We start from the raw sequence: 41,893 nt of genomic DNA, 5'->3' as shown, positions 1-41,893 counted from the left end.
CGGCTTTTGGTTTTCCCGCCGTTTGTACGTACCTTGCATCGGTAAACGAATTTTGGTTTTCCCGCCGTTTGTACGTACCTTGCATCGGTAAACGAATAAATGCCTGATTTATGATTGTCGATACGTTATCAGGATCGGGGCGGTACGACGCCCTGCATCCCCGGTTCAAAAAAGCTTTCGATTATGCCGTCGCCCGAATGGATACGTTGGCTCCCGGGAAATACGCCATCGACGGAGACGATCTGTATATCGTAATCAGCGAAGGGTTGCTCCGGCCGGAGCAGGAAGCTCCTCTCGAAGCGCACGATCGATACATCGACGTACAGATCCCGCTCCGGGTTCGGGGCGAAGAGCGGTTCGGATGGCGTCCGCGCGAACGGTGTATTCTGCCCCGGGGCGAATTCGACGAAGCGGCCGATATTGTTTTTTTCGACGATAAGCCTTCGTGCTATGTGTCGCTGCATCCGGGGGAATTCGTCGTTTTTTTCCCGGAAGACGCGCACGCCCCGCTGATCGGCAGCGGCAATGTCCGGAAAGCGATCCTGAAGATCCGGGCTGTGTGAGAGCCGGCGTTCGCTATTCGAAAAGGCGGACGATCGCTTGTTTTTTCTGCCTTAGGTAGGTGACCGGGAACCGGAAGAAGGACACTTTGTTCCCTGAGACGGAGTATATTTTCAGCGAGTCCGGACAGTTGCCTCTCATCAGTCCGACGGCGGTCTTTTTATCGAAAGCGCTGAAATAGAGTTTACACTCTTTGTCGTCCCGGAGCAGAGCGCTGCGGTACAGGCCGCCGGCATAGAATGAGCCAGTTTCGGGGACGGGGCGAGCAACAGCCGCCGTTTTTCGAAAAAGAGTCCGTCGCGGCTGCTCCACAAGGTCAGGTTTCGGAAGTCGTAAATCACCATGTAATAGATGCTGTCGATCCGTTGTACGTCGATGTGCCAAGGGACGACGGCGGTGTCCGACAGCCGGCAATACTCTTTTTTCTGCCAATTTCTGCCATCGTCCGAGAACGAACGGCAAATGCTCCGGGATTCCCCGATATCGTTGATATACCACATGCAATACCGGCCGCCGATCTTTTGGATCGCGGGACTGACGATCATGCCTCCGGGGCCTTCGCGGACGACCGCCGGATCTTGGAGATCGATGACCGTTTCCCGTTCCGACCAGTGTATGCCGTCGGCGCTGTATTTTCGCAGGATGTATGTTTCGTCTCGCTGTGTGCGGCTGATGCGGTACCAGCACTCCAGCGTGTCGCCGTTCATCACCAGATGGGTGTCGGAAAAGAAATCCCGGTTCTCGATCTCGGTTTCGTTCAGGTCGTCGATCGGGTTGACCAAGTCGCCCGGCGTTTCCCAGTGTATGCCGTCGTGCGAGGCGTGGATGCACGGGTTTTCCCATCTGGCTCGGTAAGGAGGCAGGCCGTTCCAATCGCCGTCCGGCCCCAACGGGTAGGGCGTTTCCGCCATCCAGTAAGCATACCCGTTCCATCCTCCGGGAATGTATACCACCGAAGGATGGTAAGGTTGGGCGTTTCCTTCCGGCGTTTCGATGTCCAGCGGACTTTGGTTGTACGGTTCGAAAGCGAAATACCGATATACGTAGTCGATGGCGATCAATAGCGTGATTGCGAAAACGATATATCCGTATTTACGCTTGGTCCTAATTAGTTGCATGATGCAAAAGTAGACATATTTTCATACGTTGTATGCAGGATATAAGGTAAAATCCAAATAAATTCCGTCCGAAAAATTTGCAGATTCGAAAATTCGATATATATTTGCATTCGATTAATAGTTGTAATTAATACAAAATTGTAGATGATTCAGGATTTGCACCGTTATTTGATGGAATACGGCATCCGGCCTTCGTTGCAGCGGCTCGCGATCATGGAGTATCTCGTGACGCATCCGACGCATCCGACGGCCGACGAGATCCATACGGCGCTCAGTCCGTCGATGCCGACGCTTTCCAAAACGACGGTGTACAATACCCTGAAGTTGCTGGCTGCGCACCGCGCGATCCTGTTGCTCGATATCGACGAGCGGAACAGCCGTTTCGACGGGGATGTTTCTCCGCATGCGCATTTTCGTTGCCGGAGCTGCGGCGCGGTTTACGATCTGCCGTTGGCGGTCGATCCGGAAGCGTTGGAGGTGAGCGATCCGCGTCACGAAGTCGACGAAGTGCAGGTCTATTATAAAGGCTACTGCGAGCGGTGCCGGAAAAAATCGAACTAGTGGGTAAAATGAAATAATAACAGAATCAATCACTTAAAAACTTGATGGCTATGAAAAAGAAATTTATTTGTACGGTTTGCGGTTATGTTCACGAAGGGGATGCAGCTCCCGAATTTTGTCCGCAGTGTAAACAACCCGCGTCGAAATTTAAGGAAGTGGTCGAAGGAGAAGCGCTGACGTGGGCCGACGAACATGTGATCGGCGTGGCCAAAGGCGTAGACGAAGAGGTGCTCGAGGGTTTGAGAGCGCATTTTGCCGGCGAGTGCAGCGAGGTGGGCATGTACCTGGCGATGAGCCGTCAGGCCGACCGCGAGGGATATCCCGAAATTGCCGAGGCGTTCAAGCGTTACGCATGGGAGGAGGCAGAACATGCGTCGAAGTTTGCCGAACTGCTGGGTGAAGTGGTTTGGGATACCAAGACCAATGTGAAAGCCCGGATGGAAGCCGAAAGCGGCGCCTGCGAAGATAAGAAACGGATCGCTACCCGTGCCAAACAACTGGGACTGGATGCCATTCACGATACCGTCCACGAAATGTGCAAAGACGAAGCGCGTCACGGAAAAGGTTTCGAGGGACTTTACAACCGTTATTTTAAGAAATAACGATTCGAAAACGGATTTGACGGGCGGAACCCTCTGTGGCTCCGCCCGTTTTTCGTGTGCCGCGGGGTCGGATTTATTCGTCGGGGCGGGGGCTGTCCGGGATGTCGGGTACCGGATCGTTCGCACGAATGGAATCGTTGCGGAACGGAGGCGGATTTGTTTCCGAAAAATTATTAACTTTATCGCACGAACCTAACAGGGATGAATATGGAAGAGGTTGAGAAAGAGATTGATCTGGATGCCGAATATTACCAGCCGTTTTTGGATCTGGCGCGTTCGGTATTCGACGACGAGGTTTTCGGGGTGGTGCGTTCGGCATTGTGTCTGGCGGTCGACCGGTTGAAAGGGCTGGTTCGTCACGACGGGACGCCTTTCGTTACCCATTCGATCAATACCGCGATGATCGTGATTCAGGAGGTGGGACTCGGGCGGAATTCGACGGTCTCGACGCTGCTGCACGATGTGGTGCGCCTGCAGTTGATGGATGTTCATAAGCTCGGGAATCATTTCGGAAAACAGTGCGTCGGCATCTTGCAGGGGTTGTGCAACATCTCGGACGTCGATCCGAAAGTGGCCAACGACCAGGTCGATAATTTCCGGGAGCTGATCGTTTCTTATTCGACCGATCCCCGCGTGATTCTGATCAAGCTGGCCGACCGGCTCGAAGTGATGCGCCGTCTGGAGATTTTTCCGCCGGAGAAACGGGCCAAAAAATCGTGGGAAAGCCTGAACCTGTATGCCCAGATCGCGCATAAGCTGGGATTGTACAATATCAAATCCGAACTGGAGGATCTCGCCCTGATGCACCTGGAACCGGACGATTACGAGTACATCCGCAAGCGGTTGAACGAAACGGCCGCCGAACGCGAGGTATTTATCCGCCGGTTCGTGCGCCCGATCGAAGAAAAAATGCGGCATCTCGGGTTCAAATACCATTTGAAAAGCCGTACCAAGTCGATCTATTCGATTTGGCGCAAAATGAAGCGGATGCGAATCGGCTTCGACGAGGTGTTCGACCTGTTCGCGATCCGGATTATCATCGACTGTCCGCAGGAGCAGGAGAAGGCGCAGTGCTGGGCGATCTATTCGATCGTCACCGATTTTTATACGCCGAATCCCGACCGGATGCGGGACTGGATATCCATCCCGAAGTCGAACGGTTACGAATCGCTCCATACGACGGTCGTTTCCAATGAGGGGCGCTGGGTCGAGATACAGATTCGCAGCGAGCGGATGGACGAGGTCGCCGAACGCGGCGTGGCGGCCCATTGGCGTTACAAAGGCGTCAGCGGCGGAACGATGGGAACCGAGGAGTGGTTCACCAAGCTGCGCGAGATCATGGAGACGACTCAGCCGCAGGAGATCGCGCAGAAGTTCGATGCAAAGCTGTCGTCCGGCGAAATCTTCGTGTTCACGCCGAACGGCGACCTGCGCAAACTGAGCGAAGGGGCCACCGTGCTCGACTTCGCGTTCGATATCCATACCAATCTCGGAGCTACCTGCGTCGGCGGTAAGGTGAACCACCGTAACGTGTCGTTCCGCGAAGTGCTGCGCAACGGCGATATCGTCGAGATACTGACGTCGAAAACCCAGAAACCGAAAGCCGATTGGCTGAATATCGTCACCACGAGCAAAGCGCGCAACAAGATCCGGGCCTACATGCGCGAGGAGCAGGCCAAGGCGGCCAGTCTCGGGCGGGAGGAACTCGAACGCAAGATCAAGAACTGGAAACTCTCCATCACGATGGACGACGCCGTGATGGTGCTGAGCAAATACTACAAATTGCGGACGGGAACCGAGCTGTACGGGCAGATCGCACAACAGAAGATCATCCTGCCCGACATCAAGGAGATCCTGACCCGCCACCTGAACGGGACGCTGGACGACGGGCATCCGTTGAAAGCTCCGTCGGCCGCGAAGATCGTTTCGGACAACGACGACGCGCTGATTATCGACAATTCGCTAAGTAATATCGAATACAAACTGGCCAAGTGTTGCAATCCGATCTTCGGGGACGAAATATTCGGTTTCACGACGATCAACAGCGGGATTACGATCCACCGGCAGGATTGCCCGAACGCCCAGCGGCTGAAGGAACGTTACCCTTACCGGGTGTTGCCGGCGCGCTGGCAGCAGAACGCGGCGAAGGGCGCGTTCGTCGCGACAGTGCGTATCCAGGCCGAAGATGCGACCGGCCTGGTGAATAAAATCGCCGAAGTGATCAACCGCGACCTGAAGATCAATATCCGTTCGATGAGCCTGAACTCGTCGGGAGGAATGCTCTCCGGGTTGATCAACATCGAGGTGACCGGTACGCAATTGGTCGATGCCGTCGTCTATTCGCTGATGCGAATTAAAGGGGTGCAGAAAGTGTTCCGGGTAAATAAATAACCGCAGAGATGCCGGCTTCCACGCATATTTCTCTCAGCGAACTGCAGGCGCTTATCAAGCGCGGGATCGACAACGCCCATCCGCTGCCGTACTGGGTGACAGCGGAGATCAGCGAACTGAAGGTGAACTATTCCGGCCACTGTTACATCGAACTGGTCGAAAAAGGCGGGGCGAACCATGTGCCCAAAGCGAAAGCGAGCGCCGTGATTTGGCGCAGCGGTTATCCGATGATCGCGTCCTATTTCCAGGGAGCGACGGGCCAGGTCCTCGCAGCGGGGCTGAAGGTGCTGGTCAAGGTGGTCGTTTCGTACCACGAACTTTACGGATTGTCGCTGCAGATTACCGATATCGACCCGACCTATACGCTCGGCGACATGGAGCGCCAGCGACAGGAGACGATCCGGCGGTTGCGACAGGACGGCGTGTTCGACATGAACCGCGAGTTGCCGCTGCCTGCGGCGATTCAGCGGATTGCGGTGATCTCGTCGCGGAATGCGGCGGGTTATCAGGATTTTATGAAGGAGATTTCATCCTCTCCCTACGGATTCGAAATTACGTTGTTCGACGCTTTCATGCAGGGGGCCGAAGCCGAGGAGTCGATCGTCCGGGCATTGGGCGAGGCGGCCGACCGGGCGGACGGTTTCGATGCGCTGGTGCTGATCCGAGGGGGCGGTTCGCAGAGCGATCTGGGGTGCTTCAACAGCTATCGGCTGTGCTGTTACCTGGCGCAGTTCCCGCTGCCGGTGATCGCCGGGATCGGACATGATAAAGACCAGAGCGTGGCCGATCTGGTCGCGGCCGTTTCGTTGAAAACGCCGACTGCCGTGGCCGTGTACCTGAAAAACGGGATGGCCGAATTCGATGCCGGACTCGACGATATGAGGAAGGAACTGAAGGAGGCGGCACAGGCGTTTTTCCTGCAGCGGCGCAGCGCGTTGAGGGATGCGGCGTTCGCGCTGAACCGGATTTCGACGCAGGGGACGCAGGCGGTGCGGCTGCGGCTGGAACAGTTGCGGCGGTTGCGCTGCGGCATGGGGCGGCGCAAGCGATCCGCCGCCGGGAAGACCGCACGGCGGCGCTGCAGGCGCAATTGCGGCAATCGGCTCGTTTTGCCTTTTCGGACGCGAATTTCCGACTCGATAATTTGTCGGCCATGCTCAGACACCGCAGCCGGGAATACGTCGCATCCCGTACGAAAGCGTTATCTTTGCTGGGCGACCTGGCGGCTACGCGCGATCCGGACCGGATTCTCGACATGGGGTTTGCCGTCGTGCGCAGCGGCGGGAATATCGTGACCGATCCGGTCGGCTTGCAGGCGGGCGATTCGGTAGAGATCGTGATGAAACGCCGGACGATAGAAGCAGAAATCAAAAAAATCAAATAGATGGAAAAATCGAAAATTACATATGCGCAGGCGATCGCCGAAGTGGAGCAGATCCTCGAGCGGTTTAACAATGAGCAGATGAACGTCGACGAACTGGGCGCTCAGGTCAAACGGGCCGCCGAACTGATCCGGTTGTGCAAGGAACGGCTGCGAAAAGCCGAAAAAGAGGTCGACGAGGCCCTGAAAGAGGAGGAATAGCCCGATGAAGCAGTTGATCCGATTCGTATTGCGACATGTGCCGCGCCGTTATATCCAGCGGGTAGTGCATCTGTGCACGCCGCTTGTGGGGCTATTTTACGCCGGGAGCCGGGTGCAGTGCCCGGTGTGCGGCAACCGTTACCGGAAATTCATGCCCTACGGATACGTCAATTCGCGTGAAAATGCGTTGTGTCCGCATTGCCTGGCGCTCGAGCGGCACCGACTGATGTGGCTGTACCTGCAAAACGAAACCGACTTTTTCGAAGCGCCCGCGCGGGTGTTGCATATCGCTCCGGAGTATTGCTTCCTGAAGCGGTTCGGTCGGCTGCCGCAGTTGGATTACGTGACCGCCGATCTGGAGTCGCCGTTGGCGAAGGTTAAGATGGATGTGCAGCGAATCCCGTTTCCGGACGGGGAGTTCGACGTGATCTTCTGCAACCACATTTTGGAGCACGTCGACGACGACCGGCAGGCGATGCGGGAACTTTTCCGCGTGATGCGTCCGGGAGGCTGGGGGATCATGTTGTCGCCGGTCAATCCCGACCGCGAGACGACTTACGAAGATCCGTCGATCACCGATCCCGTGCAGCGTGAACTCCATTTCGGACAAAAAGATCACCTGCGTGATTACGGCAGGGATTACGGCGAGCGCTTGGCCGAAGCCGGGTTCGATGTCGAAGAGATCGACTACATCCGTTTCCTCAGTCCGGAAGCGGCGGCGTTGTACGGGCTGCGTTCGGAAATGATCTACCTCGTTCGGAAGGAATAAGGCTGGTTCGGGAAAAACGAACGCCTCTCTGCCGGAATGTACGTATCCGGCCGGGAGGCGTTTTTGTATCGGGCGGCGTCTTGCGTCAATCGATCGGTTCTGCGTCGAATTTCTGGATGTCGATGCCGACCGACAGTTTTTCGATCTGCGGCAGCAACGTCGTGAAATGCTTGGTCGCTTCGTGCTCGGCGAGCACTTCGGCGTTCTGCCAGACCTCGATGATCGCCAACCGCATCGGGTCGGTGGGATGCAAGTAAAATTCGTAGGAGATGTTGCCCGATTCCTGCTGCGAGGCTGTCGTAAGCGCTTCCAGCAGGGGCAGTACTTGCGGGCGGTTTTCTTCGGAGACCGTAATGGTTACGATAATGTTGATCATGGTATTTCGTTTTAAGTTAAACGTCGTTTCCGTTTAAACCGGGGCGTTGTTGAACGCCTCGGCGATCTGGTCGGCGATTTGGTCGACCGCCTGGGCCAGCTTGCCGCCGATCATCATCTTCATCATCATGTTCAGTTGCACATGCAGTACGATGCGCATCCGGGTGTCCTGCTCGTCGACGCTGACCAACTGCACCCAGAACGTGAAATCCATCGGGGAGCCGTCTTCGCCGGTCACTTTGACCAGCTTGTGCGGCTCTTTCTCGACGATCCGCAGGCTGACGGGAAACCCCTTCGCCTTGAACGAGCAGGTATTCTCCTCCGCCGTCCAGCCTTCCACTTTGTCGGCCAGTACCGGCGTGAGGTTGTCGAAGCGCGACAGGACGCTGTAAATCATCGAAGCCGGCCGCCGGATCCGGACGTGTTTGCTTTCGTATTTCTCCATTTTCGTGCCGCTTATTTTTTCCAGTTCGCCGGGTCGCGGCGCCACTCCTTCAGGGTCTGCAATTCGTCTTCGTGGACGTAGCCCTGGTTGACAGCCAGTTCGATCATCGTTTTGTAGTTGCTCAGTGTGTCGAGCTTCACGTCCGCTCCGGCGAAATTTTCTTCGGCGGTCGGAAAACCGTAGGTGAAGATCGCGACCATGCCCAGCACGTCGCATCCCCCCTCGCGCAGCGCTTCGACGGCGCTCAGGCTGCTGCCGCCGGTGGAGACCAGGTCTTCGACCACGACCACTTTGGCTCCCGGCCAGTATTCGCCCTCGACCTGGTTGGTCAGCCCGTGCGATTTCGGCGAGCTGCGGACGTAGATAAACGGCTTGCCCATTTTTTCGGCGACCAGTACGCCGTGCGCGATAGCTCCGGTGGCTACGCCGGCGATGATGTCCGCGTCGGGATATTTTTCGGAGATGATCTTCACGAATCCTTCGTAGATTTCCTTCCGGACGGCCGGATAGGAGAGGATCTTGCGGTTATCGCAGTAGATGGGCGAGTACCAGCCCGACGCCCAGGTGAAATGATTTGTCGGATTTAATTTAATTGCCTTAATTTGTAACAGACTTTCAGCGACTTTTTTGTCTAAATCACACATTATTACCATGTATAAAGTTTATATTGAAAACAGTGCCGTGCTGTTCGCGCAGCAGCTTCCGGCCGATCCGCAGGGCGAAGTATTCCGGGTGGCTCCCGGCGAAACGCCCGCTATTACAAAGTTCTTGCAAAAACTTCAATTTACCAAAAAGTTATACGTAATATCCGAAAATATTGAGCGTATTTTCGACGAATTCCGGGCATCGCTGCCTTTTATCGAGGCGGCCGGCGGCTTGGTGGTCGACGATGCGGCGAAAGTGCTGATGATTTTCCGCAACGGCCGCTGGGATTTGCCGAAGGGAAAACTCGAACCGGGCGAACGGATCGAAGACTGTGCCGTGCGGGAAGTCAGCGAGGAGTGCGGTCTGCGGATCGAAGAACTGCAACGGAAAGAGCCGATCACGCACACGTTCCACTGTTACCGGATTCGGGAGCAGTGGGTGCTGAAACGGACGGCTTGGTATCACATGCGCTACGTCGGAGGGCAACGACCGCAGCCGCAGACGGTCGAAGGGATTACCCGGGCCGAATGGATCGAGCCCGAACGGGTGCCCGAACTGCTGAGCGGCACCTATTATACGATCGGCGACGTTTTTCGGGAAGCCGGTTATCCGGTGCGGTAGGGCTGCCGGATACTAAACGTTCGAACGATGAAAAGAGGTTTGTTCTTTGTACTGAAAGCCGTATGCTGCGTATGGATGGTTTTGCCGTACGGCTGTTCTTTCCGAAAAAACGATGATAAGATGAGTGCTGACCATGTACTGACCGACGCCGAACGATCGGCGGGGATACTGACGCCCGAGGTAATGTGGAAAATAAAGAGAGTCGGCAGCGCCGCCCTTTCGCCCGACGGCCGTACCGTGCTTTATACGGTTACGACCTACGACATGAAAGAGAACAAGGGAGTGACCAACATCCGTTCGGCGCCGGTATCCGGGGGCAAATGGATCCGGGTCACCGATCCCGGCAGCAACGAGTCGTCGCCTCAGTGGAGCGCAGACGGACGTACGATCTATTTTATTTCCGACCACGGAGGCAGCGACCAGGTTTGGTGTGCGGCTCCGGACGGGAACAACCGTCGTCAGGTGACCGACATCCCCGGCGGCGTCGAGGGCTTTTCGGTCGCTCCGTCGGAGAACCGGCTGATGTACGTCGCCCGGGTGCCGGTCGAAAAGCGCAGTTCGCCGGAAATTTATCCCGATCTGGACCGTTCGAAGGCGAAGATTTACGACGACCTGATGGAGCGCCACTGGAATTATTGGGACGACGGGAGCTACCGTCATATTTTCATCGCTCCGCTGACGGGCGGCGCGAAAGTGACCGGAGGGACGGATATTATGCCGGGCGAGCCGTGGGATGCCCCGACGGCGCCCTATTTCGATATTTCGGAAATCGCGTGGAACCGCGCCGGAACCCAATTGGCCTATACCTGTAAGAAGCTGACCGGGAAAGCGTATGCGCTCAGCACCGATTCGGACGTGTACCTTTACGACCTTGCGTCCGGGCAGACGCGCAACCTGACCGAAGGGATGCCCGGGTACGACAAATATCCGGTTTTCTCGCCGGACGATTCGATGTTGGCGTTCACCAGTATGGAGCGGGCCGGGAACGAGTCGGACAAGAGCCGACTGTTCGTCGAAACGCTGGCTACCGGCGAAAAACGCTACCTGACCCGGAACTTCGATTACAATGCGGGAAACGTGCGTTGGGACGGGAACGGGACGTTGTATTTCATTGCGCCTGTGCGGGGAACCTATCAGGTGTGCCGGGTCGACCTGGCGGACGATTCGGTGCGCGTGCTGACCGCAGGGGCGCACGATGTCAATGCGATTACGCTGAACGGGGGCGAACTGGTCGGCGAAGTGACTTCGCTGTCCGCTCCGACCGAACTTTTCAGGATCGATCCGGCGGACGGAACGATGACCCGGATCACGAATACCAATCCGGAAATCTACGATCATATCCGGATGGGGGAGGTGCGCGAACGTTGGATACGGACTACCGACGGCCGGCAAATGTTGACGTGGGTCGTGCTGCCGCCGGATTTCGATTCGACCGAACGCTATCCGGCGCTGCTGTACTGTCAGGGAGGACCGCAAAGCGTCGTAAGCCAGTTCTGGAGTTACCGTTGGAATTTGCAGTTGATGGCGGCGCAGGGATACGTGGTCGTCGCACCGAACCGGCGCGGCGTGCCTTCGTTCGGACAGCAGTGGCTGGATCAGATTTCGGGCGATTACAGCGGGCAGAATATACGCGATTACCTGAGCGCGATCGACGATGTGGCCGCGGAACCGTGGGTGGACGGCGGCCGGTTGGGCTGCGTCGGGGCGAGCTACGGCGGATATTCGGTGTTTTTTCTGGCCGGGCATCATCAAAAACGCTTCAAAGCTTTTATAGCCCATTGCGGGATGTTCAATCTGGAGAGCATGTACGGGGCGACCGAGGAACTATGGTTTCCGAACAACGATCTGGGCGGTCCGTACTGGAGCGACGACACGACGGCGCAGCGGTCGTATGCCAATTCGCCCCATAAGTTCGTGAAAAATTGGGATACTCCGATTCTGATTTTTTCGGGTCAGGGCGATTTTCGGATTCCGTATACCGAGAGCTTGCAGGCCTTTACGGCGGCCCGGCTGATGGGGGTGCCGAGCCGGTTGGTGTCGTTCGAAGACGAGGCACACCAGATTTTCAAACCGCAGAATTCTTTGGTTTGGAACCGGGAGTTTTTCGGATGGCTCGATAAATATTTGAAGCATACGGAGACCGATTCGGCGCAGTCCCCCGATTCGTCGAAAAGATAACCCGGAACAGGATTTTTCTCCGGATAATACGGAGAAAGCGAAAAACAAGCGGGACGGACTTCGAAGTCCGCCCCGCTCGGGTTATAGGATCGGATGTCCGATTCCCGGTTCCGTTAGAAGAATTTCACACGGTTGTCGGTGATCTTGCTCTGTTCGGTCAACGCCTGGTTGACGCGCTCCATAATATAGGCCTGCGCGCTCGCTTCGAGGCGTACCTTTTCGCTTTCCGGGGTTACGTTGTCCACTTTGGCTCTCGAAGTTACGTCGAACAGGAAGACGCCTTTCTGTCCGGCAACGGGTTTCGACAGCGTATTTTCCTTCGCTCCGGTAACGGCTCCGATCAACTTCGGTTCTACGCCGACGCTTTCGATGTAGAACGAGTTGAAGTCGATGTTAGCCGCTTCTTTGACTTCCAGGTTCAGTTTGGATGCCACTTCGGCCAGCGAGCTTCCGGTCATCTCCTGAGCCAGGATCTCGCCTTTTTTCTGTTCGCGCAGGATCGAAACGATCTGCGGAGATACGGTTTCGAGCGGTGCGATTCCGTCTCCCGAAACGCCGGTGATGGCGGCGATTACGTAGTTGCCGTCCACTTCCATGATGGCGGATACGTCGCCTTTGTTTCCGTTGTAGGCCCAGCGGACGATTTCACGCGAATTGTTGATGCCGCTGACGTTGCGGTCGGTATTTTTTATCCGTACGACCCGTTTCGACAGCGAATTGTCCGTAGCCGCTTTTTCGAAGTTTTCGTACGATCCGGCCGCTTCGCTGATGAATTTGCTGGCGTTGGCGTAGATGGTTTGCTGGGTCGTTTCGCTCGGTTCGATTTTATAGGTGATCGTGGCCAACTGCACTTTTTTCTTCGGTTCGCTCTTGTAGGTTACCTGTCCGACATGGATACCGAACTGCGTCTGGACGGTGAAATAGTCGCCCTTGTTCGTTTCCAGGACGGCTTCGCTGAATTCCGGAACCATCTGTTCGGGCTGGAAGACGCCCAGGTCGCCGTCTTTCGCTTTCGCTCCGGGGTCCTGCGAATAGGTCGCCGAAAGTTCTGCGAAGGAGGCGCCGCCTTTCAACGCGTTCAGAATGCTGTCCGCAGTGGCCTTCTGGTCGGCTCCGATCAGGATGTGACGCGCTCCGACCGAGTCCGGCAGCATTTTGGAATCGGCCACGCGGGCCATCGTGTACATGTCTCCTTCTTTGGTCGGGCCGTACATTCCGTTGCTGTTCGCTCCGAAGGCGAACGCGGCCAGTTCGGCGGGCAACTGATCTTCCGTGAAATACCGTTTTTCGGTCGGGTTCTGGGAGTTCAGCGTGGCGTATTGCAGCGGGGTTTCGCTGACGGCGAATTCCGCGGCGATCTCGTTGATGTGCTTTTCGGCATCGACGTAATCGCTGTCCGAAGGCAATACGTCGAACAGTACGTATTCGATGTCGCGCGAAGCCGTCTGGCGGAAAATATTCTTATGAGCGTCGTAATATTTTTTGACTTCGGCTTGCGAGATGTCGATCGTCGAATCGGCGACCTGCGAATAGTCCTTGACGATGTACGAAATGGCATTGGTTATGTCGGAATTGGCGACGCCCTGTTCCACTTCGAGATCCGTAACGTACATTCCCTTGGCGACCAGCGTGATGTATTTGGACAGGTAACGCTGCTGAATCATCTGGTCTTTGATGAAGTTCCAAACCAGCGCCGCGGTGGGATCTTTGTCTATCTGGGTCACGAAATTGCGCACGATCGCGGGGTCGAAGGTTCCTGTGTTGGGATTCGTGAAAGTGGTGCGGATCACCGGCGAGATGAACGAACCGTCCACCATGTCGATCTGCTCGTTCTCGCTGACCTGAAGTCCCGATTGTTCGAAGCCGGGCTCCCAGGCGTACTGCATGATCAGCGCCTGCCATACTTGGTTTTTCACATTCTCCTGCTGCTCGGCCGAAAGGCTCTGCGATCCGTACATGGTCTCCAGGGCTTTCGTATAAACGTCGACCTTATCGGCGAATTCGGCGTAACCGATTTTCTCGCCGTTGATCGTGCCGACTTTCATTTTGCGATCGTTCATCAGCTTGGCTCCCGTGTTCCCGAAATCGCCCAACAGAAAAGAGAGCAGAGCGATTCCGATCACCACGGACACGATAATTCCGCCCCGGGTCCTTAATGTGTTTAATGTTGCCATATTAGAGATTTAGTTTTTGTTTACTGCGTTTGAAACATATAACAGGTTCCAAAGGTAATAAAATTCTTTTTTGTAATAACAAAACGGAGTTAAGATTCTCCATTTTTCTCCCCGCTGCGTCCGGTTCGGGCCCGTTTTGCGGTCTTTTCAGAGGATCGTGACGCGTACCAGTTCGATTTTAGAGGCGTTTACGCGCAGGATTTTGAGCCGTTTGTTGTCTGCCAGGATGGTTTCGCCGACTCCGGGTATGCCCTGGTACTTCGAAATTACATAGCCTGCCAGCGTGTCGTAGTCGTCGCTTTCGGGGAAGTCGAGCCGGTATTTTTCGTTGATGGCTTCGATCTCGAGCCGGCCCGAAAACAGGAACTCCGTGTCGCTCATCTTTTTCTCCACCAGATCCTGCGAGTCGTGTTCGTCTTCGATCTCTCCGAAGATCTCTTCGAGGATATCCTCGCTGGTCACCATGCCGGCCGTCCCTCCGAACTCGTCGATCACCACCGCCACCGAATGGTGTTTCTTGATAAAGGTGGCCAGCAGTTTCCGGGTCGGCATACTTTCCGGCACGTAATCCACCTTGTTAATGATTTCCAGGATGCTTCCGGGTTGCTGGAACAGGTTTTTGGTATGGATGAAACCGATGATGTTGTCGATACTCCCGTCGTAGACCAGCAATCGCGAAAACTGCGTTTCGACGAAACGTCTGGTCGCTTCTTCGACCGGACAGTTCTGTTCGACCGCTTCGATGTCGACGCGGGGAACCATGCAGTCGCGCACCAGCCGGTCGGAAAAGTCGAGCGCGTTTTGGAACAGGCGGATGTCTTTTTCGTTTTGCTGCTGTTCGGGGCTGTCCGAGACTTCGTCCAGCAGGTGGGCCAGATCCACTTTGTTGAACGTGTTGATCCGCTGTTCGCGGTTCAGCGACAACCCGAAGATTTTGAAGATACCCACCGCGATCAGAGTCGTCAGTTTAGCGACCGGATAGAACAGCAGGTAGAAAAAGTAGACCGGGACCGCAAAGTTTTTATAGTAGAAATTCGGGTTCAGGTGTACGACCGCCTTCGGGATGAATTCGGCCGTGAAGATGATGATCAGCGTCGATACCAGCGTTTCGATCACGTAGGACGCGCCGTTGCCGAGGATCAGTCCGCTCCGGACGAGCAACAGTTGGATCAATACGCTCATCTGCAATGAGTAGATGACCAATGCCAGGTTGTTGCCCACCAGAATCGTCGTGATGTACTGTCCCGGATATTTCGAGAACAGGCCGGCCACGTAGCCGAACGCCCGGCTTTGTTTCTTTTCGATTTCGAGTTTCAGTTTGTTCGACGACAGGAACGCGATCTCCATACCCGAAAAAAATGCGGATAGAGCCAGCGAAACGACGACGGTAATGATGACGGCAAGCATGCTGTTCGGTTGCGTTTTTCGAGAAGCGGGGTAGACGATTCCGCTTTCCCGTCGCAAAGATATGAATTTTCCGGATTGATTCGTCCGGTCGGGTACGCTATTGAACGGCGATCGGCTCCGGTTTTTACGTAAGAGCGGTTGCCGTCCGCGAAAACCGGAAAATAGGGTGGGCGTTCGGAACGGTCGGCCCCGTGCCGTTGCGGTTTACGAAACGTCTTAACGGATCCGAATGGCCGGCAACGCTTTTTGCAGCGTTTCCCGGTCGACCTCGAAATAGTGGTAGGGGTACAGGTAGGTCGGACGGATCAGCCGGGCCGTTTCGACGAACATCTGGTCGCTCATCGTGTAGGGCAGGTTTTTCGGCAGGAAGGCGATATCGACCGGACCCAGCTTTTCCATCTCCGGGATCAGTTCGGTGTCTCCAGCGATATAGATCCGCAGGTTCGCCACTTCGAGCAGATAGCCGTTTCCTTCGCCTTTAATATGGAACGGAACCCCCGGCGAACGCATGGCGATCCGGTTGTAGGCGGCTGTGGCGCGTATGCGGAATTCGTTCCAGGCGGTTTCTTCTCCGTTTTTCAGCGCTTGGCCGCGCCCGAGTTCGCGGATCGCCAACGGGCTGCCGATGATCTGCGTCGAGGGCTTCTCGATATCGGCGATCGCGAAGGAGTCCAGGTGGTCGCCGTGATGGTGGGTGATCAGGATCAGGTCGGCTTTCGGAAGCCCGCTGTAATCGGCTATGTCGCCGTAAGGATCGACGTGGATGATTTCGTCCCCGTAGCGAAACATTACCGAAGCGTGACCGATGTAGGTCACTTCGAGCGTTTTGTCGGTAGTCGGATATGTATCGGTCATAATCGTTCTTTTTGAAATTTTGTTTGACAAGCGTAAATTTACGAATAGTTTGTAATTTTGTCGCGCAAAAATTGATTTGATCCATAATGAAACCTTATCTTACAATCGGGATGCTCGTTATCTCCAATATTTTCATGACTTTCGCATGGTACGGACAGCTGCATCTGCGGGGGCAGCGTTGGTTCGACACGCTGCCCCAGTTGCTGGTGATCGTGTTCTGCTGGAGCATCGCGTTTTTCGAATACATTTTCCTGGTGCCGGCCAACCGGATCGGGTTTCAGGGGAACGGAGGGCCCTTCACGCTTTTCCAATTGAAAATTATTCAGGAGGTGGTTTCTCTCACCGTGTTCACCGTATTCGCCCTGACTTTTTTCAAAACCGAGACGTTCCGCTGGAACCATCTGATGGCTTTCGTGTGCATGGTGATGGCGGTCTATTTTATTTTTAAAAAGTAATTGCCGGAAAAGTTTTTTCTCGGAGAAAATTCGAAACCGGACGGAGCCGGGTACGGATCGGCGCTCGTATCCGGTGACAGTGAATCGTTTTGTCTTGAATCTGGTAACGAAGCGGCCCGAAATATTTCGGGCCGCTTCGTTTGTTTTTTATTTCCTCCGACCGTTCCGGCGGGAGGTCGGTGTCCGCTTCCGGACGGTACTGTCAGGCGCGGGTTTGTCCGTCTCCTTCGACGATGTATTTGTAAGAGGTCAGCTCCTGAAGCGCCATAGGGCCTCGGGCATGCAGCTTCTGCGTGCTGATCCCGATTTCGGCTCCGAGGCCGAACTGGGCGCCGTCCGTAAAGGCGGTCGATACGTTGGCGTATACGCAGGCGGCGTCGACCCGCTGTAAGAACAGTCGGATCGTCTCCGGGTTTTCCGATACGATGGCTTCGCTGTGCCGCGACGAGTAGCGCGCGATGTGTCGGATCGCCTCGTCGACCGAGTCGACCGTTTTCACCGACATGCGGTAGGAGAGGAACTCCGTCCCGAAGCTGTGTTCGTCGGCCGGTTGCAGCAGTTCCGCCGGATAGTGCCCGTTCAGGGCTTTCCATGCCTCTCCGTCGGCAAGGATAACGACGTTTTTGCCGGCCAGCGGCGCGCATAAGGCGGCCAGGTCGGCGAGCCTGTCCCGATGGAAAACGAGGCAGTCGAGCGCGTTGCATACGCTTACGCGGCGCGTTTTGGCGTTCAGTACGATGGCGGTTCCCTTTTTCAGGTCTCCGTCGCGGTCGAAATAGGTGTGGCAAATGCCCGCTCCCGTTTCGATGACCGGGACGTGCGCGTTCTGCCGGACGAAGTCGATCAGCCTTTGCTGCCGCGCGGAATGATTAGGTCGACGTAACCCACGGCGTTTAGCAGTTCGGCGGTCGCCGCTCGGTCGGCCGGCATCAGCGTTACGCAGTTTTCGTCCAATCCCTGTTCGCGCAACACCTCCCGGATGACCCGGACGATCGCCTCGTTCGAACACCGGGCGTCGCTGCCTCCTTTCAGGATGCAGGCGTTGCCGGATTTCAGGCACAGCGAGAAAACGTCGAATCCGACGTTCGGCCGCGCTTCGTAAATCACGCCGATCACGCCGAACGGTACGCTTACTTTCGTGATTTTCATTCCGTTCGGACGGACTGTTTCGCTCAGTATTTTTCCCAGCGGCGACGGCAGCGACGCGACATTGCGGATGTCGGCGGCGATGCCCGCGATGCGTTCGCGGTTCAGCAGCAGGCGGTCGTACATCGGGTCGGACGGCTCCATCCGCGCCAGGTCCTCCCGGTTGGCTTCGAGGATTTCGTCCGTGTGCTTTTCGGCGGCGTCGGCCAGTGCGGTCAGCGTCCGGTCGATTTTCGATGCGGAAACGCAGTTCAATTCCCGCGACGCTTCGAGCGCTTTTTCAAAACAGTCTTTCAGTTGCATGGCTTTCTGTATCGTTTGTTAATCGTTTTCCTGTCAGTCGAGGTATAGGTAGTCGTAATGGACGACCGGCCTTCCTCCTTTTTGCCCCATCGTTTGGCGCGCTTGGCGCTGCTACAGGCGACGCGCCCGACCCCGATCGGTTCGCCGTCCGGGGCGACGATGCGGACGATATCGTCCTTCTCGAACTCTCCTTCCACACGGTTTACGCCGATCGGCAGCAGGCTCGTCGCCGACGGGCCCGTCAGAGCCGTATAAGCGCATTCGTTGATGTGCAGCTCGCCTTTGGCGAATCCTTCCGAATGGGCGATCCATTTTTTGACCTGCGAGATCGTTCGCGGGGCCGGAACGAAGCGCGTCGAGACGACTTCGGATCGTTCGGCCAACAGTTGCGGCAGGATGTTGTCTCGTTTGCCGTTCGCCACGATTACCTCGATCCCTTCGTCGGCCACCTTCATCGCGATTCGGCATTTGGTCAGCATACCTCCGCGGCCGAACTGCGATTTCCCGGTGCAGATGTACTGCGCCAGGTCGTCGCGTTGCGAGCCGATTTCCCGCAGTACGCTCGATGCGGGGTCTGCCGGGTTGCCGTTGTAGATGCCGTCGATGTTGCTGAGGATAATCAGCGCCTCGACGTCCATCATCGCGGCGATCAGGCCCGACAGCTCGTCGTTGTCGGTGAACATCAGTTCCGTCAGCGAGATCGTGTCGTTCTCGTTGACGATCGGGATCACGCCGTTTTCGAGCATCACCGACATGCAGTGCTGCTGGTTCAGGTAGTGGCGCCGCGTCGAAAAGTTCTCTTTGGTCGTCAGCACCTGTCCGCAGGTGATGCCGTATTCGCGGAACAACTCGTAGTAGTGGTTGATCAGCTTCACCTGTCCGACGGCCGAAAAGAGCTGGCGGGCCGAAACGGAATCCAGTTTCCGTTGCGTCTTCAGCTCGTTGCGTCCCGATGCGACGGCCCCCGACGACACGAGAATCACCTCGACGCCTGCGCGGTGCAGCGCGGCGAGCTGGTCGGTCAGCGCCGACATCCGCGTCGTGTCGAGCGTCCCGTCCGGGCGGGTCAGCACGTTGCTGCCTACCTTTACGACAATCCGTTTGAATCTGTATGAGTTGTTCATAATCTTTGCTGTACGGTCGTTAACGGCTTTTGAGCAATCCGGCGCGGACGGCTTCGCTGAAACCGCCTTCGGCCATCGCGTCGAGTCCTTTCAGCGTCAGTCCGCCGGGCGTGGTCACCTTGTCGATCTCGGTTTGCGGCATCGTGCCGTTGGCTTGCAGCAGGGCGAGCGCGCCGCGCATCGTCTGCATGACGATCTCGCGCGACTGGGTTTCGTCGAAGCCCAGTTCGACGCCTCCTTTGATCGAGTCGCCGAGGTATTTCAGCGCGAAAGCGATTCCGCACGACGCCAGCGAAGTGCCGGCCGCCATCATCGCTTCCGATACCACTACGGTCTGTCCGAGTTCTTTGAACAGCGTGACCACGGCATTCAGCTGGCTTTCCGAAGCGCCGTCCGATGCGATGAACGTGACGCTCTCGCGCAGCGAGATCGCCGTATTCGGGATCAGCCGCAGCAACGCCGGGCGGACGTCTTTCCCGTTGTCGAGCATGGTTTTCAGTTTTTCGAAGCTGACGCCCGCCACGACCGATGCGAGGCATTGCCGGTCGAAGTTGAGTTTATCCCGGAACGTGGCGGATACCTCTTCGGCCAGCCACGGTTTGACGGCCAGGATGATCAGGTCGGCTCCTTCTACGGCCGCGGCGTTATCCTGAGACGTCCGGATCGCGGAGTTCAGGCCCTTGATTCGTTCGAGCGCGGCGGCTGAAGGATCCGCTACGGTCAGATCCGATGCTTTCATCAATGTGCTGGCCGCCAGTCCTCCGGCGATGGCGCCGCCGATGTTGCCTCCTCCGATAATCGTGATTTTCATGGTTTCGATGTTTTATTTTTTTATTGAAACGTATGCTATTAACTTACAAAATTACGAAAAATCTCTGGAAAAGACGAGCAGAAAGGGAGAAAGGTACGCGAAATAATTATAAATAAAGTGTTTGCGGAAATAAAAGAGGACAAGGGGAAAAACGGGGTAACGCAAAGGAAGGCGGATTTATGAAGTAGTACGGTTTTCAAATCGTTACCCGCTGAAAGATGCTTTCTCAGTAAAACAACCTCTATTTGTGACAGCGGTGCCATAGACGAGTTCCGTTACTGTTTTGATGGCGACGGCAAGTTTCCTGTCGCTATTGTCCTTGGTTCTGACGGCATAGATGATTCTTTCGACACAGAGGAAAATCAAGTAAATTTCTACGTCCAGACTTTGGAATCCATAGTCAAAAATGGCATTGATACTGAAAAAACAACATTTTTATTTTTAAGCTTCGGCAGCAAAGACACGCCCCGCCCTTCTCAAAAAAGACGCGGCGGGAAACGGAAAATCGACGTATGTCCGAAAACTCCCCGAATTTTTTCGTTAATTTTGTACCGGACAAATTGCTCGAATCGTATGGACTTCGGATTTTTGAAAATCGCAGCCGCCACACCGGGCGTGAAGGCGGGGGATTGCAGCCATAACATCGCCCGAATCGCCGGATTGATTCGGGAAGCCGACCGGCAAGGCGTCTCCGTCGCGGCATTTCCGGAGCTCTGCATCACCGGATACACCTGCGGCGACCTGTTCGGCCAGCCTTTCCTGATCGAACAAGCCGAACGGGCTCTCGCACGGCTGCTCGCCGACACGGCCTCCTGCCGGACGGTCTGTATCGCCGGTATGCCGCTGGCTGTCGACAACCGGCTCTACAATACGGCCGTCGTATTCGGCTCCGGCATCATTTTCGGAGTCGTGCCGAAGACTTACCTGCCGAATTACGACGAATTTTACGAAGCGCGCTGGTTCGCCTCCGGCGCGGAACCCCACCGCGAAACGGTCGAACTGTGCGGACAGCAAGTTCCGTTCTCGACCGACCTGCTTTTCGAAGACGGGAAAGTCTGTTTCGGTGTCGAAATCTGCGAAGATCTGTGGGTTCCGCACCCGCCGTCCTCCCGCCTCGCAGTGGCCGGGGCCACCCTGCTGGTCAATCTGTCGGCAAGCGACGAAATGGTCGGCAAGCACGCTTATCTCCGTTCGCTGATCGCCCAGCAGTCGGCCCGCACGCTGTCGGCTTACCTGTACAGCTCGGCCGGATTCGGCGAATCTTCGACCGACGTGGTTTTCGCCGGCAACGGCCTGATCGCCGAAAACGGAATCTTTCTGAACGAATCGGAACGCTTCTCGCTCGAAGAACAACTGACCGTAGCGGAAACGGACATCGAACGGCTGCTGACCCTGCGGCGCAAAACCAATACCTTTGCATCCTACGGCAGCGGCACGCTCTGCAAACGCATCCCGGTCGCCCTGCGCGCCGACCGCGAACAGTTTCCGGTCGAACGCGGTTTCAATCCGAGCCCGTTCATCCCGGACGATCCGCAGCAAATGCAGCAGCGCTGCGAAGAAATCTTCAGCATCCAGGTCGGCGGACTGGCGCAGCGCATCCGGCATACCGGCACGCATTCGGCCGTCGTCGGTATCTCCGGCGGGCTCGATTCGACGCTCGCCCTGCTGGTAGCCGTCCGCACGTTCGACAAGTTGGGACTCCCGCGCCGCAACATTCTCGGCGTCACGATGCCCGGTTTCGGAACGACCGACCGCACCCATACCAACGCCCTGCGACTGATGGAATCGCTCGGGGTCGGCATCCGCGAAATCAGCATCCGCGAAGCCTGCGCCGTCCATTTCCGCGACATCGGGATGGACGACGCCGACCGCAGCGTCGCCTACGAAAACGCCCAGGCCCGCGAACGCACGCAGATCCTAATGGATCTGGCCAACCGCACGGGCGGACTGGTGATCGGCACCGGCGACCTTTCCGAACTGGCGCTGGGCTGGGCTACTTACAACGGCGACCACATGTCGATGTACGGAGTCAATTGCGGGGTTCCGAAAACCCTCGTTCGCCACCTGGTGCGCTGGGTGGCCGCGCATCCCGACTACGAAGTCGCCCGGGGGTGGTTGCTCGACATCGTCGACACCCCGATCAGTCCGGAGCTGCTGCCTGCCGACGAAAAGGGCGAAATCGTACAAAAGACCGAAGACCTGGTCGGCCCTTACGAACTGCACGACTTTTTTCTGTACCATTTCGTCCGGTTCGGCTGCCGCCCGGCCAAACTCCATTTCATGGCCTGCCGGGCGTTCGCCGGAAAATACGACGCGAAAACCGTCAAAAAGTGGCTGACCGTATTCTTACGGCGTTTCTTCTCGCAACAGTTCAAACGATCGGCATTGCCCGACGGGCCGAAAGTGGGATCGGTCAGTCTGTCGCCCCGCGGGGACTGGCGTATGCCGAGCGACGCTTCGCCCGCCATGTGGATCCGCGAAGCGGAAAGCCTGTAAATAATGGACCAAAAAATAGCGAAAAATCATTTTTTTTATTTTCCTTTGTAACGAACGGCGCGTATAAAGCATCTTATAAAACATAACGGATCGCCATGCTCCGCAAGGAAAACGCGATCCGGGCCATGAAACCAATAACCGTAAAACGAAATACGCTATTATGAAAAAACTCATCTCGTTTTCAGCGTTGTGCCTGACGATTGTGCTGTCGGTTCAATCCGTATCGGCACAGGGAACGACTACCCTGATCATGAAGGACGGCACACAGCAAGAAGCTACCTCCGCTCGCCGTTCTATTCGACGATCCAGTACGTTGATCTGAGCCAGAGTCCCACCGCCAAGCCCCGTCGCTATCCGATCGGAGAGATCGACCGCATCGTCATGGTCGGGCTCGACGGCGATACCGTCAATTATGTCCGGGAGATTCGCTACCGAATGTTCAAATCGAACTCTCCGGACACTAAAAAAGAGAAAGGCCGTTACCGGATGCCCGTCCTGTTTCGCGAAGATTACCGGGGCAAGGACGGCATCGCGCTGCTGACCGAATTCCGCGAAACGGAACAGACGACCGGCCTGCGCACCGCTCTGCAGAAAGAACGCTGGTGCTACGTAAAACTCAAAGACGAACCCGCCGCGCGGGTACTGTCGGTCAGCACCGCGGGAGAGAACCCCGAAAGCACGCAGAAAAACTTCGTCCGGTTCGCCAAACAGACTTTCGCCAACTATCCGGATCTGGTGCAACGAATCGAGAGCAACGAATTTTCGGTCAAGGACCCGCTCAAATTGGTAAAGGCCTACGAGGCGATCGTGACATACTGACAAGGCCTTCCTCCCTCCCGCTCCCAAACGGACGAAGAAAAGATAAGACGAAGGAATCCGTTCGGCGTTTGTAAAAATTGGCCATCTGTATAAAAACCTATCGGAAAGACGTTTCCGATAAATGCGATCATTTCATGAAACCATTGATTAAACTTACCGGCTTTGTCAAAAGTTGTCTGTTATTGTTGCCGATAACATTCCTATTTTATCCTTTCACAAAATTGATGTTATTTCTATCCTACCTAAACAAGCTGTTGGTATGGATATACGGGAATAAAAAGAAATTCGAATACCGCGAACCCGTCGCTTTCAACCGGAATTACAACAACAGATACAATCTATACAAATACATATCGGACAATTATTTAAAGGACAATTCCGAAATCGTTTATCTCGAGTTCGGAGTCGCCGGAGGCACCTCGTTCAAATGGTGGTTGAATGAGAATAAAAACGATTCTTCCCGTTTTTACGGATTCGATACTTTCGAAGGTCTTCCTGAGAATTGGGGCATGTTTTTTCGAAAAGGAGACATGCAGCATCAAGAATCACAGGTACAAGATAATCGCGTAAAGTTTGTCAAAGGATTGTTCCAGGATACTTTGGTTCCGTTTATCCAAGAAAATAGGGGTGACTTAAAATCCGCTGTCCGGAAGATCGTACATATGGACGCAGACCTTTATTCTTCCACGATTTTTGTCTTAACTCAGCTTTATCCGTATCTGCAACCGGGCGATATCATTCTATTCGACGAATTTAACGTGCCTTTGCACGAATTCAAAGCCTTTAATGAGTTTACAAAGGCATTTTATATCGAACTGAAACCTTTAGGCGCGGTCAACAATTACCTCCAGGTTGCTTTTGTGGTTAAATAAAAATGCATTCGTAATTCCCAAATCTTTTGAAACGCCCACAAATAAAACTACCCGTCATGAAAAGTCTAAACGTCGCCGTACTGTCCCTGCTGTTGTTCGCAGGCGCCGCAGCGAACGGCCGGCCGACTGCCGGCGATCCGGCCGCCCCGGTAAAAACGGAAACAGGCAAAGACTCCGTTACCGCAAAAGCCGACGTATTACCCTCTTTCCGCGGAGGACCGGAACGCCTTGCCGAATATCTCAGGGTCAACCTGCGTTACCCGAAAGAAGAGGTAGCCGCCGGAACGGAAGGCAGGGTTGTCGTCCGCATGGTTATTTCCAAAACGGGCGAAGTCCGGGAGCCGGAGATCGTTCAGTCGTTGTCTCCCGCCTGCGATGCCGAAGTAATACGCATCGTCCGTGCAATGCCGCGCTGGAAACCGGGTAAATCCGGCGGCCAACCGGTAAACGTCTATTTCACGCTGCCCGTCACTTTCAGGCTGCCGAAATAATCCGGAAAAGCAAAGTAAAAACACGGGGCGCTGTCAACGGACAGCGCCCCGTGTTTTTACATCTACCCCTTGGATCGGCAATCAGCAAACGACATTGACGATCTTACCGGGAACGACCACCACCTTTTTCGGGGTTTTCCCTTCCAGGTACTTCCCGGCGGCGGGATCGGCCAGCACGGCCGCTTCGACCTCTTTCGGAGACAACGACAGCGACAGTTCCTTTTTAAACCGCATCTTTCCGTTAAACGATACCGGATATTCGAAACTGTCTTCCACGAGGTATTTTTCGTCGTACTCCGGGAAACGAGCGTCGAAAACGGAAGTTCCGTGCCCCAATTGTTCCCAGACCTCTTCGGCAAGGTGCGGAGCGAACGGCGCGATCAGCACGACCAGCGGTTCGAGCACCGCGCGTTTCGCGCACTTCTGGTTGCTCAGTTCGTTCAGGCAGATCATAAAAGCGCTGACCGACGTATTGAACGAGAAATTTTCGATGTCTTCGGTCACTTTCCGAATCGTTTTATGCAGCGTCTTCAGCTCCCCGGCCGTCGGTTTTTCGTCGGTCAGAATCAACTTCCCGTCGCGGTCGAAGAACAGCCGCCAGAACCGGCGCAGGAACTTATGCACGCCGTCGATGCCGTTCGTATCCCACGGCTTGCTTTGTTCGAGCGGGCCGAGGAACATCTCGTACATCCGCAGCGTATCGGCCCCGTAATCGCGGACGATGTGGTCGGGGTTGACGACGTTGTACATCGATTTCGACATCTTCTCGATGGCCCAACCGCAAACGTATTTCCCGTCTTCGAGCACGAATTCGGCGTCGGCGTACTCGGGCATCCATTTGCGGAACGCGTCCAGATCGAGCACGTCGTTGCGCACGATGTTGACGTCCACGTGGATCTCCTGCGTATCGTACCCGTCTTTCAGTCCTACGGAGACATATTTATTGGTTCCCTTGATCCGGTAGACGAAGTTCGAACGCCCCTGGATCATCCCCTGATTGATCAGCTTTTTGAAAGGTTCCGGCTCGCAGACGCAGCCTATGTCGTACAAAAACATATTCCAGAAACGCGAATACATCAAGTGTCCGGTCGCATGCTCGATGCCGCCGACGTACAGGTCCACGTTGCGCCAGTACTCGTCCGCCTCTTTCGAGACGAGTTCCTTGTCGTTATGCGGGTCCATGTAGCGCAGGTAGTAGGCCGACGATCCGGCGAAACCGGGCATCGTGCTCAGTTCGTACGGATACCCTTCGTCCGTATGCCAATCCTTCGCCCGCGCCAGCGGCGGTTCGCCGTCGGCCGTCGGGCCGAAATCCCGCATCGGAGGCAACTGCAACGGCAGCCGGTCTTCCGACAGCGGACAGGCGACGTCGTCCTTATAATAGATGGGAAACGGCTCTCCCCAGTAACGCTGTCGGCTGAAAATCGCGTCGCGCAGCCGATAGTTGACCCTACGACTGCCGAATCCGCGCTTCTCTATCTCGTCGATCATCGCAGGAATCGCTTCCCTGACATCCATACCGGTCAGGAATTCGGAGTTGATCATTGTTCCGGACTTGGCGTCGTACGACCCGACCGACAGGTCGCCGCCCTCGACCACCGGAACGATCGGCAGACCGAAGTGCTTTGCAAAGGCGTAATCGCGGCTATCGTGCGCAGGCACGGCCATGATCGCGCCCGTCCCGTAACCGGACAGCACGTAATCGCTGACATAAATAGGAATCTCCTTGCCGTTGAACGGATTGATCGCGTAGCCGCCGGTGAACTGGCCGCTCACGCGCTTGGTGTCGGCCATACGTTCCCTTTCGGAACGTTTTTTAGCTTCTTCCAGATAATTTTCGACGGCGTCCTTGTATTCCGGCGCGGTCAGTTTGCCGACCAGCTCGTGTTCCGGAGCCAGCACCATGAACGTAACCCCGAAAATGGTATCCGCCCGCGTCGTAAAGATTTCGAGTTGCTCGTCAAGCCCTTTCAATCCGAAAAACACCTGTGCCCCTTCGCTGCGGCCGATCCAGTTGCGCTGGATCTCTTTCAGCGAATCGCTCCACTCGAGCCGGTCGAGCCCGTCGAGCATCCGCTGCGCATAAGCCGTCACGCGCAGCAACCACTGTTTCATTTGCTTTTGCTCCACCGGGAAACCGCCGCGCACCGACAGCCCGTCCTTCACCTCGTCGTTAGCCAGCACCGTACCGAGCCCCGGACACCAGTTCACCATCGTATCGGCGCGGAACGCCAGCCGGTAATTCTGCAAGACATTCTCTTTTTCGGCCTCGCTCATGACTTTCCACTGGGCTGCCGTAAACGACATCTCCCGGGTGCAGGCTGCGTTCAGCCCCTCGGTTCCCGCCCGCTCGAACGCTTCGACCAGCTTCGAAATCGGCAGCGCCTTGTTCTCGTCATTGCAGTAAAAACTGTCGAACATTTTGAGGAAGGCCCATTGCGTCCAATGGTAATACCCCGGATCGCAGGTACGCACTTCTCGATCCCAGTCGAAACTGAACCCGATCTTATCCAACTGTTCGCGGTAGCGGTCGATGTTTTTCTCGGTCGTAACGGCCGGATGCTGCCCGGTCTGGATCGCATACTGTTCGGCCGGCAGTCCGAACGCGTCGTATCCCATCGGATGCAGCACGTTGAATCCTTTCAGCCGCTTGTAACGCGTATAAATGTCCGACGCGATATACCCCAGCGGGTGTCCGACATGCAGCCCCGCCCCCGACGGGTACGGAAACATATCCAGCACGTAGAACTTCGGCCGCGACGGATCGACTTCGACCTTGTAGGTTTTACGTTCGATCCAGCGTTTCTGCCACTTCTGTTCGATTTCCGCGAAATTGTACTCCATAAGCCCTTATTTTTTGCTTTTCATAATTGTCCGGTAGATGCCTTCGAGGTCGAAACCGCAGATACGGCGCAACTGTTCCTGCGTGCCCTGCCCGATGAAACGGTCGGGAATCCCGAGCAATTCCGCCTGCGGTCTGTAACCGTACGCATTCATAAATTCCAGCACGGCCGATCCGACTCCCCCCGTAACGGTTCCGTCTTCGACGACGACGATCCGCCCGAAACGCCTGCCTACCTCGTGCAAACAGGTCGCATCCAGCGGTTTGGCGAAACGCAGATCGATGTGGGCGGCCGAAACGCCATCGGCCGAGGCCCGTTCCACCGCTTCGGCTACCGTATTCCCCACATGCCCCAACGACAGCACCGCCACATCCGTCCCGTCGCGCAGCCAGCGACCGCGTCCCACCGGGATCTCGCGGAAAGGCTGCCGCCAGTCGGATCTCACGCCCGCCCCCCGCGGATAGCGGATCACGAACGGGCCGCGCCCGAGCGAAGCCGTATACATCAAGTTCCGCAGTTCGACCTCGTCCATCGGCGCCGCGACGGTAATGTCCGGAATCGAACGCATATAGGCGATATCGAACGCTCCCTGGTGCGTGGCGCCGTCCTCGCCGACTAGTCCGGCGCGGTCGAGGCACATCACCACGTTTAACCCCTGCAGCGCCACGTCGTGAATCACGTTATCGTAAGCCCGCTGCATAAACGACGAATAGATGTTACAGAACGGCACCATGCCGGCCGCAGCCAGACCCGCCGAGAAAGTCACGGCATGTCCTTCGGCGATCCCGACGTCGAAACAGCGCTCCGGCATCTCGCGCATCAGGATATTCAACCCGCAGCCGGTCGGCATCGCGGGGGTGATCCCCACGATCCGGTCGTTCGTCCGGGCCAATTCGAGGATCGTCTCCCCGAACACCTTTTGATAAAGAGGCGGCTCGTCGCCGTTGCCGCCGTGGGTCGCACGTTCCCCGGTTTCCGGATTGAAAACTCCCGGCGCATGCCATATTTTCTGATCCCGTTCCGCCGGACTGTATCCTTTTCCTTTGACGGTCAGCACGTGCAGTAATTTGGGACCTTTTATCTCCTTCAGATCCTGCAGCACACGGGTCAGTTGCCCTACGTCGTGTCCGTCCACCGGCCCGAAATAGCGGAAGCGCAAACTCTCGAACAGGTTGCTCTGCTGCAGGAAGCCCTGTTTCAGCGCATTACCCACTTTTTGGATCAGCCGTCTCAGCCGCGGAGTCCGCTCCATATGCGCCCACGCGCGGTTTTTCACGGCATTGTACCGTTTCGAAGTCGAAATGCTCAGCAGGTATTCTTTCAACGCGCCTACGTTCGGGTCGATCGCCATCCGGTTGTCGTTCAAGATCACCAGCAGATCGGTATTGGCCGCCCCGGCGTTGTTCAATCCTTCGAAAGCCAGCCCCCCGGTCAACGCTCCGTCGCCGATCACAGCCACCGCATGCCGCCGCTCGCCGCGCAAGGCCGCCGCCGTCGCGATGCCCAACGCCGCCGAAATGGAGGTCGAGGCATGCCCTCCCCCGAACGCGTCGTAAGCGCTCTCCTCCATCTTCGGGAATCCGCTCAGCCCGTTCAGCTTGCGGTTCATCCGGAAACTGTCGCGGCGGCCGGTGATGATCTTGTGGGCATAGGCCTGATGGCCCACGTCCCAGATCAGCTTGTCGTACGGCGTATCGAATACGTAATGCAACGCGGCGGTCAGCTCGACGACGCCGAGACTCGATCCCAGATGGCCGGGATTCAGCGCGAGCTGCTCGATGATGAACCGACGCAGCTCGTCGCAGTAGCCGACCAGTTCCTGCTGCGAAAGTTTCCGCAGATCGGCCGGAGAATCGATCCGGTAGAGGTATTTGTAGGATGATTCGGTCATTGGGGACCCTAAAAAACAATTTAGACGCAAAGGTAATAAATTACCGGCAAATATCGGCCCGCGGATAGTTTTTGTACATTCTAAATTGTTTTGTATCTTCGTGGCAGATATGCCGGCGGCGGATCGTTCCCGGTTCCGCCACGGACGGCGAAGCCGGCCGCCCAAAAACTTTGGATCTATGAAAAAACTGATTGTCCTCGGTTTGGTTGCCCTGACTGCGTTTTCATGCGTCTCAACCAAAAAATTCAATTCGATGAAAGCCGAAGCGCTGCGCTTGGAAGGGGAACTGACCGCTTCGAAAAGCCGCCTCGAAGATATGGGGGCCTTGAACGACAAACTGACGGCCGAGAAAATGCAGTTGATCGCCGACACCACGCGCCTGTCGAACGACCTGAAGGAGTGTAAGAAACGTTATAAGCAACTGTTGGCCGACGGTTCCGCCGAATCGGCGCGGATGTTGCGCGAACTCGAGGACAAGGAGATGGCGCTGAACGACCGCGTCCGCCGCGTGGCCGAACTCGAAGGGATGCTTAAAAGCCGCGAGGAGGCGATCGACGCCATCCGCCGCAAAGTGACCGACGCGCTGACCGGCTTCGAAGGCAAGGGATTGTCGATCTCGATCCGCAACGGCAACGTATACGTCTCGATGGACGACAAACTGCTATTCCGTTCGGGCAGTTTCGAAATTGACCCGAACGGCGCGCGCGCCGTCCGCGACCTGGCCGAAGTGCTGGCGCAGAACGCCGATATCAACGTGATGGTCGAGGGACATACGGACGACGTGCCCTACCGTCCGAACGGCCAGTTGAAGGACAACCTCGACCTGAGCGCGAAACGCGCCACGACCGTCGTGCGGCTGCTGCTCGAAAACAAAGGGATCGACCCGAACCGCATCATCGCCGCCGGACGCGGCGAATCGCTGCCCGTCGATCCGGCCAAAACGTCCGAAGCGCGCGCCAAAAACCGTCGCACCGAAATCATCCTGACGCCGAAGCTCGACGAGCTGATGCAACTGATGGAAAAACAATAAAAACGAAAACATGTCGATTTATAAACGCGTCCTGTTAAAACTCAGCGGCGAATCGCTGATGGGAGCTCAGAAATACGGTCTTTCTACCGAGGTGTTGAACCAATATGCCGAACAGATCCGAACAGTAGCCGCCACGGGCGTGCAGGTCGGCATCGTAATCGGAGGAGGCAATATCTTCCGCGGGCTGAGCGGAGTAAGCCGCGGATTCGACCGCGTCAAGGGCGACCAGATGGGGATGCTGGCGACCGTTATCAACTCGCTGGCGTTACAGGGCGCGCTCGAAAGCGCCGGAGCGAGAGCCCGGGTACTGACGTCGATCCGGATGGAACCGGTCGGGGAACTCTATACGAAGGCCAAAGCGCTGGAACTGATGGAAGCCGGCTGGATCGTCATCATCGCCGGCGGCACGGGCAATCCGTACTTCACGACCGACACGGCTTCGGCGCTGCGCGGCGTAGAGATCGAAGCGGAGGTACTGCTGAAAGGCACGCGCGTGGACGGCGTCTATACGGCCGACCCGGAAAAAGATCCGACGGCGACCAAATTCGCGGAGATCACGTTCGACGAAGTGTACCGTCGGCGGCTGAAAGTGATGGATCTCACGGCATTCACGATGTGCAAGGAGAACGACCTGCCGATCGTGGTATTCGACATGGACACGCCGGGCAACCTGCAAAAAGTGATCGCCGGCGAACCGATCGGAACGGTCGTGAAAAACGACTGACGTCTCGACGGTCCCTGCCGGGAAATCCCAGCGGCGGCATGATAACGAAAACACGTTTTTGACTTAAAACATACACGGACATGATAGAATCGAAAGAACTTCTCGACGCGGCCCAGGTGAAAATGGACAAAGTCATCGCCCACCTGACCGAAGAACTCGCATCGGTCAGAGCCGGCAAGGCGAGCGTCAACGTACTCAACGGCATCCTGGTCGAATACTACGGCACGCCGACGGACATCTCGCAGGTAGCCAGCATTACGGTGCCCGACGCCCGCACCGTACTGGTGCAGCCGTGGGAAAAGAAAATGATCCCGGTGATCGAGAAAGCCATCCTGGTCGCCAACATCGGCCTGACGCCGTCGAACAACGGCGAGCACATCCGGCTGAACATTCCGCCGCTGACCGAGGAGCGCCGTAAAGAACTGGTAAAACAGATCAAGGCGGAAACCGAAACGGCCCGCGTAAGCCTGCGCGGCATCCGCCGCGACCTGGTCGACGCGTTCAAGAAAGCGCAAAAAGACGGTATGCCCGAGGACGCGGCGAAAGACGGCGAAGAGTCGGCCCAGAAACTGACCGACAAATACGCGAAGAAAGTGGACGACCTGTTCTCCGCTAAAGAGAAGGAGATCATGACGGTCTGACCGGCACTTCGTATCCGGAAAATCACAAAACCGCATTTTTGCATAAATGCGGTTTTTGCATTCGGCACAGAACCGACCGATTAAAAAAAAACAAACGTCTAAAGACACATGAAAAAAATAACGAAACTGTGGGGGCTGCTGTTGATCGCTCCGGCCCTGCTTTCATTCTCGCAGGGAGAAACGCCCTCCGCCGCCGACCGGGACGAAGTGCACCGCTTCATCCGGAACTCGTGGGACAAGACCGTCCGGTTCAACACCGAAGACGAAGGCACCCGCATCGGTCTCCCGTACCGCTACACCGTGCCGAGCATCAGCGGCGCATTCCAGGAGATGTACTACTGGGACACCTATTTCACCGGCGAGGGGCTGATCCTCGACGGGCATGTCGACCTGGCCCGGAGCAACGCCGAGAACATGCTCTACATGGTAGACCGTTTCGGTAAAATGTACAACGGCAACCTGACCGTATTCCAAAACCGTTCCCAGCCCCCGTTCCTGAGCATGATGATCGCCAGCGTCTACCGCAGCACCGGCGACAAGGAGTGGCTGCGCAAAGTGCTGCCGACGCTCGAAAAAGAGTACCGATTCTGGATGAGCGAACGGATCGCGCCGACCGGTCTGAACCGGTACGGGAACGAAAGCACCGACCGGGATAAGATGGATTTCGTCGACATGCTGAAAGTGCGCTTAGGCAGTCGTTTCAAGACGGACGGGCTCTCGCACCAAGAACTGCTGGACGTCGGCTCGCACTACATCGCCGAAGCCGAATCGGGTTGGGATTTCAATCCCCGGTTCCGGACGCGCTGCATGGACTTCTGCCCCGTCGATCTGAACGCGAACCTGTATCTGTACGAAAAGAATTTCGAATTTTTCGCGGATGAACTCGGCGACAAAGCCGCCGCAAAACGGTGGGCGCGCAAAGCGGAAGACCGTAAAAAACTGATCCGCAAGTACTGCCGAGACCCCCGAAACGGCATGTACTACGATTACGACTACGTGAACGGCAAGCGTTCCGACGTCGTTTCGGCGGCAGTGTTCAGCCTGCTGTATGCCGGAGCCGTCCCCACAAAGGACGCTCCGGGGATCGCCCGTGCGCTCGACGCGCTCGAATTTCCGCACGGCATCGCCGCCTGCGAGAACAAAGACTACCCGTATGTCTACCAATGGTCATACCCGAACGGCTGGGCTCCGCTGCATTTCCTGGCGATCAAAGGCCTGGACAATTACGGTTTCCGCGAGGATGCCCGCCGCATCGCATCGAAATACGTCGCTACGGTGATCGGCAATTTCAAAAAGACTCACAACCTGTGGGAGAAATACAACGTCGTGGAAGGCAACATCAACGTCAGCAACGAATACGAGATGCCGACCATGGTCGGCTGGACGGCAGGCACCTTCGTCTTTGCGACCGATTACCTCGACCGCACCGCCCGCTGAAGCCCTTATTCCGGCACGGAACTTGCTCTTTTCCGGGTTACGGCCCCGGGAGAGAATCGGATAGCTATCATTCTATCTTGGTATGTTTCGTGCATATGATTTTGTTATGTTTTTCTTATTCACTGGTGGTGCAGGTCGCAAAGCCTGTGATCCCCTTCCGGGGCTTTTTTTAACAAAAATAAAAACCTTTCGAACGTAAATTTCGAAAGGTTTTTATTTATTTACTCTTGTTTCGATTTTCTACGGGCCTCGTACCACTCCTGCCGGATTCCCCGTATTTTATTCCGATGCTCGATGATATCGTTTACTTGCGCATGGCGTTTCCGAAAAGCTTTGAACGTATCGACCGATACCTGGTATTTCCTGCAAACCGACACGATCGTCGCGCCGTTACGCAACATCTCGACGATTTCGGCGCAATTCTCGGACAGAATCCGGAACTTCGGGCAAAAACCTTTCCTTCGGCCGAGCTGCACGCCTTCGGCCTTGCGTAGGGCAAGCGCCTCCTTCGTACGCATCGAGATCAGGTTCCGTTCGATCTCCGCCACGAGACCGAAAGCAAAGCACAGGACTTTACTGTTGATCGTATCGTCAAAGGCATAACCGTCCTTGGTCGAATAAAGGGTAATCCCTTTATCCAAACAATGTCCCATGATCGTCATAATTTCCGTAAGCGTTCTGCTCAACCGCGAAATTTCGGTAACGATCAACGTATCGCCGTTTTTCAAACGCCGCAGAATACTTCCCAGCTTGCGGTCCTTTTGATCTTTCTTGCCGCTGACCACCTCCGTCACCCAACGATCGATTTCCATATTCCGGGTCTGGGCGAATCGAAGAATCTCATCTTGTTGATTTGACAGGTGTTGCTTCTCCGTACTGACTCTCAAATATCCAACCACCATAAGTTTTTATTCCAATAAATTTATTTCCACATACCAAACGGGGAAAGCCGGTTTAAATATAGCAAAAAACGGCGTATATACATTACAAAAAGATCGAAATACGGAGGAAAAGACGTTCATTTTTAACTGGTCGTTTTTAATTATCAGATAGATATTTATACTCGCATCGGTAGGTTTTCAACACGCTGATCTGTGTTTTTTTATAAGAAACCTATTTTTTAATTAAAAATTTGTATCTTAGTGGTTAAAGATCAACGTTTGAATCTGTTTGATTACAATTAACAATCTAAAAACAAGTACATTAAAACCGAAACACAAAAGCTACTCACATGTCACACGACTAAAAACAGTATCGGAAACTAATGAAAAGGAAGCGGACGCATGGCGAATAATTAACTTTCAAGAAGTAAAATTTGCCGTATTTTAAACAAAGAAACGATAAACCGAAGCGATTAAGGGAAGAATGATGTATCAAGGGTGGAGAATATAGGTGTCTTTTATATTCTTTACGTACCGGAAACAAAGAAACTACACATACACTTGTCTAAATATTTCTTTTAACTTGTTTAATTATGAAAAAATTAGTCTTTTCGATTCAAGTATTCATCGTCACACTGCTGGCCGCACAGTTGACCAGTTGCGAGGGTTTCCCCGGACCGGAACCGATCTCGGAGCAATACGCCCGACCCGAAGAGGTCATCGTACCGGGAGTTCCGGTAGTCAAAGGCGATGGAAAATCGATCTACCAGCCCACCTCTTCGCGCGATTTCCGTTATGCCGCAGCGATGATCGCCAATTCGAACGGCACGATGAGCGCTTGGTTCTCCACTCCGGGAGGAACGACCGGCTCGCTTCCCGCCGCTACCAGTCTGAACGGTTCCGGCGCCGGAGGTGGTCCGTACCCCATGCACAGCAACGGCAACAGCGGGGCGATCAAGTACACATTCGACAAATCGTTCTACGGATGGATCGTGGACTGTCCGGGATGGAGCACGAATACGTCCTGCTTCCACTGGGAGCTTTACCAATGGAATAACGACTACATTTCAACGCTGAGCGGAACCCCGATCGCCCAATACGACCACATGAATTACAAAGACAACAGCTCGCTGGAGATCAATACGGACAACAGCGGTTACGCCGACGAGACCGGGAACGTCAAATTCCCTGCCGGCACCTACCTGCTGTATATGGAACGCATCTCCGGAACCCCTGGTTGCTGGGGCGCCGGCATCGGGGAAAACATGACCGTATGGCACAACGGCACGGAGTTGAGCGGAACGCAGGCATTCAGGACGAAAGCCCAGTACACTTCCCCTGCCGACGTAGGTTATTCGGCCCAGATCAGGTATTACACCGCATCGTCGGTAACGAACGATCTCACCTGGTCGGAAGACAATATCGTAGCCGTAGCGCCCACCAACAAAAAAGCCGACAGCTATTATGCAAAAGATCCCGCAGTAGTTAAAGCCGGAGATTACTATTATATGGTCTACACGGGCTCGACGACCGTCGTGGAAACCACCGACAACGAGCTGTTCGTTGCCCGCAGCGCGACCCCGGACGGGAAAAACTGGGAAAAATGGAACGGAACAGGTTGGGGAGGCGATCCCGCGGCGATCGTAAGCGCTAATCTGACGGCCGAAGAGACCTTCTTCGGCGTGGGAGAAGCCAGCCTGATCGTCAAAGACGGACAGATATACCTGTATTACACTTACAACGATCAGGCTATCGACGTCTACGACATCCACCTCGCTACGGCCAGTGCCAGCGATCCGAACTGGCCCGCGGCACTCTCCGACAAAGGGAAAGTCATCGACCGCAATAAATTCGCGGCAAATTCCGTGAGCGGTTGCGACGTCAAATACGTTGACGAGTTGAACTGCTTCCAGGCCATCCACGGAGTAAACGTCAACGAAGTGAACACCTACCTAACCATATGGCAATCGACGGACGGCATCACCGGATGGGAACAGATCGGCATCGTCACCGACAATACCCGCGTCCGCCTGAAATATCCGCGGGTCGTAGGCAACGACCAGGGACACGTCACTTCCGCAGTACACCTGCTTACCTATCAGTACGGGATAAGCAGATCGAGCTGGAGAACCTGGATGAGTTCCTATCAATATGCCGAGTAAATCGGACAACCAACAGGGTAAGTGAAGTAAATTAATGGACAGTAGTTTTCGTTTTCTCTTCGGGTAAAAAATCCGGGATTCTCCCCCCAGTAATTCCGGGAATACCCTGTTTATCCGGAGAATTTAAAAGCCGCCCCGAGTGATTCCGGGCGGCTTTTTCATGAGTCGGGCGAACAGGCGTTTCGCAAAACCGGCCGTTGCCGGCAGCGGTTCGCCGTTCGCTCTTTTTTGTCCGGATGCCGCCACCGCCGTTGCACGATAATTGCAGCGCCTTCCGGTCTCAACCGGAGATTTATGAAAAAAATTCTCGCATTCGCCGTTCCGATACTGGTTTGCCTGCTGCTGGGCTACCTCGCCGGACTGATCCAGGCCGATTCCATCCGCGAATGGTATCCGACCCTGCGCAAACCGCCGCTGACGCCGCCGAATATCGTATTTCCCATCGCGTGGGGAATCCTTTACCTGTGCATGGGCATATCCGCCGGACTGATTTACCTTTCCAGCGCTCCGCAGAGAGACTTTCTGATCCGTCTTTTCTGCGTTCAACTGTTCTCGAATTTCATCTGGAGCTACCTGTTCTTCTACCTGCGAAATCCGCTGCTCGGTATGATCGACATCCTGACGCTCGACATATTCGTCATTTACTACCTGATCAAAAGTTATCCGGTCAGCAAAACCGCATCCGTCCTGTTCGCTCCTTATGCGCTGTGGGTACTGTTCGCCACCTACCTGAACGGCTACATCATGCTTACCAATTAGCAGTCCGCGCGCAAATATCCCGCGTCGTCGGGTCGGCGACGCGGGATATTTGCTTTTTATCGAACGACTTACAGGCCGGGATTGATCGCGGAACCGTTGACGTTCGTCCAGTCGGTAATCGTCGGATTGGAGATCGTAATGGCGGTACGGGCAATGCTGACCGCATAAGTGTATTTGGAGCCGGCCGCAAATGTCGTCGTCGTCAGCGACGCCGGCGGAACCGCAATGGCCGAAGTTCCTCCTTCGTTGAGATTGATCGCCAGAGTCGGCGCCTGGCTGTAAGTGCCGGGGAGCACCAGCACGTAAACCGAAGCAGACGTCGCGCTGAGCGTCACGGTCGCGCCCGGCGTCATCGTAGTCGTATTGGTCACGCCGCTGCCCGGCGTGATCGCACCGGTGGAAAGCGCGATGGTCGAATTGCCGTCGGTCGTATAGACCTTATCCGAACTTCCCGCAGCGACCGTAAAAGAGGTCAGCGTCGTGTTCGCCGCGATACTGCTGTTGATGGTGATATCGAACTCGAGCAGCGAGAGCGCATGGGTAAAAACAAGACCGACCGCTCCGGCCGAGCGAAGCACCCCGGAAGAAGCCAGGTTGTTCGAGATCAACAGGTCGAGCGCCGGGTTGACGGTTCCCGTCTGCACATTCAGCGCAGGCACCTTCACCGCCGAAGCCGAACTGTTGCCCGAGGCATAAGGCGAATAAGCGAGAAAAGTATGAGGAGTGGTGGCCGGAGCCCCCCAGTAAATCGGACTGTCGGCGCTCCAAGTCGCGCTCGCGCCGTTCCCGGTCGCGGAAAAGGAAACGTTCACGGCAGCGGGAACCGACTGCGTGCAAAACAGCCCGAGCTGGTCGCCGCTTTTCCACGCCGCCGTGCTGCCGGTAATCGTCGTTTTGGATTCGGGGATAACGTCGGAGACCGGCTTCGAGTCGGCGATTCCGACCAGGATCGTAATTTGTTGCCCGTCGTCGGCCGTGGGCCGGCATTCGTCGTCGCGGTCGCAGGCGATCCACGCCGCGGCAACCGCCGTCAGGAATAACATCTTTTTCATAACCGATTAATTTTAATGGATAAAACTTTTATTCGATAAATTTATCACCGTGTCCCGCTCGATCGTTACGGGCAATTTCCCCGCAGCGCCGCACGGCTGCGGAACTTTCGTGATGATCCCGCCGATTTTGACATTGTAAACATATTTGGTTCCGGCCGAGAAGGTGTTGTTCGACAGGTTCGCGTAATCCGTATCCTGATTGCTGCCTATCAGCGGGGCAACGGTGAACTTGACAGCCGGCACGGGATTGAGGTATTGTCCCGGAAGCGCCAGCACATAGACCGTCACGGGAATGCTGCCGATCAGCCCGGTCGAAGGGATGCTTTTGGTCAGGGTCTGCGCGTAGACGGAGCTGTTGTTCGCCGCCGCCTGCACGGCGCCGGTTACGAGGTTGTAACCGATCTGGGCGACCGTATTCACGGTATTGACGATGCCGTAACCGGACGATCCGCCCGCCGTATTTCCGCCCCGCAGCGTCAGGCTCTTCAGCGTATAGGTATTGATGACTCCCATCGTAATGTTGAACTGCAACACCGAAAACGCATGTGAAAAAACGAACGCTACCGAGGAACCCGCCGGATAGGCCTGTTGCTTCGGCCCCGTCACGAGCATGTCGCAGGCAACGTCGACCGCCGTCGATACCTGCTGGTTCGCCAGCACCGGCATCGGCACTACGTTGGACTGATTCGACGCATTGTACGGATAGTAAGCATAGAAGGTGTGCGTGGCGGTACGGTTGTACCAGTACATCGGGGTCGTCGTACTCCACGCGCTGCCGTTATAAGAAAAAAGCACGTTACTGCGGCCTGTCAGGGTCTCGCTGATGCCGATCCGGTCGCCGGAAACGAACGAAACGGCGCTGCCACTCGCGCTGGTTTTAGATGCCGGGGCCGCCGGGCGAACTCCCCCCGACACTTCGACAGCCAGCTCCGGCACCGGCGGATCTTCCTCCGTCCAACCGGTACATCCCGCCAGGAAAACAACCGAAAAAAGCAGTGCGCGCATCATCCGAGTGAATAACCATGTATTATGATTATAACATAAACGCTGCCAAACCTTACCGGACGACCGCCCCGCCCTCCGGCGGGCTTCGTTGCAAAAAACAATATTTTGAGCTAAATTTGCGGAAGCATACAGAGTACAATTCAATTCAACCGAATCCGGCATGAAATCAAAAATCAAAGTCAATCATCCCGTTGTGGAGCTCGATGGCGACGAAATGACCCGCGTCATCTGGAAATTCATCAAAGACAAGCTGATCCTTCCCTACCTCGATCTGGATATCAAATATTACGATCTAAGCATCCAAAACCGCGATGCCACCGACGACCGGGTTACCGTAGAAGCCGCCGAGGCGATCAAAAAATACAACGTCGGCATCAAGTGCGCCACCATTACGCCGGACGAAGCGCGCGTCCGGGAGTTCGGTTTGAAAAAGATGTGGAAGTCGCCGAACGGCACGATCCGCAACATCCTCGACGGAACGGTCTTCCGCGAACCGATCATCTGCCGCAACGTGCCGCGCCTGGTGCCCGGATGGACCCGTCCGATCTGCATCGGGCGTCACGCTTTCGGCGACCAATACCGCGCGACGGACGTCGTTACGAAAGGTCCCGGCAAACTGACCATGACCTTCACCGGCGAGAACGGAGAGAGCCGGTCGTGGGAAGTGTACGATTTCAAGGGCGACGGCGTGGCGCTGTGCATGTACAACACCGACGCGTCGATCCGCGGTTTCGCTCACGCCTGTTTCAACATGGCCCTCAGCAAGAAATGGCCGCTGTACCTGAGCACGAAAAATACGATTCTGAAAAAATACGACGGCCGTTTCAAAGACATTTTCGAAGAGATCTACCGCAACGACTACAAGCAGCGGATGGACGAGCTGGGACTGGTCTACGAACACCGGCTGATCGACGACATGGTCGCTTCGGCGCTGAAATGGAACGGCGGCTTCGTATGGGCCTGCAAGAACTACGACGGCGACGTGCAGTCGGACACTGTCGCGCAGGGCTTCGGCTCGCTGGGGCTGATGACCTCGGTGCTGGTCACTCCGGACGGCAAGACGATGGAAGCCGAAGCGGCGCACGGCACCGTGACCCGCCACTACCGGATGCACCAGCGGGGCGAGGAGACCTCGACCAACCCGATCGCGTCGATATTCGCCTGGACGCGCGGTCTGGCGCACCGTGCCGCACTCGACGGCAACGAAGCCCTGGCGCATTTTTCCCGCGCGCTCGAAGAAGTTTGCGTCGAGACGGTCGAATCGGGCAAGATGACCAAAGACCTGGCGCTGCTGGTCAAGGGGTCGAAAGTTTCCCGCGAAGATTACCTCAACACCGAAGAGTTCCTCGCGGCGCTCGACGACAACCTGCGCAAGAAACTGGCGTAAAATGCGTTCCCCTTCCGTATTGCGGCGGCCCGGCTTCGGAAAAAGCCGGGCCGCCCGTTATATGATACTGCCAAAGTCCTTCGCCGGATTCTCCCCCGGAACGGATTCACAGCCGGTCTTTGTTCCGATAGCGGTAGCGCAGAAACAGAACGCCCGTTACGATCAGCGCGGCGGAGAGTCCCGTGTAAAATACGGCGATAAATGTTTCCGGCAGCCAGCGGCACGTCCGAGCCAGGATACCGAACAGAATCATGAAGCACATCACGATCCACCCCTTCGCATCGAAAAACGAAAACGGGCAGTTCCGGTCGCCTTTCCGCTCGATCCGCTGCGTATGTTTGTAAAACAGACGTTTGAAAACCAGGTTGAAGAACAACAGGAACACGACGATCGCCTCCCCCGCCCGGAACAATCCGTAATGGGACTGACTCGCCCACGTGACCACTCCGATCCGCAGAATATTCGCCCCGGCCACGATCCAGACGATCCCGGCCGTCACGAGCAGCGCCCGCCTGTTGACCCCGAACTTACGGGCACGTTTTTCCATAAGCGTTCTTTGTCCGGCAAATTTATCAAATAATCCGCCAAAAACAGCGGGCCGCCGCTCGCAGGCCGCCGCCGGCCGGAGAACGGCAGCCCGGCAAACCGCCCCGTCCCGAAAAGATCGCCCTGCGGACAGCGGGAAAATACAAGCAGGAGGCGGGCGGCTCCCCGTTTTCGGGAAGAATCCGCCGCAAAAATTTTGCAATAATCGAAAAGTGTATTAAATTTGCACGCTGTCCGAAAGAAACGGGCAGTAAAACGGTGGACGTAGCTCAGTTGGTTAGAGCGTCGGATTGTGGTTCCGAAGGTCGTGGGTTCGAGACCCATCTTCCACCCTGTCGGATTTATCCGCAAAAGCGCCTTTAAAAAGGGCGCTTTTTTATTGTCCGGTTTGCCTTACCGCTTCCAACGCGGACGCTGCCCCCGTCCCGCAAAACGCGCCCCATCCAACCCGAACGATTTGTCCGGCAATCCATTGCCGCCGCCCGATCCGCACGCCGGCCGCCGCGTCCAGCGGCAAACAGGAATTGAAACGTACGGATAATCGCGCCGCCCATATTAAACGAACTCTTCCTTTTTGAATACGAAACGCACAACGGGGCCCGTCCCCATGTCCGACCAGTCGAGAAACTCCAGTTCGACCGGGGTCAGCTTATCGACCAGCACCGGGCGGCCTTCGTGCAGCAGCCACCCGCGCGGTCGGTCGAACGCGTAGGGAACCGTAGCGACTTTCAGAT

Annotated in this window: 35 protein-coding genes, 1 tRNA gene and 3 pseudogenes; 23 read left to right on the top strand and 16 right to left on the bottom strand. The window is 55.9% G+C overall.

Annotated features, from left to right (window positions below; translation table 11 throughout):
• Window positions 1–110: 110 nt before the first annotated feature.
• Window positions 111–563, top strand: a complete 453-nt coding sequence (locus DW082_RS12535; RefSeq protein WP_055202458.1) for a YhcH/YjgK/YiaL family protein — start codon at window positions 111–113, stop codon at window positions 561–563.
• A 138-nt stretch (window positions 564–701) separates the two neighbouring features.
• Here the strand turns inward: DW082_RS12535 and DW082_RS12530 are convergent, their stop codons facing one another.
• Window positions 702–1,679 carry a hypothetical protein gene (locus tag DW082_RS12530; RefSeq protein ID WP_259335626.1) on the bottom strand — a complete coding sequence of 326 codons (978 nt, stop codon included), beginning with the start codon at window positions 1,677–1,679 and terminating at the stop codon, window positions 702–704.
• Window positions 1,680–1,823: 144 nt separating this feature from the next.
• Here DW082_RS12530 and DW082_RS12525 point away from each other — a divergent pair, with 144 nt between their 5' ends.
• The 7 genes and pseudogenes from DW082_RS12525 (at window position 1,824) to DW082_RS12500 (ending at window position 7,584) form a co-directional block, all read left to right on the top strand.
• Window positions 1,824–2,240: a Fur family transcriptional regulator gene (locus DW082_RS12525; RefSeq protein ID WP_055202454.1), complete on the top strand. Its 417-nt coding sequence runs from the start codon at window positions 1,824–1,826 to the stop codon at window positions 2,238–2,240.
• 50 nt (window positions 2,241–2,290) lie between these two features.
• Window positions 2,291–2,842 (top strand): NADH peroxidase, encoded by a 552-nt coding sequence (locus tag DW082_RS12520; RefSeq protein ID WP_055202452.1) that lies wholly within the window; start codon window positions 2,291–2,293, stop codon window positions 2,840–2,842.
• 207 nt (window positions 2,843–3,049) lie between these two features.
• The gene (locus DW082_RS12515; protein ID WP_101572045.1) at window positions 3,050–5,233 is read left to right on the top strand and encodes a bifunctional (p)ppGpp synthetase/guanosine-3',5'-bis(diphosphate) 3'-pyrophosphohydrolase; all 2,184 of its coding nucleotides are present in this window, start codon (window positions 3,050–3,052) and stop codon (window positions 5,231–5,233) included.
• Window positions 5,234–5,241: 8 nt separating this feature from the next.
• Window positions 5,242–6,216: pseudogene (gene xseA / locus DW082_RS12510) on the top strand (exodeoxyribonuclease VII large subunit); the annotation flags it as partial.
• Window positions 6,217–6,323: 107 nt separating this feature from the next.
• Window positions 6,324–6,617, top strand: a complete 294-nt coding sequence (locus tag DW082_RS15540; RefSeq protein WP_409049081.1) for a hypothetical protein — start codon at window positions 6,324–6,326, stop codon at window positions 6,615–6,617.
• Window positions 6,618–6,815, top strand: coding sequence for an exodeoxyribonuclease VII small subunit (gene xseB, locus DW082_RS12505; protein WP_055202449.1), 198 nt, complete (start codon window positions 6,618–6,620; stop codon window positions 6,813–6,815). It begins immediately after the preceding gene.
• A gap of 4 nt (window positions 6,816–6,819) precedes the next feature.
• Entirely contained in the window at window positions 6,820–7,584 is a 765-nt protein-coding gene (locus DW082_RS12500; protein ID WP_101571706.1) for a class I SAM-dependent methyltransferase, read from the top strand.
• 85 nt (window positions 7,585–7,669) lie between these two features.
• Here DW082_RS12500 and DW082_RS12495 read toward each other — a convergent pair whose 3' ends face one another.
• From DW082_RS12495 to pyrE, 3 genes are read right to left on the bottom strand one after another with little or no spacing between them, the layout of a single operon-like run.
• Complete coding sequence (locus tag DW082_RS12495; RefSeq protein ID WP_055202445.1) at window positions 7,670–7,960, bottom strand: putative quinol monooxygenase; 291 nt, start codon at window positions 7,958–7,960, stop codon at window positions 7,670–7,672.
• 33 nt (window positions 7,961–7,993) lie between these two features.
• Entirely contained in the window at window positions 7,994–8,404 is a 411-nt protein-coding gene (locus DW082_RS12490) for a polyketide cyclase (protein WP_055202443.1), read from the bottom strand.
• A gap of 11 nt (window positions 8,405–8,415) precedes the next feature.
• Window positions 8,416–9,048 (bottom strand): orotate phosphoribosyltransferase, encoded by a 633-nt coding sequence (gene pyrE / locus DW082_RS12485; RefSeq protein ID WP_055203497.1) that lies wholly within the window; start codon window positions 9,046–9,048, stop codon window positions 8,416–8,418.
• Window positions 9,049–9,055: 7 nt separating this feature from the next.
• Here pyrE and DW082_RS12480 point away from each other — a divergent pair, with 7 nt between their 5' ends.
• Together DW082_RS12480 and DW082_RS12475 are read left to right on the top strand one after the other, a co-directional pair.
• Window positions 9,056–9,670, top strand: coding sequence for an NUDIX hydrolase (locus tag DW082_RS12480; RefSeq protein ID WP_055202440.1), 615 nt, complete (start codon window positions 9,056–9,058; stop codon window positions 9,668–9,670).
• A 120-nt stretch (window positions 9,671–9,790) separates the two neighbouring features.
• Window positions 9,791–11,848 (top strand): S9 family peptidase, encoded by a 2,058-nt coding sequence (locus DW082_RS12475; RefSeq protein ID WP_259335624.1) that lies wholly within the window; start codon window positions 9,791–9,793, stop codon window positions 11,846–11,848.
• Window positions 11,849–11,961: 113 nt separating this feature from the next.
• Here DW082_RS12475 and DW082_RS12470 read toward each other — a convergent pair whose 3' ends face one another.
• The 3 genes from DW082_RS12470 to DW082_RS12460 form a co-directional block, all read right to left on the bottom strand.
• Window positions 11,962–14,022 (bottom strand): peptidylprolyl isomerase, encoded by a 2,061-nt coding sequence (locus DW082_RS12470; protein WP_118458882.1) that lies wholly within the window; start codon window positions 14,020–14,022, stop codon window positions 11,962–11,964.
• Window positions 14,023–14,169: 147 nt separating this feature from the next.
• The gene (locus tag DW082_RS12465; protein WP_055203495.1) at window positions 14,170–15,429 is read right to left on the bottom strand and encodes a hemolysin family protein; all 1,260 of its coding nucleotides are present in this window, start codon (window positions 15,427–15,429) and stop codon (window positions 14,170–14,172) included.
• A 216-nt stretch (window positions 15,430–15,645) separates the two neighbouring features.
• A complete protein-coding gene (locus tag DW082_RS12460; RefSeq protein WP_055202434.1) occupies window positions 15,646–16,284 on the bottom strand; it encodes an MBL fold metallo-hydrolase in 639 nt (212 codons plus the stop codon).
• Window positions 16,285–16,370: 86 nt separating this feature from the next.
• On the opposite strand from DW082_RS12460, the gene DW082_RS12455 reads away from it, so the two are divergent.
• The gene (locus tag DW082_RS12455) at window positions 16,371–16,739 is read left to right on the top strand and encodes a DMT family protein (RefSeq protein ID WP_101571698.1); all 369 of its coding nucleotides are present in this window, start codon (window positions 16,371–16,373) and stop codon (window positions 16,737–16,739) included.
• A 202-nt stretch (window positions 16,740–16,941) separates the two neighbouring features.
• Here the strand turns inward: DW082_RS12455 and DW082_RS12450 are convergent.
• The 3 genes and pseudogenes from DW082_RS12450 to DW082_RS12440 all read right to left on the bottom strand — a co-directional run bounded on the left by DW082_RS12450 (window position 16,942) and on the right by DW082_RS12440 (window position 20,123).
• Window positions 16,942–18,188: pseudogene (locus tag DW082_RS12450) on the bottom strand (glutamate-5-semialdehyde dehydrogenase).
• Window positions 18,189–18,221: 33 nt separating this feature from the next.
• A pseudogene (gene proB, locus DW082_RS12445) lies at window positions 18,222–19,312 on the bottom strand (glutamate 5-kinase).
• A 19-nt stretch (window positions 19,313–19,331) separates the two neighbouring features.
• Window positions 19,332–20,123 (bottom strand): pyrroline-5-carboxylate reductase, encoded by a 792-nt coding sequence (locus DW082_RS12440; RefSeq protein ID WP_101571691.1) that lies wholly within the window; start codon window positions 20,121–20,123, stop codon window positions 19,332–19,334.
• Between the two features lie 573 nt (window positions 20,124–20,696).
• On the opposite strand from DW082_RS12440, the gene DW082_RS12435 reads away from it, so the two are divergent.
• The 4 genes from DW082_RS12435 (at window position 20,697) to DW082_RS12420 (ending at window position 24,801) form a co-directional block, all read left to right on the top strand.
• Window positions 20,697–22,619 carry an NAD(+) synthase gene (locus DW082_RS12435; protein WP_101571689.1) on the top strand — a complete coding sequence of 641 codons (1,923 nt, stop codon included), beginning with the start codon at window positions 20,697–20,699 and terminating at the stop codon, window positions 22,617–22,619.
• Between the two features lie 189 nt (window positions 22,620–22,808).
• A complete protein-coding gene (locus DW082_RS12430; protein ID WP_147387038.1) occupies window positions 22,809–23,438 on the top strand; it encodes a hypothetical protein in 630 nt (209 codons plus the stop codon).
• Between the two features lie 134 nt (window positions 23,439–23,572).
• Window positions 23,573–24,310: a TylF/MycF/NovP-related O-methyltransferase gene (locus DW082_RS12425; protein WP_118458876.1), complete on the top strand. Its 738-nt coding sequence runs from the start codon at window positions 23,573–23,575 to the stop codon at window positions 24,308–24,310.
• Window positions 24,311–24,366: 56 nt separating this feature from the next.
• Complete coding sequence (locus DW082_RS12420; RefSeq protein WP_055205211.1) at window positions 24,367–24,801, top strand: energy transducer TonB; 435 nt, start codon at window positions 24,367–24,369, stop codon at window positions 24,799–24,801.
• An 81-nt stretch (window positions 24,802–24,882) separates the two neighbouring features.
• Here DW082_RS12420 and leuS read toward each other — a convergent pair whose 3' ends face one another.
• Both leuS and dxs read right to left on the bottom strand, forming a co-directional pair.
• Complete coding sequence (gene leuS / locus DW082_RS12415; protein WP_118458874.1) at window positions 24,883–27,645, bottom strand: leucine--tRNA ligase; 2,763 nt, start codon at window positions 27,643–27,645, stop codon at window positions 24,883–24,885.
• 6 nt (window positions 27,646–27,651) lie between these two features.
• Window positions 27,652–29,535, bottom strand: a complete 1,884-nt coding sequence (gene dxs, locus DW082_RS12410) for a 1-deoxy-D-xylulose-5-phosphate synthase (protein WP_055205209.1) — start codon at window positions 29,533–29,535, stop codon at window positions 27,652–27,654.
• Window positions 29,536–29,713: 178 nt separating this feature from the next.
• Here dxs and DW082_RS12405 point away from each other — a divergent pair, with 178 nt between their 5' ends.
• The 4 genes from DW082_RS12405 (at window position 29,714) to DW082_RS12390 (ending at window position 33,367) form a co-directional block, all read left to right on the top strand.
• Entirely contained in the window at window positions 29,714–30,565 is an 852-nt protein-coding gene (locus DW082_RS12405) for an OmpA family protein (RefSeq protein WP_228385751.1), read from the top strand.
• Between the two features lie 10 nt (window positions 30,566–30,575).
• Entirely contained in the window at window positions 30,576–31,289 is a 714-nt protein-coding gene (gene pyrH / locus DW082_RS12400; protein ID WP_118458872.1) for a UMP kinase, read from the top strand.
• Window positions 31,290–31,369: 80 nt separating this feature from the next.
• Window positions 31,370–31,930: a ribosome recycling factor gene (frr, locus tag DW082_RS12395; RefSeq protein ID WP_153497806.1), complete on the top strand. Its 561-nt coding sequence runs from the start codon at window positions 31,370–31,372 to the stop codon at window positions 31,928–31,930.
• Window positions 31,931–32,038: 108 nt separating this feature from the next.
• On the top strand, window positions 32,039–33,367 hold the full coding sequence (locus DW082_RS12390) for a trehalase family glycosidase (RefSeq protein ID WP_118458870.1): 1,329 nt from the start codon (window positions 32,039–32,041) through the stop codon (window positions 33,365–33,367).
• Window positions 33,368–33,588: 221 nt separating this feature from the next.
• Here DW082_RS12390 and DW082_RS12385 read toward each other — a convergent pair whose 3' ends face one another.
• On the bottom strand, window positions 33,589–34,269 hold the full coding sequence (locus tag DW082_RS12385) for a recombinase family protein (RefSeq protein WP_055205205.1): 681 nt from the start codon (window positions 34,267–34,269) through the stop codon (window positions 33,589–33,591).
• Between the two features lie 572 nt (window positions 34,270–34,841).
• Between DW082_RS12385 and DW082_RS12380 the strand changes: the two genes are divergently transcribed.
• Window positions 34,842–36,410: a hypothetical protein gene (locus DW082_RS12380; protein WP_118458868.1), complete on the top strand. Its 1,569-nt coding sequence runs from the start codon at window positions 34,842–34,844 to the stop codon at window positions 36,408–36,410.
• A 294-nt stretch (window positions 36,411–36,704) separates the two neighbouring features.
• On the top strand, window positions 36,705–37,169 hold the full coding sequence (locus DW082_RS12375) for a TspO/MBR family protein (RefSeq protein ID WP_055205203.1): 465 nt from the start codon (window positions 36,705–36,707) through the stop codon (window positions 37,167–37,169).
• Between the two features lie 68 nt (window positions 37,170–37,237).
• On the opposite strand, the gene DW082_RS12370 is transcribed toward DW082_RS12375, so the two are convergent.
• Together DW082_RS12370 and DW082_RS12365 are read right to left on the bottom strand one after the other, a co-directional pair.
• A complete protein-coding gene (locus DW082_RS12370; protein WP_118458866.1) occupies window positions 37,238–38,221 on the bottom strand; it encodes a fimbrillin family protein in 984 nt (327 codons plus the stop codon).
• 12 nt (window positions 38,222–38,233) lie between these two features.
• A complete protein-coding gene (locus DW082_RS12365; protein WP_182424169.1) occupies window positions 38,234–39,229 on the bottom strand; it encodes a fimbrillin family protein in 996 nt (331 codons plus the stop codon).
• 157 nt (window positions 39,230–39,386) lie between these two features.
• On the opposite strand from DW082_RS12365, the gene DW082_RS12360 reads away from it, so the two are divergent.
• Window positions 39,387–40,613, top strand: coding sequence for an isocitrate dehydrogenase (NADP(+)) (locus DW082_RS12360; protein ID WP_055205202.1), 1,227 nt, complete (start codon window positions 39,387–39,389; stop codon window positions 40,611–40,613).
• A 106-nt stretch (window positions 40,614–40,719) separates the two neighbouring features.
• On the opposite strand, the gene DW082_RS12355 is transcribed toward DW082_RS12360, so the two are convergent.
• Entirely contained in the window at window positions 40,720–41,160 is a 441-nt protein-coding gene (locus tag DW082_RS12355) for a hypothetical protein (protein WP_101571667.1), read from the bottom strand.
• Between the two features lie 256 nt (window positions 41,161–41,416).
• On the opposite strand from DW082_RS12355, the gene DW082_RS12350 reads away from it, so the two are divergent.
• Window positions 41,417–41,492: transfer RNA gene (locus tag DW082_RS12350), tRNA-His, on the top strand.
• Window positions 41,493–41,893 lie beyond the last annotated feature (401 nt).

Origin of the sequence: Alistipes sp. AF48-12 (genome assembly GCF_003477565.1) — a bacterium.
Taxonomy (GTDB): Bacteria; Bacteroidota; Bacteroidia; order Bacteroidales; family Rikenellaceae; genus Alistipes_A; species Alistipes_A hominis.
Note: the sequence above shows the minus strand (reverse complement) of the source record. Positions and strands in the feature narration are given on the sequence as shown.

Coding starts and splice junctions, on each gene's coding strand:
- DW082_RS12365 (WP_182424169.1), bottom strand. CDS start 39,229: ATGATGCGCGCACTGCTTTTTTCGGTTGTTTTCCTGGCGGGATGTACC.
- DW082_RS12380 (WP_118458868.1), top strand. CDS start 34,842: ATGAAAAAATTAGTCTTTTCGATTCAAGTATTCATCGTCACACTGCTG.
- DW082_RS12385 (WP_055205205.1), bottom strand. CDS start 34,269: ATGGTGGTTGGATATTTGAGAGTCAGTACGGAGAAGCAACACCTGTCA.
- DW082_RS12360 (WP_055205202.1), top strand. CDS start 39,387: ATGAAATCAAAAATCAAAGTCAATCATCCCGTTGTGGAGCTCGATGGC.
- pyrH (WP_118458872.1), top strand. CDS start 30,576: ATGTCGATTTATAAACGCGTCCTGTTAAAACTCAGCGGCGAATCGCTG.
- DW082_RS12375 (WP_055205203.1), top strand. CDS start 36,705: ATGAAAAAAATTCTCGCATTCGCCGTTCCGATACTGGTTTGCCTGCTG.
- leuS (WP_118458874.1), bottom strand. CDS start 27,645: ATGGAGTACAATTTCGCGGAAATCGAACAGAAGTGGCAGAAACGCTGG.
- DW082_RS12475 (WP_259335624.1), top strand. CDS start 9,791: ATGAGTGCTGACCATGTACTGACCGACGCCGAACGATCGGCGGGGATA.
- DW082_RS12525 (WP_055202454.1), top strand. CDS start 1,824: ATGATTCAGGATTTGCACCGTTATTTGATGGAATACGGCATCCGGCCT.
- DW082_RS12495 (WP_055202445.1), bottom strand. CDS start 7,960: ATGATCAACATTATCGTAACCATTACGGTCTCCGAAGAAAACCGCCCG.
- xseB (WP_055202449.1), top strand. CDS start 6,618: ATGGAAAAATCGAAAATTACATATGCGCAGGCGATCGCCGAAGTGGAG.
- DW082_RS12470 (WP_118458882.1), bottom strand. CDS start 14,022: ATGGCAACATTAAACACATTAAGGACCCGGGGCGGAATTATCGTGTCC.
- DW082_RS12520 (WP_055202452.1), top strand. CDS start 2,291: ATGAAAAAGAAATTTATTTGTACGGTTTGCGGTTATGTTCACGAAGGG.
- DW082_RS12370 (WP_118458866.1), bottom strand. CDS start 38,221: ATGAAAAAGATGTTATTCCTGACGGCGGTTGCCGCGGCGTGGATCGCC.
- DW082_RS12390 (WP_118458870.1), top strand. CDS start 32,039: ATGAAAAAAATAACGAAACTGTGGGGGCTGCTGTTGATCGCTCCGGCC.
- DW082_RS12455 (WP_101571698.1), top strand. CDS start 16,371: ATGAAACCTTATCTTACAATCGGGATGCTCGTTATCTCCAATATTTTC.
- DW082_RS12530 (WP_259335626.1), bottom strand. CDS start 1,679: ATGCAACTAATTAGGACCAAGCGTAAATACGGATATATCGTTTTCGCA.
- DW082_RS12515 (WP_101572045.1), top strand. CDS start 3,050: ATGGAAGAGGTTGAGAAAGAGATTGATCTGGATGCCGAATATTACCAG.
- DW082_RS12535 (WP_055202458.1), top strand. CDS start 111: ATGATTGTCGATACGTTATCAGGATCGGGGCGGTACGACGCCCTGCAT.
- DW082_RS12460 (WP_055202434.1), bottom strand. CDS start 16,284: ATGACCGATACATATCCGACTACCGACAAAACGCTCGAAGTGACCTAC.
- DW082_RS12490 (WP_055202443.1), bottom strand. CDS start 8,404: ATGGAGAAATACGAAAGCAAACACGTCCGGATCCGGCGGCCGGCTTCG.
- DW082_RS12480 (WP_055202440.1), top strand. CDS start 9,056: ATGTATAAAGTTTATATTGAAAACAGTGCCGTGCTGTTCGCGCAGCAG.
- DW082_RS12500 (WP_101571706.1), top strand. CDS start 6,820: ATGAAGCAGTTGATCCGATTCGTATTGCGACATGTGCCGCGCCGTTAT.
- DW082_RS12465 (WP_055203495.1), bottom strand. CDS start 15,429: ATGCTTGCCGTCATCATTACCGTCGTCGTTTCGCTGGCTCTATCCGCA.
- DW082_RS12435 (WP_101571689.1), top strand. CDS start 20,697: ATGGACTTCGGATTTTTGAAAATCGCAGCCGCCACACCGGGCGTGAAG.
- DW082_RS12420 (WP_055205211.1), top strand. CDS start 24,367: ATGAAAAGTCTAAACGTCGCCGTACTGTCCCTGCTGTTGTTCGCAGGC.
- frr (WP_153497806.1), top strand. CDS start 31,370: ATGATAGAATCGAAAGAACTTCTCGACGCGGCCCAGGTGAAAATGGAC.
- DW082_RS12425 (WP_118458876.1), top strand. CDS start 23,573: ATGAAACCATTGATTAAACTTACCGGCTTTGTCAAAAGTTGTCTGTTA.
- DW082_RS12355 (WP_101571667.1), bottom strand. CDS start 41,160: ATGGAAAAACGTGCCCGTAAGTTCGGGGTCAACAGGCGGGCGCTGCTC.
- dxs (WP_055205209.1), bottom strand. CDS start 29,535: ATGACCGAATCATCCTACAAATACCTCTACCGGATCGATTCTCCGGCC.
- pyrE (WP_055203497.1), bottom strand. CDS start 9,048: ATGTGTGATTTAGACAAAAAAGTCGCTGAAAGTCTGTTACAAATTAAG.
- DW082_RS12405 (WP_228385751.1), top strand. CDS start 29,714: ATGAAAAAACTGATTGTCCTCGGTTTGGTTGCCCTGACTGCGTTTTCA.
- DW082_RS12440 (WP_101571691.1), bottom strand. CDS start 20,123: ATGAAAATCACGATTATCGGAGGAGGCAACATCGGCGGCGCCATCGCC.